At 46.2% G+C, this 57,671-nt stretch carries 47 protein-coding genes, 1 rRNA gene, 1 pseudogene and 1 riboswitch; of the genes and pseudogenes, 30 read left to right on the top strand and 19 right to left on the bottom strand.

Going from position 1 to position 57,671, the window contains the following annotated elements; translation table 11 throughout:
• Positions 1–192: 192 nt before the first annotated feature.
• Both dbpA and L5M71_RS05970 read right to left on the bottom strand, forming a co-directional pair.
• On the bottom strand, positions 193–1,569 hold the full coding sequence (dbpA, locus tag L5M71_RS05975; RefSeq protein WP_011847678.1) for an ATP-dependent RNA helicase DbpA: 1,377 nt from the start codon (positions 1,567–1,569) through the stop codon (positions 193–195).
• A 340-nt stretch (positions 1,570–1,909) separates the two neighbouring features.
• Complete coding sequence (locus L5M71_RS05970; protein WP_263207168.1) at positions 1,910–2,797, bottom strand: pirin family protein; 888 nt, start codon at positions 2,795–2,797, stop codon at positions 1,910–1,912.
• A gap of 344 nt (positions 2,798–3,141) precedes the next feature.
• Here L5M71_RS05970 and L5M71_RS05965 point away from each other — a divergent pair, with 344 nt between their 5' ends.
• Positions 3,142–3,627: a hypothetical protein gene (locus L5M71_RS05965; RefSeq protein ID WP_263207166.1), complete on the top strand. Its 486-nt coding sequence runs from the start codon at positions 3,142–3,144 to the stop codon at positions 3,625–3,627.
• A 304-nt stretch (positions 3,628–3,931) separates the two neighbouring features.
• On the opposite strand, the gene L5M71_RS05960 is transcribed toward L5M71_RS05965, so the two are convergent.
• From L5M71_RS05960 to L5M71_RS05950, 3 genes are all read right to left on the bottom strand, one after another.
• Complete coding sequence (locus L5M71_RS05960; protein ID WP_263207164.1) at positions 3,932–4,642, bottom strand: hypothetical protein; 711 nt, start codon at positions 4,640–4,642, stop codon at positions 3,932–3,934.
• Positions 4,643–4,983: 341 nt separating this feature from the next.
• Positions 4,984–5,253, bottom strand: coding sequence for a hypothetical protein (locus L5M71_RS05955; protein WP_242326070.1), 270 nt, complete (start codon positions 5,251–5,253; stop codon positions 4,984–4,986).
• A 392-nt stretch (positions 5,254–5,645) separates the two neighbouring features.
• Entirely contained in the window at positions 5,646–5,849 is a 204-nt protein-coding gene (locus L5M71_RS05950; RefSeq protein WP_012088350.1) for a YheV family putative zinc ribbon protein, read from the bottom strand.
• Between the two features lie 253 nt (positions 5,850–6,102).
• Here L5M71_RS05950 and L5M71_RS05945 point away from each other — a divergent pair, with 253 nt between their 5' ends.
• Positions 6,103–8,016 carry an ABC transporter ATP-binding protein gene (locus L5M71_RS05945; protein ID WP_198572870.1) on the top strand — a complete coding sequence of 638 codons (1,914 nt, stop codon included), beginning with the start codon at positions 6,103–6,105 and terminating at the stop codon, positions 8,014–8,016.
• A gap of 54 nt (positions 8,017–8,070) precedes the next feature.
• On the top strand, positions 8,071–8,532 hold the full coding sequence (locus tag L5M71_RS05940) for a TIGR02444 family protein (RefSeq protein WP_006082954.1): 462 nt from the start codon (positions 8,071–8,073) through the stop codon (positions 8,530–8,532).
• A gap of 79 nt (positions 8,533–8,611) precedes the next feature.
• Here the strand turns inward: L5M71_RS05940 and L5M71_RS05935 are convergent, their stop codons facing one another.
• The 3 genes from L5M71_RS05935 to L5M71_RS05925 all read right to left on the bottom strand — a co-directional run bounded on the left by L5M71_RS05935 (position 8,612) and on the right by L5M71_RS05925 (position 11,245).
• Complete coding sequence (locus L5M71_RS05935; protein WP_198572871.1) at positions 8,612–9,022, bottom strand: GFA family protein; 411 nt, start codon at positions 9,020–9,022, stop codon at positions 8,612–8,614.
• Between the two features lie 51 nt (positions 9,023–9,073).
• Positions 9,074–10,669 (bottom strand): GMC family oxidoreductase, encoded by a 1,596-nt coding sequence (locus L5M71_RS05930; protein WP_263211069.1) that lies wholly within the window; start codon positions 10,667–10,669, stop codon positions 9,074–9,076.
• Between the two features lie 69 nt (positions 10,670–10,738).
• A complete protein-coding gene (locus L5M71_RS05925) occupies positions 10,739–11,245 on the bottom strand; it encodes a TAT leader-containing periplasmic protein (RefSeq protein ID WP_105251529.1) in 507 nt (168 codons plus the stop codon).
• Between the two features lie 188 nt (positions 11,246–11,433).
• On the opposite strand from L5M71_RS05925, the gene L5M71_RS05920 reads away from it, so the two are divergent.
• The 3 genes from L5M71_RS05920 (at position 11,434) to L5M71_RS05910 (ending at position 13,684) form a co-directional block, all read left to right on the top strand.
• Complete coding sequence (locus L5M71_RS05920; RefSeq protein WP_263207160.1) at positions 11,434–12,477, top strand: hydrolase; 1,044 nt, start codon at positions 11,434–11,436, stop codon at positions 12,475–12,477.
• The gene (locus L5M71_RS05915) at positions 12,461–12,706 is read left to right on the top strand and encodes a YheU family protein (RefSeq protein ID WP_173246707.1); all 246 of its coding nucleotides are present in this window, start codon (positions 12,461–12,463) and stop codon (positions 12,704–12,706) included. The genes L5M71_RS05920 and L5M71_RS05915 overlap by 17 nt, the downstream gene beginning before the upstream one ends.
• Positions 12,707–12,796: 90 nt before the next feature.
• Positions 12,797–13,684 carry a phosphoribulokinase gene (locus tag L5M71_RS05910; protein ID WP_011847692.1) on the top strand — a complete coding sequence of 296 codons (888 nt, stop codon included), beginning with the start codon at positions 12,797–12,799 and terminating at the stop codon, positions 13,682–13,684.
• A gap of 774 nt (positions 13,685–14,458) precedes the next feature.
• Here L5M71_RS05910 and L5M71_RS05905 read toward each other — a convergent pair.
• Positions 14,459–14,968, bottom strand: a complete 510-nt coding sequence (locus L5M71_RS05905) for a GNAT family N-acetyltransferase (RefSeq protein ID WP_263207158.1) — start codon at positions 14,966–14,968, stop codon at positions 14,459–14,461.
• 205 nt (positions 14,969–15,173) lie between these two features.
• Positions 15,174–16,466: an aminopeptidase PepB gene (gene pepB / locus L5M71_RS05900; protein WP_131525361.1), complete on the bottom strand. Its 1,293-nt coding sequence runs from the start codon at positions 16,464–16,466 to the stop codon at positions 15,174–15,176.
• 201 nt (positions 16,467–16,667) lie between these two features.
• Here pepB and sfsA point away from each other — a divergent pair, with 201 nt between their 5' ends.
• The 10 genes from sfsA (at position 16,668) to L5M71_RS05850 (ending at position 26,245) form a co-directional block, all read left to right on the top strand.
• Positions 16,668–17,372 (top strand): DNA/RNA nuclease SfsA, encoded by a 705-nt coding sequence (gene sfsA, locus L5M71_RS05895; RefSeq protein WP_113939738.1) that lies wholly within the window; start codon positions 16,668–16,670, stop codon positions 17,370–17,372.
• 163 nt (positions 17,373–17,535) lie between these two features.
• Positions 17,536–17,979: an RNA polymerase-binding protein DksA gene (dksA, locus tag L5M71_RS05890; RefSeq protein ID WP_006082967.1), complete on the top strand. Its 444-nt coding sequence runs from the start codon at positions 17,536–17,538 to the stop codon at positions 17,977–17,979.
• A 169-nt stretch (positions 17,980–18,148) separates the two neighbouring features.
• Complete coding sequence (gluQRS, locus tag L5M71_RS05885) at positions 18,149–19,063, top strand: tRNA glutamyl-Q(34) synthetase GluQRS (protein ID WP_263207154.1); 915 nt, start codon at positions 18,149–18,151, stop codon at positions 19,061–19,063.
• Between the two features lie 19 nt (positions 19,064–19,082).
• Positions 19,083–20,624 carry a polynucleotide adenylyltransferase PcnB gene (locus L5M71_RS05880; RefSeq protein WP_219234459.1) on the top strand — a complete coding sequence of 514 codons (1,542 nt, stop codon included), beginning with the start codon at positions 19,083–19,085 and terminating at the stop codon, positions 20,622–20,624.
• Entirely contained in the window at positions 20,624–21,112 is a 489-nt protein-coding gene (gene folK, locus L5M71_RS05875; RefSeq protein ID WP_131525364.1) for a 2-amino-4-hydroxy-6-hydroxymethyldihydropteridine diphosphokinase, read from the top strand. The genes L5M71_RS05880 and folK overlap by 1 nt, the downstream gene beginning before the upstream one ends.
• A gap of 56 nt (positions 21,113–21,168) precedes the next feature.
• On the top strand, positions 21,169–21,966 hold the full coding sequence (panB, locus tag L5M71_RS05870; RefSeq protein ID WP_028761774.1) for a 3-methyl-2-oxobutanoate hydroxymethyltransferase: 798 nt from the start codon (positions 21,169–21,171) through the stop codon (positions 21,964–21,966).
• Between the two features lie 24 nt (positions 21,967–21,990).
• Entirely contained in the window at positions 21,991–22,836 is an 846-nt protein-coding gene (gene panC, locus L5M71_RS05865) for a pantoate--beta-alanine ligase (protein WP_173246722.1), read from the top strand.
• A gap of 389 nt (positions 22,837–23,225) precedes the next feature.
• The gene (locus tag L5M71_RS05860) at positions 23,226–23,753 is read left to right on the top strand and encodes a DUF4124 domain-containing protein (RefSeq protein ID WP_263203656.1); all 528 of its coding nucleotides are present in this window, start codon (positions 23,226–23,228) and stop codon (positions 23,751–23,753) included.
• 552 nt (positions 23,754–24,305) lie between these two features.
• On the top strand, positions 24,306–24,725 hold the full coding sequence (locus L5M71_RS05855; RefSeq protein WP_131525368.1) for a curlin: 420 nt from the start codon (positions 24,306–24,308) through the stop codon (positions 24,723–24,725).
• Positions 24,726–24,739: 14 nt separating this feature from the next.
• Entirely contained in the window at positions 24,740–26,245 is a 1,506-nt protein-coding gene (locus tag L5M71_RS05850; RefSeq protein WP_263207151.1) for a curlin, read from the top strand.
• 174 nt (positions 26,246–26,419) lie between these two features.
• On the opposite strand, the gene L5M71_RS05845 is transcribed toward L5M71_RS05850, so the two are convergent.
• Both L5M71_RS05845 and L5M71_RS05840 read right to left on the bottom strand, forming a co-directional pair.
• The gene (locus L5M71_RS05845) at positions 26,420–27,085 is read right to left on the bottom strand and encodes a helix-turn-helix transcriptional regulator (protein WP_014611267.1); all 666 of its coding nucleotides are present in this window, start codon (positions 27,083–27,085) and stop codon (positions 26,420–26,422) included.
• A gap of 394 nt (positions 27,086–27,479) precedes the next feature.
• Complete coding sequence (locus L5M71_RS05840; protein ID WP_105251516.1) at positions 27,480–28,088, bottom strand: DUF2238 domain-containing protein; 609 nt, start codon at positions 28,086–28,088, stop codon at positions 27,480–27,482.
• Between the two features lie 154 nt (positions 28,089–28,242).
• On the opposite strand from L5M71_RS05840, the gene serA reads away from it, so the two are divergent.
• Together serA and ygfZ are read left to right on the top strand one after the other, a co-directional pair.
• Entirely contained in the window at positions 28,243–29,472 is a 1,230-nt protein-coding gene (gene serA, locus L5M71_RS05835) for a phosphoglycerate dehydrogenase (protein ID WP_105251515.1), read from the top strand.
• Between the two features lie 154 nt (positions 29,473–29,626).
• Positions 29,627–30,589, top strand: a complete 963-nt coding sequence (gene ygfZ, locus L5M71_RS05830) for a tRNA-modifying protein YgfZ (protein ID WP_263145364.1) — start codon at positions 29,627–29,629, stop codon at positions 30,587–30,589.
• An 88-nt stretch (positions 30,590–30,677) separates the two neighbouring features.
• On the opposite strand, the pseudogene L5M71_RS05825 reads toward ygfZ, so the two are convergent.
• From L5M71_RS05825 to L5M71_RS05815, 3 genes and pseudogenes are all read right to left on the bottom strand, one after another.
• Positions 30,678–31,693 (bottom strand): annotated as a pseudogene (locus L5M71_RS05825) (two-component system response regulator).
• Positions 31,694–31,741: 48 nt separating this feature from the next.
• Entirely contained in the window at positions 31,742–37,069 is a 5,328-nt protein-coding gene (locus tag L5M71_RS05820) for a PAS domain S-box protein (protein ID WP_263207149.1), read from the bottom strand.
• A gap of 144 nt (positions 37,070–37,213) precedes the next feature.
• Entirely contained in the window at positions 37,214–38,572 is a 1,359-nt protein-coding gene (locus L5M71_RS05815) for an alanine/glycine:cation symporter family protein (RefSeq protein ID WP_173246737.1), read from the bottom strand.
• A 250-nt stretch (positions 38,573–38,822) separates the two neighbouring features.
• Positions 38,823–38,952, bottom strand: a riboswitch (glycine riboswitch).
• 447 nt (positions 38,953–39,399) lie between these two features.
• On the opposite strand from L5M71_RS05815, the gene L5M71_RS05810 reads away from it, so the two are divergent.
• The 11 genes from L5M71_RS05810 (at position 39,400) to napB (ending at position 51,154) form a co-directional block, all read left to right on the top strand.
• A complete protein-coding gene (locus L5M71_RS05810) occupies positions 39,400–40,074 on the top strand; it encodes an ABC transporter ATP-binding protein (RefSeq protein ID WP_168822486.1) in 675 nt (224 codons plus the stop codon).
• Positions 40,064–42,733, top strand: a complete 2,670-nt coding sequence (locus L5M71_RS05805) for an ABC transporter permease (RefSeq protein WP_263207146.1) — start codon at positions 40,064–40,066, stop codon at positions 42,731–42,733. Before L5M71_RS05810 ends, L5M71_RS05805 begins: the two co-directional genes overlap by 11 nt.
• Positions 42,733–43,932, top strand: coding sequence for a lipocalin-like domain-containing protein (locus tag L5M71_RS05800; protein ID WP_263207144.1), 1,200 nt, complete (start codon positions 42,733–42,735; stop codon positions 43,930–43,932). Before L5M71_RS05805 ends, L5M71_RS05800 begins: the two co-directional genes overlap by 1 nt.
• Positions 43,933–44,251: 319 nt before the next feature.
• Entirely contained in the window at positions 44,252–44,632 is a 381-nt protein-coding gene (locus L5M71_RS05795; RefSeq protein WP_317630037.1) for a type IV pilin protein, read from the top strand.
• Positions 44,633–45,070 carry a GspH/FimT family pseudopilin gene (locus L5M71_RS05790; RefSeq protein WP_107946583.1) on the top strand — a complete coding sequence of 146 codons (438 nt, stop codon included), beginning with the start codon at positions 44,633–44,635 and terminating at the stop codon, positions 45,068–45,070. It abuts the gene before it with no gap.
• Positions 45,067–45,477 (top strand): prepilin-type cleavage/methylation domain-containing protein, encoded by a 411-nt coding sequence (locus L5M71_RS05785; RefSeq protein ID WP_131525378.1) that lies wholly within the window; start codon positions 45,067–45,069, stop codon positions 45,475–45,477. Before L5M71_RS05790 ends, L5M71_RS05785 begins: the two co-directional genes overlap by 4 nt.
• A 2-nt stretch (positions 45,478–45,479) precedes the next feature.
• Entirely contained in the window at positions 45,480–46,049 is a 570-nt protein-coding gene (locus L5M71_RS05780; RefSeq protein WP_131525379.1) for a PilW family protein, read from the top strand.
• Positions 46,050–46,067: 18 nt separating this feature from the next.
• On the top strand, positions 46,068–47,711 hold the full coding sequence (locus tag L5M71_RS05775; RefSeq protein WP_263207140.1) for a polymer-forming cytoskeletal protein: 1,644 nt from the start codon (positions 46,068–46,070) through the stop codon (positions 47,709–47,711).
• A gap of 253 nt (positions 47,712–47,964) precedes the next feature.
• On the top strand, positions 47,965–48,234 hold the full coding sequence (locus tag L5M71_RS05770) for a chaperone NapD (RefSeq protein ID WP_263207138.1): 270 nt from the start codon (positions 47,965–47,967) through the stop codon (positions 48,232–48,234).
• On the top strand, positions 48,231–50,726 hold the full coding sequence (gene napA / locus L5M71_RS05765; protein WP_263207136.1) for a nitrate reductase catalytic subunit NapA: 2,496 nt from the start codon (positions 48,231–48,233) through the stop codon (positions 50,724–50,726). Before L5M71_RS05770 ends, napA begins: the two co-directional genes overlap by 4 nt.
• Positions 50,723–51,154 carry a nitrate reductase cytochrome c-type subunit NapB gene (napB, locus tag L5M71_RS05760; RefSeq protein ID WP_259581873.1) on the top strand — a complete coding sequence of 144 codons (432 nt, stop codon included), beginning with the start codon at positions 50,723–50,725 and terminating at the stop codon, positions 51,152–51,154. The genes napA and napB overlap by 4 nt, the downstream gene beginning before the upstream one ends.
• A 267-nt stretch (positions 51,155–51,421) precedes the next feature.
• Here napB and L5M71_RS05755 read toward each other — a convergent pair whose 3' ends face one another.
• Positions 51,422–51,574 carry a hypothetical protein gene (locus tag L5M71_RS05755; protein ID WP_006086010.1) on the bottom strand — a complete coding sequence of 51 codons (153 nt, stop codon included), beginning with the start codon at positions 51,572–51,574 and terminating at the stop codon, positions 51,422–51,424.
• A gap of 93 nt (positions 51,575–51,667) precedes the next feature.
• On the opposite strand from L5M71_RS05755, the gene L5M71_RS05750 reads away from it, so the two are divergent.
• A complete protein-coding gene (locus L5M71_RS05750) occupies positions 51,668–52,555 on the top strand; it encodes a LysR family transcriptional regulator (protein WP_006086011.1) in 888 nt (295 codons plus the stop codon).
• 197 nt (positions 52,556–52,752) lie between these two features.
• Here L5M71_RS05750 and fusA read toward each other — a convergent pair whose 3' ends face one another.
• The 3 genes from fusA to rrf all read right to left on the bottom strand — a co-directional run bounded on the left by fusA (position 52,753) and on the right by rrf (position 57,560).
• Positions 52,753–54,846 (bottom strand): elongation factor G, encoded by a 2,094-nt coding sequence (gene fusA, locus L5M71_RS05745; protein ID WP_107402610.1) that lies wholly within the window; start codon positions 54,844–54,846, stop codon positions 52,753–52,755.
• Between the two features lie 440 nt (positions 54,847–55,286).
• Positions 55,287–56,741, bottom strand: a complete 1,455-nt coding sequence (locus tag L5M71_RS05740; RefSeq protein ID WP_263207129.1) for a diguanylate cyclase — start codon at positions 56,739–56,741, stop codon at positions 55,287–55,289.
• A gap of 703 nt (positions 56,742–57,444) precedes the next feature.
• A 5S ribosomal RNA gene (gene rrf, locus L5M71_RS05735) occupies positions 57,445–57,560 on the bottom strand.
• Positions 57,561–57,671: the final 111 nt, after the last annotated feature.

Genomic DNA, 57,671 nt, shown 5'->3' with positions numbered 1-57,671 from the left:
AGGGACATATCAATTAAGCAGACAAATACAAAGTGTTACTTAATCGCCCAATAAGATTAGCGGTGACGTGGACAAAAGGCACAGTAACGGCGGTGATAAAAACCAACAAAAAAGGGAATAAACCTGAGTTTATTCCCTTTAAAAATAGAGCGAATTAAATCGAGGTACGATTCAACTCAAGCTAGGCCAAACTTACTTCATTGGCCAAGCGCGGTAAGATTTTCCTTTGATGCGGCCGCCAGTAATTTTGTTCAGTGCTTTCTTGGCAACCTTACGATTAACGGCCACATAGGCGCGGTAATCTGTCACTTGGATTTTACCCACCTGTGAGCCTTCGATACCGTTTTCGCCCGTCAGCGCGCCTAAGATATCCCCTGGACGCAGTTTTTCCTTCTTACCACCATCGATCTGCAGAGTGATCATGGTTGGCGCTGCAGGCGTGTTGCCGAGCAGGCTTTCAGATGGCAGTGATTCGCTGGTGATTTCGCGCTCTAAATACTCTTCTAACAAGGCAATTTTATAACCGTCTTGGTCGTTATAGAAGGTATAAGCGGCGCCTTTACTGCCCGCGCGGCCAGTACGACCGATACGGTGAATATGCACTTCGGTGTCATAGGCGACGTGATAGTTGAACACGGCATCCAGCGCATCGATATCTAAACCACGGGCGGCAACGTCGGTCGCCACTAATACACAGGCACTCTTATTAGCAAATTGCAGCAGGGTTTCGTCCCTATCTCTTTGCTCTAAATCGCCGTGCAAAGCCAATACGCTAAAGCCTAAACCTTCAAGCTCATCGGCCACTTTTTGGGTTTCGCGTTTTGTGTTACAAAACACCACAGCGCTTTCAGGCTTATGTTCTAACAACAATAATTGCAGCGCTTGCATACGCGCCTTGTCATCGTCTAAGTGATAAAAATGTTGGGCGATGCTCAAGCTGTCGTGATTACCCTCAACTTTAACCATGCTTGGGTCATACATGATTTGCTTAGCAATCGATTGAATTTGCTCAGGGAACGTCGCGCTGAATAGCAGCGTCTGACGCTCACGCGGGGCTTGTTCGATAATCGCATCGAGAGCGGGTTGGAAGCCCATTTCTAACATGCGATCGGCTTCATCGAGCACTAACATGTTGAGATTGCTTAAGTCTAAGCGATTGCGATCTAAGTGATCGACGATACGACCCGGCGTACCCACAATAATGTGTGCACCGTGCTCCAGCGAGCCAACCTGTGGCCCCATAGGCACACCGCCGCAAAGTGTCAGTACTTTAACGTTATGAATACCACGGGCAAGGGTGCGGATTTCCTGCGCCACTTGGTCGGCCAACTCGCGGGTTGGGCATAACACTAAGGTTTGAATGCGAAAGCGTTTAACGTCTAACTTGTTCAGTAATCCTAAGCCGAAGGCGGCCGTTTTACCCGAGCCAGTTTTACCCTGACCTATCACATCCTGCCCCGCTAAAATGGGTGGCAAACTTTGCGCCTGAATTGGCGTCATCTCGTTGTAGCCCATAGAAGAAAGGTTCTCAAGCAGTTCGGGTTTTAGCTTAAGAGTCGAAAAAGCCATTGATGGATTAGGCTTAGTATCAGAGTTGCTCAAGGTGAATATCCTGTGGTGGGTAACGAAGCGGCTGCTAGGTTACTGAAATTGCGTTACTTATCGATTTAACTGGTCTATCAAGATTCAGGTTAGCTTTGGGCTAGCTTGAGTTTAGATTTAAGCGCTAGGCTCGCTCAACCCAAAAGCACGGCTATTGTAGCAACAAAGCGCGGCTTTTGCCTCAAGTCCTTAAGCAATAGACATAGCTTGCGTGAACAGCAACAAAAAAAGCCCTGTAGGAATACAGGGCTTAAACTTAAATTTAGGCTTGGATTTAGAATTAGCTCAGCGCGGCAGATTTAACAAATTACGCGATCTGGCCGAAACGCCCGTCTTGATAATCGCGAATCGCCTGCTGAATCTCCGCTTGGGTGTTCATCACAAAGGGACCCATTTGGACGATTTTTTCACGGATAGGTTTACCCGCAAACAGTAACATCCCAGCGCCGCGCTCATCGGCTTTAAGCTTAAGCACACTTTGGCTATCGAGCACTAAAAACTCGCCCTGATGATGTTGATTTGAAGCAGATGACCACTGCGAATCTTCGCCTTTACTCGAATCGCTTTTATATAAGTCACCTTGGTACAAGTACAAGGCGACAAACTCATGTTGAGACAAATCGAGCGTGGCCTCAGCATTTGGCGATAGACTTAAATCAGCAATAGCAGCCTCACCCGCTAACCCTTGAATAGCTGCACTAATAAGCGGTTGATCTTTAAAGCCCCAATCACCCGCTAAGGCTTTTAAGCTAGCACCCGTGTCATTGGCCACTTCAACGCTCGCGCTACCCGCAGTATCTTGATACTTCGCTGGACGCAGCTTGTCTTTGGCGGGCATATTGACCCAAATTTGAAATCCATGCAGACCATCAACAGCATCGGCCAGCGGCATTTCAGAGTGCACTACCCCGAACCCGGTACTCATCCACTGCACATCGCCGGCACGAATCGACTTCACATTACCCATTTGGTCACGGTGCTCAAAACCGCCCTTACGAATGTAAGTGAAGGTCTCCATCCCGCGATGGGGATGTGCGGGGAAGCCGCCAATAAAATCTTGTTCATCATCGGATTTTATTTCGTCGATCATCAAGAAAGGATCAAATTTAGTCGTCACAAAATCGGCGACACGGCGAATATTGACCCCATCGCCATCCATCGCGGCTTTGGCGGAAAACTGACTTAATACTTTCATTGCTGCTCTCCTATCGGTTGAGCAAAGCGATACGTGAAACGCCAAGATCATACGGCTAACACAAGACGCAAACGCTTTGCTGATGGAGGCAGAATAACAAGGAAGTTTACAAAAGAATAACGCGAAATCACGACCTAAACATTCGAAAAAATAGAAGGGTAGATGCCTTATAAGGAGGTAAGGATTAGATGCTAAATGGGGCTAAGACCTTAGTGTTTGTGGATATCCATACACATAGATACAGTGAATAAAAATCTAATCCTGACTATTCTTTAATCCTTATTTGTGATTGGTTTTGGATACTTGAACGGGTAATCTACAACTCATAATCATTGAGGTGATCTATGGATAGAAAATCTTTAATACTGCTGGCAATCATCCTACCTTTGTCGTCCTATGCCGAGGTCTATAAATGTGCGGATGGAAAATATCAATCAGATCCCTGTGATGAATCGAGCCAGCCCCTAATGCTAACTAACGGTTCGTCGATTGGGTTTGTTGTTCCAGAAAAGCGAGACAGTCCAGTAAGTGAATCTGCGCCTGTAAGCAATACTATCGAAACGAAAAAACACCCATGCGCAGGGGTTAAAGTTGACAGGGATGAAATTAGATTTCGTAACCTAGCTATGTGTATGACAGAGGCGCAAATGTTGTCTATCGCAGGCCCACAGCAATATAGTTTTTATGAGTACTATCGGGAAGGTAGGCACTATAAACAGTATTATTTTTCCGAGCCTAGGGCTGGATTTGCGTCTGCCCCCTTAGTTGAAGATGGTTTTGTGGTCGATATAGGCTCTAGTGTTAACTCTACCGATCAGTCACAACAGTGAACCGCGCTCTTTATAAAATCACTAAACCAGTCAGTAAATCTGTTCACCCATAAAGTGAATCCAGCCGCCAAAGTTAAAACAATAATGGTCATAATCCCCCGAATAGGCAGCATCGCCACTCACTTCTTCAAAAAATAAGGCACGCCGAACAGCGTGGCAATAGCAATAGGGACTGATTAAAAAGAGGGGTTCAATACTTATCTTAATTCTGCAAGGGCGCAGCATTCCCCCTTGTCTAATGCTTAACTAAAGCTTAGTAGGAGGTTAGCTACCATGCTATTAAGGTTGAGTGTCTATTTAAATTTTACTGAAAAGTGGCGAAACCTTTTAAATAATTACGCTTATTTTTGATATTACGGTTTGATTTTCGAACTATATCTAATTTAACTCCAACACTTCCCTGAAAAAACATTAAACATCTCTTTCCTGAAGGCACAATAAGGCACTCTCCATCACCCAAAACTTCTACGTTAGGATTTTTAGCAAAGTCATCTAATGGGTCTGATTCATGGTATTGTTTATAAAATTCGCAAAATTTCATCAACATCTCTTTGTTGACTAATTCAAAAATAACCATGTATAGAGTTGTATTTAGAGGTCTTCTGAACTCTTTAAAATACTGGCCTTTTCCCAAAAATGTAAAATACTCGTCAAGATCCGATGCAGAACATGGCATAGTCATATTGAACTCAGACCCATTAAATTTAGCTGTATTTAGCATTCTTGAGACTCTCCCTTGTTCATTCGGTTTTTGGAGAATATCACTAATAGCAGCTTCAGCGATGCAAACATTCTTTGTTTGCAACTTAGCAATAAGCCCGAATATGTAATCCATCTTACTTTTTCTCTGATTACATTTCGTACACGCCATGAAATCACCATCCCCCCTGTTTCGCCTGTTCTCTCTAGACAAAGCGGTATTTGGGATCATATGCTCAATTGAAGATTTTGAAGTCGCATTATGTAGTTCAGTTAAGCGCACCCCACAATATGCACATATTTCGTTCCTTATCATTATGCACTCCAAGCAAGAGGTTCCAAATATAGAATAATCGCATAATATGCCTTCAACTTATGTTCAAGTCACTTACTATTAAAAGACAGTTACCAAAACACCTATTTTTATATTTGATTACGAAAACAAAAAACAGGAAAAATGAAAATCTAAGTGTTAACGGAATTAAGTATGGACATGAACGTGACAGTCAGTGGCATGGTCGCTTTCAAAAAAGTAAGGCACGCCAAATAACGCGGCGACTGCAGTGGTAATTGGTTATTCAAATTTTTCCCTAAGAACAAAAAAGCTAGCAAGTGCTAGCTTTTTTATGCGTCAATTTTCTTAGATAACCTTAAAAATCACGCAAGCTCTGCACGACAATGTTTGCAAATCTTCGCTTCTGCTTTGACTAATTCAGCGCAATCTGGACATTTTTTCATATCACCGGATTGAATGGCATTGGCTTCAATCACTCCTTTTACTGGTGAAATAACTAATGCAATGATAAACCCTATAAGTGGAGAGAGAATGACCGCAAGAAGGAAAAATCCCACTCCAGATCGACCTTTGGTGTTCGCATATACACCCACTAAAATTGCCAAAATTAGCCATCCAAGAAACATAAACATAGTCATTTCCTTATTTACTTTAACTAACTCAAAAATAGTCTTATTTATAAGCTATTGATTCATATCCGCTCGCAGTAAATACCGAACATCGATTTTTTGCAATAGCCGATTGCAGTCTAATGACTAAGATGCAGGCAATCTTACACCACCAGTTTATACATTCACGAAGTCGATAAATCACTTTGGCGCAATAGCTTTTTAGCCAAATGGACTGTTCAATGGTCGTTAAGATTGGCATTGTTGTAACTGTGACCGTTGGCGGCATGGATGCCGCCGTCGAGGCTATATGGACATATTCACGGCGTGTCACAGGGTAAACAATGACAATCCTGTACAGCGAATTGGAGGGACTTTTGAAGTTCAGCTTTTAATAGTGAGGAGCAAAACCAAACCTAGTCTGGTTTAAACACGCCGATCACTGCGCCGGTGGCTTTTTCTGTCACCTTTTCATCGGTTTGCTGTTCACGGTAATCACACTCTGTGCATTCAACGGTTTCGATGCCGTTTTCTTTGTAGAGTAAAATGCTGTCTTTGGCGCTGCATTTTGGGCACTTAGCACCGGCTACGAAACGCTTTTTGATTTTAGTGTTTGTCATAATAGATAAAGGACCAGATAGCAGGGCCAAGGGACTCGGCCGAAGAAATTGCCGCTATTTTGCCACACTGATGATTGAATGCCAGTGTTACCTGAAAGTATGAGGCCTTAAGCCGATGTGATGCGATTCGCTAAAGATCATCCTGAAAAGTCGAATAATTGTCCGAGTTATCGGATCAGGCTGTGGTTTGATACGGGGTTGTACGCTATTATCTGTGCCCTGACGAATTTACGTTCTAACCAAGTTGTAGTTAATGATCAGCATCAACCAAGCGCAATTAATCCGTGGCAGCAAAACCCTGCTAGATGAGACCTCTCTCACGATTTATCCCGGCCATAAGGTCGGTTTAGTCGGTGCTAACGGCACAGGCAAATCTTCACTGCTCGCATTAATTTTAGGTCACTTAAGCCTAGATAAAGGTGAATTTAGTCTGCCTTCTGGCTGGCAAATTGCCACTGTGGCCCAAGAAACCCCTGCGCTCGACGTCTCGGCACTGGAATATGTGATCGATGGCGATAGCGAATATCGTCAATTAGAAGCCCTATTACACAAGGCCCAAGAAGATAACGACGGCAATGCCATCGCACTCTTACACGGCAAAATCGACGCTATCGGTGGTTATGCGATTCATTCGCGCGCGGGTTCATTGTTAGCGGGTCTGGGCTTTAGTGAAGCTGAGCAAAGCAATCCAGTGAAAAGCTTTTCGGGTGGTTGGCGTATGCGCCTCAACTTAGCCCAAGCGCTACTGTGCCGCTCTGACTTATTACTCCTCGACGAACCGACCAACCACTTGGATTTAGATACCATGTACTGGCTCGAAGGTTGGATTAAGTCCTATCAAGGCACGCTGATTTTAATCAGCCATGATAGGGACTTTATCGATGAAATCGTTGATGAAATCGTCCACGTTGAAAATCAAAAACTCAATTTCTACAAAGGCAATTACAGTGCCTTTGAGCGCATTCGTGCCGAACGTATGTCGCAACAACAGGTTGCCTTTGAACGCCAACAAAAAGAACGTGCACACATGCAGTCCTTCGTTGACCGTTTCCGTTACAAGGCAAGTAAAGCCAAACAAGCGCAGAGCCGCTTAAAGGCACTAGAGCGCATGACTGAGTTGTTGCCGTCTCAAGCCGATAGCCCCTTTTATATGGAGTTTCGTGCCCCTGAAGCCCTGCCCAATCCGCTGATTAAGATGGAGCAAGTCGCAATAGGCTATGGCGACAAACCCATCCTGAGCAAGGTGCATTTAAACTTAGTACCGGGGGCGCGCATTGGTTTACTCGGCCGTAACGGCGCGGGTAAATCGACATTAATCAAGTTGTTATCGGGTCAATTATCGCCAATGACAGGTTTGTATGAACCTAATCCCGGCGTTAATATTGGCTACTTTGCCCAGCATCAAATCGAATTTTTACGCCTCGACGACACGCCGATGCAGCATTTAGTACGTCTGGCACCCAATGCCAGAGAGCAAGAGTTGCGTAACTTCTTAGGCGGTTTTGGCTTTAATGGCGATATGGCGCTCTCACCTGTACGCCCCTTTTCTGGCGGCGAGAAAGCCCGTTTAGTGTTGGCGCTATTAGTTTGGCAACGCCCTAACCTATTGCTCCTCGATGAACCCACCAACCATTTAGACTTAGAGATGCGCCACGCCCTGACAATGGCACTGCAAACCTTTGAAGGTGCTATGGTTGTCGTCTCGCATGATAGGCATTTACTGCGTTTAACCTGTAGTGATTATTATCTGGTCGATCAAGGTGAAGTACGCGCCTTCGACGGCGACTTAGACGATTATCACCAATGGTTGCTCGATGCGGCGAAAGCCAACTCGAATCAAAACAGCACCAGCGACGAGATCAAACCTGCCGCCGATAAAAAACAGCAAAAACGCCTCGAGGCCGAGATCCGCCAAAAGGTATCGCCGCTCAAGCGCAAACAAACTAAGTTAGAAACCGAGCAACAAAAGCTGAGCGAACGCCTCGCCGAGCTAGAGCACTTGCTGGCAGATAGCGAATTGTATGATCAAGATAACAAAGCCAAGCTAACCTCGGTATTAACCGAGCGAACGAGCTTGACGCAAACCTTAGAAGACAGTGAAATGCAATGGCTCGAGTTGCAAGAAGAGATAGATGCAATGGAGCAAGAGGTCATGGAGCAACAATAACTCCAGCGTTCTTTTACATAAAAGTCAGTAGCAGCGGCAATACAAGGAAATAGTATGGCGGTTTTAACCCAGTTCGACAGTCAACTCTGGCAATGGTGTGATATGAGCTATGCGCAAAACAAAGCGCTCTGTCTCGAATTGCAAAATAGCTGTCAGGTGAACGTCAATCTACTGCTACTGGCACAATATTTAGATATCACTATGGATGTGTCTGGGCCGCAGCAATACAGCACGGACCAATGGCAAGCACTGATGAATGCTGTAGGTGAATGGGATGAAAGGTTTCTCACGCCCTATCGCAAATTACGTAAACTCGCTAAATCCAGCCTGAATGAGCAAGAGTATCAGCAGATGCTCGCTGTTGAGCTGATGATGGAACGTAAAGCGCAGCGAACCATCTTGAATAAACTCAATGAACTCAGCCCAAACGGCCAAGCGACAAATCTAGTGAGCTACTTAAGCCTGTTTGGACTCAGTGACATTGACGCCAACGAAATCGGCCTCATTGCGCCCTGATCTAAGTTAATCAAGTTAAAACAAGCTCAACCATGTTAGCTCAAACTCAATCAAATTAACGCTATGATCATCTGAGCCGCTAACAGCTGCGGCCTTGCGGATAGCGTTCACAGTCATCCTCGATCACCAACCAGTTCAGCTGACTCTCAGTATAAATATGGTACTTAGGCTGAACTTGATTAGCATCGTCCAGACTCGCTATGCTCAAGGTCGAATAATCAGGATATTGAGTATGTCGGTAAGTTAACGATGTACCGCATTGGTCACAAAATCCACGGCGAATAAACTCGGACGATGCAAACTCAGTCACCTGACCTTTAAGCCAAATCACTTGGCTGAGTTTAAAATCCATCCAAGCCCCAAATGCAGATCCCGTGCTTTTTTGGCATGAACGGCAGTGGCAATAATCCGCATCAAAGGGTTCACCTTCAATCAGATAACGAATCGCGCCGCATAAGCAACCACCTTCCCGTAATATGTTTTCAGACATTCACACCCCATCAAGCTTTATCAAGCTAAGCTGCATTTTGATAAGATAACATCAGGCTTTACCGTCAGTGAGCTTTTGCGCAAGTGCGGTGGCATTACGTGCCGTGATGCCATAAATCGACAGCTGCGGGTTAGCGCCAAGGCTGGTCGGGAAGATAGACCCATCCATTACAGATAAATTCTCTAAATAGTGCGACTGACCATAACTGTTGACCATAGAAAGCTTTTCATCTTCGCCGAAGGGACAACCGCCCATCACGTGCGCCGATGCGACGATAGTGCGCAGTGGCGCGAGTGACATCTGCGCAATGCTCTCTTTGGCGTCTTTCCACGAGGATAAGTAAGGCATGCCATCGCTGATCGGCAACACTTTTAAGGCGCCCGCCGAGAATTGTAACTCCGCCATGCTGGCAAAAGCGCGTCTCGCGGCCCGCCAAAAGGCATCGGTCAGCGGATAATCTAAAGCAAAACCCTTATCCCTTAAGTGTACTTCACCGCCTTGACTGTCGGGATGATAGCCATCGCGGATCAAAGCGATAGTCACTTGCAACTGATTGAATTGTGACATTAACTCAGCATGACTTGTACCATATCCTAAGGTTTTAGAGGCAATTAAAATCGGATGCACCGGCGGCACTTCGAGTTTATAACCCAGCTCACCATCGGCGCCATTGTTCCACACAAATTCATCGGAATAGATAGATTGCGGCGCACCGCTATGGCCATTGATCGAATCGGCAAATACGCCGCCGGATAACAAAGTAGGATGTAAAAAGGTGCGTTTACCCAAAAGTTGGTGAGGATCGGGCACTTGCGAACGCATCAAAATCGTCGGTGTATGGATAGCACCCGCACTCAAAATATAATGTTTAGCCTTAAATAACAGCTCAACGTCAGTGGGTCGTAAATTCACATCCAGCGCCTGCGCCTTTAACGCAAACACTTGACCATTATGGTGCTCAATCTTAGTCACTTTAGCGCGACTGATCAGCTGCGCGCCTTTCTCAAGTGCCGCGGGAATCGTAGTGACTAACATAGATTGCTTCGCATTGACCGGACAACCCATTCCGCAATAGCCGGTATTCCAGCAACCCGCCACATTGCGTTTAATTACTGTGTATTCCCAGCCAAGATTGATACAACCTTGCTTCAGGGCGGCATTATTGCGATTAGGCTCATAATTCCATTCATGAATGTTGAGCCGTTGTTCCATTTGCTCAAACCAAGGATCTAAACTCTCGCGATTAAGCCCAGCAACCGACTTATGTTGCGCCCAAAAAGCTAACGCCTCGGTCGGCGTGCGAATAGAAGTGGTCCAGTTAACTGTGGTTGAGCCACCGACTGCGCGGCCTTGAAAAATGCCAATCGCCTTATCGGCGGTTTTCATCGCCGCGGCTTGTTGATACAAGTTGGGATAAGCGACCCGCTCTTCCATATTAAAATCGCTGGAGGATTTTAGCGGCCCCGCCTCAATCATGATCACGCTTAGCCCTGCTTGGGTGAGGATTTCAGCCGCCACACCGCCGCCAGCACCTGTACCGACAATAATCACATCAGCTTCAAACTGCTGGTTTTCTTGCAATTGGCTCGCATCAGTGTGCAACCAACCAGAGCTTAAACCATTCACTATAGGATCTATGATTGCCAACTTGAGTGCTCCACTGTCGCGGGTAAGATGCTTATTATTCGGCGTTTGATTAGGTTAAAAATGGACTCGCTATTTGAACAGTTCAGGCTTGGCATAATGCAGGCGGCTCCAGTGCTCAGGACAAGCGTAGTAACTTGCCATCACTAATTCCCGCAATCCGAGATAAGCCGTTTGTAACAAAGCAAAATAACTGTGCCGCCAGGTTTCTAACATATCAGTTAACTCGGCGGGAGAGCGCATCAATAGCGGCGTCATGCTCGAGGTGAGTACCAGTAAACCAAGACGATTTTCGAGCATATCGAGCAGCTCAAACAATTCGGTCTGCTGCTCATCGGGTAACACAGCAATCGACTGTTTGATGGCATCTAAAGTGCGGTTTTGCGCCGCTAACTTATGAATGGCCACATCAGGCAAGGCGCCGTCGAGCATCACAGGCAAAAGCACGCTAAACAACAAACGATAATCTTTGCCTTCGCTATCCTCGGGCAAACTAAACTCAGGAGAATAGAGATTAACCCCTAAGGCTAACGCCGCCGTACCGGCAAACGCGCCCATTATAAAGGTTCGTCGCTTCATCTCTATCTCCTAATTATCAACCTAAATGTCGGCCTAAATATCAGCATAAAAAACAATTGTGCTACAATGGCCGCGAGTTTATACCCAAGCGACCTCAAAATACGAATTTCAGCATTTTGAGTTGGTTTGGGTATAAATTAAACACACGTTTTAATTTTCAGCAATAGCCGATACCAAGATAAACATCTATGCCAAATTCCTTTATGCCACCTTGGTGGGCCAAGAGTCCCCATATACAAACGATTTTACCCGTATTCACTAAAGTGGCCAAACCAGCATTACAGCGGCAGCGCTTAGAGTTACCCGATGGCGATTTTATCGATTTAGATTGGCAGGATTTTCCACTGTCTGGCAAACCGATCGTGGTGATCATCCACGGCTTAGAAGGAAGTGCGCAGTCCCATTATGCGCGGCGGATACTGCAAGCCTGTAAAGAACAGCAACTCGCTGCCGTCGTGCATCATCACAGAAGTTGTTCGGGTGAGGCCAATCGCCTCGCCCGCAGTTATCACAGTGGCGATACGGACGATTTACAGTTTAGTCTATCGACTCTGAAAAGCGCGTATCCGCAATCGCCCTTATTAGCCGTAGGTTACAGTTTAGGCGGCAATGTGCTGACTAAGTATCAAGGCGAATATCAGGATGATAGTTTATTAGCCCGCGCAGTGGTTGTCTCTGCGCCGCTGCAATTGTCAGCCTGTGCTAAACGCTTGGAAAATGGCTTTTCAAAGGTGTATCAAAGTTATTTAATCAAACAGTTGCAACAGAAGATAAGCCATAAACTGAATGATCCCGACTTAGCCATCTCTATGCCGCTAAGCCAGTTGCAGGTCGACCGTTTAAATACCTTCTATGATTTTGACGATAAAGTCACAGCGCCATTGCACGGCTTTGACGGCGTCGACGATTACTATACGCGTGCTAGTGGCTTACCCTTTGTCAGCCGCATTACTAAACCGACGCTTATCATCCATGCCAAGGACGATCCCTTTATGACCGATGAAGTGATCCCCCAATCAAGTCAATTGTCGGGCTATGTGGAATACGAACTGCATCCCTATGGCGGCCATGTCGGCTTTATTGAAGGCGGTACACCTTGGAAACCGCGCTTCTACCTTGAGAGACGGATTTTACATTTTTTATTAGGCGATCAAAGTGTTGACTCACTTAGCGCAGACCCAATCAACGGCGACAATATCACCCAAGGAAACACCGATGCTCATTCCCTATGAAACCCTGTTACAACTCCCCAAGGAAACGCTCGCCAATGTGATCCGCGAATATCTCTTCGGTCAAGTGGAGGATGGCAGCTTTGCCAGTCTCGATGAACAGGAGCTTGCTCAGGCGATAGTCCAATGTCAACAAGCACTTAAGCAAGGTAAGCTGAAATTAGAGTACAGTGAAGACGATGAATCCTTCGCCATACGTTCAGCGGAACAAATAGCACAGCAGCAAGATTGACCAGTCCTACCTCTGTACCGTATAAATAGTACTCGCGTTTTTATCGCTTCCCCATAAGCGGCTCTTTTGGTTCCTAGCTAGGTAGAAAAAATGTCAGCAAAACATCCCATTATTGCAGTTACAGGCTCATCAGGCGCGGGAACCACCACCACCACGACCGCCTTTAGCCATATTTTTCGCCAACTCGGGATCAACGCCGCCTTTGTCGAAGGCGACAGTTTTCATCATTTTACCCGCGCCGAAATGGAAGTCATGATCCGCAAATCCCAAGCTGAAAATCGCAATCTTAGCTATTTTGGCCCAGAGGCTAATAACTTTGCTCGTTTAGAGCAATGCTTTCGCGATTACAGCACCACAGGCCAAGGTGAAACCCGCAGCTATTTACACACCTTCGATGAGGCAGTGCCTTTTAACCAGATGCCCGGCACTTTTACCCAATGGCGACCACTACCTGAAAATACCGATATGCTCTACTACGAAGGCTTACATGGCGGCGTAGTTACTGGTGATGCCAATGTCGCCCAGCATGTGGACTTGCTGATCGGCATGGTCCCCATAGTCAACTTAGAGTGGATCCAAAAAATTATCCGCGATACTTCGGAGCGTGGACACAGCCGTGAAAAAGTCATGGGGTCAATTGTGCGCAGTATGGACGACTATATTAAGCACATGACGCCGCAGTTCTCCCGCACTCACATTAACTTTCAACGAGTACCGACGGTCGATACCTCTAACCCATTTAGTGCCAAAGATATTCCGAGCTTAGATGAGAGCTTTGTGGTGATCCGCTTCCGCGGTATCAATAATGTCGACTTTCCCTATTACCTCAATATGATCCAAGGTTCATTTATGTCACGGGTCAACACACTCGTCGTCCCAGGCGGCAAAATGTCGCTGGCGATGGAGCTGATCCTCACGCCTTTGATTAAAGATTTGATGGAAAAACGTCAGCAACTTAATACCCCAGAAGCGAACTGAAACCTTGAGGATTTGTGGGCAATTTTGACTAAAGGCTAAGGAAATAAAGTCTTTTTTTGCAATGGATTAAGTTTTATTTAAGCCACTAGCGCTAATCTTGTCGGCATCGGGATTTCAGGCGAAAGAACGATAGTTGGCATACTCTTGGGAGTTAATTCCCCCATCTTGATCTGTTGATTTCCTTGAGTATGTCAGCAACCTTTTTAACGAAACTATATAAGTTAATTCCGCATCCATGCTTGATCTCTTGATTCCCTTGAGTATGTCAGCAACCCTATCTTAAACTCTAAGTCTTCAGAGTTAATCCCGCATCCATGCTTGATCTCTTGATTCCCTTGAGTATGTCAGCAACCTTTTATGAAGAATGAATTCCACATCTATGCTTGATCTGTTGATTCCCTCGAATATGTCAGCAATCTTATCTTAAACTCTAAATCTTCAGAGTTAATTCCACATCCATACTTGATCTGTCGATTTCCTTGAGTGTGTCAGCAACCTTTTTAATGTGACTTTATATAAGTTAATTCCGCATTCATACTTGATCTCTTGATTCCCTTGAGTATGTCAGCAACCTCTCAGAAAATAGGTTCTAGGCTCTAGATTCTAGGAAAACAGAACGTTCGTAAACTCACTCATAGAACGCTGCACTTACCGAAAGGGTAAAGCCTGTTCCGTAAATCGTGAGTCACAAAGTGACGTTCTGTAGCAGTTTGCTGCATGCCGCTATCCGTAGCCGCAACGCGGCGTTCTAGCAGCAGCGTTTTTTACTGCGCCCTAGCAGACCAAAGACCGTCCTAGATTTTTATACATCACCATGCACTCTAAGGCTATGCCTCTGGGCGAACAGTAGATAGATTCCTCCTCTAAACCTTCACCACCAAAACCACAGTGACGATAGAAATCCACCGCATTTAAAGTTGACTCCAATCTGAGTTGGGCTATCCCCTGATTAAAAGCCATAGTTTCAATAAATTGTAGCAATACCTTGCCGACACCTAACCCCATAGCATTGGGGGAAACAAACAAGGCTTCTAACTGGGCATAGGGTTCATCCAACATGGCAGTGCCGACCACAGTCTTAAGCTGCGACTCGTCAGAGGACAACTCTGCCACATAAAAATGTACATCGACGATACGGCTAAATTGCTCGGTCAGTTCGCCCTCGGTCCAAATCACCAGATCGCCCGCATCATAAAATCCAGCGCAGCCCTTATTGATCGCCGCATTGCGGATATCCCAGCAGGCCTGAGCATCCGCTTTCGTTGCTTTTCGTATAGTTATCATCATGTTTCCCGATTAAAAATGCTCAGCCATAACATGCCATGAAGCCACTGAAACGCCAAGTAAACGAGTGTTCTCATCTTTCAACCAATAAAAAACCGCCCGTAGGCGGTTTAATCAAAGCTACGGAACCTTAATGGATCTTAGCTAACATATCTGATTTAGTCTTAGCGCTAGACTTAGCCTTTAACCAATTCACTAGCTAGGCTTAGCCTTTAATCAATTCACTAATAGTCAATACGCCATGGGTCGTTGCACCCGCGCCCCACATGGCAGAAGCTGAATCTTCAAAAGCGCCCGCTAAATCAACGTGTAACCATTTAGCTTCAGGTGACACGAAACGCCATAAGAAACCAGCGGCATTAGAAGCACCACCTGCACCACCGCCTTTCATTGCGCGGCTGTTGGCTGTGTCAGCATAGGCAGATGGACACATTTCTTTGTGCCAAGGATCCAGCGGCAGCGGCCATACGCGCTCGGCAACGCTAGTGGCTTTTTGCTGGGCCAGTTGCAACACATCCGCCTGTGGCGAGAAAATCGCGTTGTAGTTAGAACCCACCGCCATCACAGCGGCGCCTGTAAGGGTCGCTGCATCGATAATAAAAGGTGCGCCTGTAGCAGAAGCGGCTTGTAGGCCATCGGCCAACACTAAGCGCCCTTCCGCATCTGTGTTCACCACTTCAACTGTTACACCATTTTTGTAGGTCAGAATATCACCTAACTTATAGGCGCGGCCGCTGATCAAGTTTTCAGCACAACATAAGAAGAGTTTAACGCGTTTGTTGAGGCCAGATTTGATCGCTAAACCGAGCGCTGCAGTCACAGTCGCCGCCCCGCCCATGTCGCATTTCATGCCTAACATGCCTTCAGAGGCTTTAATGCTGTAACCGCCAGAATCAAAAGTAATCCCTTTACCCACAAGCGCCACAGACACGGGTGCATCGGCGGCTAATGGGTTGAAGTCTAACTCTAACATTGCTGGTGGACGCTCACTGCCGCGACCGACGGCATGGATACCAATCCACTGTTCTTCGAGCAGCGCTTCACCTTCGATAATCCGATAACTTACCTTGTCGCCACCAACGTCAGCCAACCATTTTGCTGCTTGTTGGGCAAGCTTCACTGGCGACAGGTTTTCAGGCGTATCGTTGATCAGTTGACGGGCAAAGGTTGCCACATCTAGTCGACGTTGCAATTCTGCTTGCACAGACTCATCACCACACCAATGGATTTGATAGCCTGGTTTTGCCGTCGCGAAACCTTGGGCAAACACCCATTGGCTATTGAGATCCCAAAACTGCCCAGCTAATTCCACGCAGCTAATACCTTGATTGCGCAGTTTACGGGCCGCCATTTGAATTTGACGTAGCTCATCGCCACCCGCTAAATGAATTTGTGCACCGTCGGCAGTATAAGTCACATCAGCCTTGCCCCAGTGCGCGGCGGGTGCTTCTTTGGTTAATTGCACTTTCATCAATTCAGTTACTTTTAGTTCACTCATTAGGGATCCTTATTTTTCGATTCGTTTTAGAATAATCAATCAGAACAATCAATCAGCAATCAGAACAAACTTTATGGCGGCAGTTTACTGCTAGCAGACGATGACGCAAAGCGATTGGCTGAAGTTACTCAGGTAAAATCTGTAAACATTTGCGAAATTTGCTAGGCTTTGCGACCTAGAACAGCCGAGATAGGTCTACCGATGGAATTTACTCCGCCACTACAACAGGGCATTTTACTGCGCCGCTATAAACGTTTTCTGGCCGATGTGCAGTTAAGCGACGGCAGTGAGATCACCCTACATTGCCCCAATACCGGCTCTATGCGTAATTGCCTGTATCCCGGTGAAACCGTATGGTTTTCTACCTCTGATAACCCTAAACGTAAATATGCCCATACGTGGGAACTGATGACCACGCCAGATGCAGGCTTAATCGGTATCCACTCGGGTCAGGCGAACACCTTAGCCGAAGAAGCCATCAATAAAGGTATCATCAAGGAACTCACGGGTTATGATAGCCTCAGCCGTGAAGTCAAATACGGTGATGAAAATAGTCGCATCGATATCCTACTACAGGGTGCTCAAAAACCCGCCTGTTATATAGAAGTCAAAAGTTGTACTTTGCTCGAAGATGGCCAAGGTTATTTTCCTGATGCTGTGAGCTTACGCGGTCAAAAACATTTACGTGAATTGATGCACATGGTGAGTCAAGGCCACAGAGCCGTATTGCTATTTGTGGTGCAGCACAGTGAAATATTCAGTGTTGCCCCCGCAGCACATATCGACCCTGAATATGCTAAGTTACTGAAAATGGCTGTGTTAGCCGGCATTGAAGTGCTAGCCTATCGCTGTAAAATCTCCCCTACTGAGATTCACCTAGCCCAAGCCTGCGATGTACGAGTATGATGTTAAGGCTGAGTTAAATTTGATTTCATTTGAATTAGCGAACATAGTCAAAAAATTCAATCAAAGCAGAATGAAAAGTTTGCCTCGATGTGAAGATTCTGCTATAGATAGCGGCCGTTCTTAAGGACGCCCTACAAACGCAAATGATTACAGGAGATGCGTTATGCCTGAAGGCACCAAAAAACTTGGCGTACTCGCTATCGCAGGTGTAAATCCTTACCAGGAAAAGCCGGGTGAGGAGTATATGAACGCTAAGCAACTGGGTCACTTCAAGACAATTCTTGAAGCTTGGCGCAATCAGTTGCGTGAAGAGGTCGACCGTACTCTTAGCCACATGCAGGACGAAGCCGCAAACTTTCCCGATCCTGTTGACCGTGCAGCACAAGAAGAAGAGTTCAGCCTCGAACTTCGTGCTCGCGATAGAGAACGTAAGCTGATTAAAAAAATCGAAAAAACACTGCAAAAAATTGAAGAGGACGATTTCGGCTTCTGTGATTCTTGCGGTATCGAAATCGGCATCCGCCGTCTCGAAGCGCGTCCAACAGCCGATCAATGCATCGACTGTAAAACGCTTGCAGAGATCAAAGAGAAACAAATGGCTGGTTAATCAAGCATACTGGGCGGGGATTTCCCCGCCTATTTGTTTCTAGCAACGCGTAAACTCGACGAGCTTAAGCCAAGCTCACTCCAATTTACCCCGATTCGCTTTTCTCTTGGCATCCCTCTAAAATACATCCACTTTTACCGTCGCGACTTTAAAACGCCATCTAGTTGTTATGTCAAAGCCATTACATTCCGATTTATCCAGCCAGCCCTATGTCGGCCGCTTTGCGCCTTCGCCTTCGGGTGCCTTGCACTTTGGCTCGCTTATCGCCGCCCTTGGCAGTTATCTGCGCGCCCGCTCACAACAGGGTAAATGGCTAATTCGCATCGAAGATATAGACCCACCACGGGAAGTCAAAGGCGCCGCCGATGATATCTTACGCACCTTAGAAGCCTATGGGTTTGAGTGGGATGATGTGCCTCTGTATCAAAGCCAGCGCACAGCGGCTTATCAAGCACAAATTGACTCGCTGCTCGCCCAAGATAAAGCCTATTTCTGCCAATGTAGTCGCAAGCAAATTCAAGCCATGGGCGGCGTCTACGATGGCCGCTGCCACCGATTGCCACAAACCCAGTCTGCAAATCTTGTTAGGTTGGGTGCGGTGCGAATCGTCAACACGGCGCAAGTGCAAGAATTTGATGACAATCTAATGGGCCATATTTGCGTTGATAGCCATTTTGCCGCAGAGGATTTCATCATCAAACGCAGTGATGGTCTGTACGCCTATCAACTAGCCGTGGTACTCGACGATGCTTATCAAGGGGTCACCGAAGTGGTTCGAGGCTGCGACTTAATCGAGGCCAGTTGTCGCCAACTGAGTTTGTATCAAAGCTTTGGTTTAGCCGCACCGCAATGGCTGCACTTGCCGCTCGCCTGCATAAGTAAAGGCTTTAAGCTCTCAAAACAGAATCATGCACAGGCAATTGATACGCTTAATCCACAGTCGAGCCTTAATGCGGCACTGGCATTTTTAGGCCAAACACCCGTCGAAACCCGCGGCTCTGTGGCACAAATGCTCGCTCAAGCCGTGGATCAGTTTCAATTATCCACTATACCGCAACAATCTGAGATACTGATCGAGCCCTGATATACTCATTAGGCCGCATTTGGTATATGATAGCCGCCAGATTTTTAATCAAATAACAGATCATATTTCGAGGTGTCCCATTTTTCGCCGTATCAGCCAATTCTGCAAACAGCTATTTGAAGACGCGCCTAAAACGACCGCTCCGACTCCAGCTCAGATTGAACCAACAACACCTGAACAAAGTTCCGGTGCTTTGAGTTTAGAGTTAGTACCAAGAGATGCCCATACCATCTCGCGCAAACAAATCAGCGAGAATGCCCTTAAGGTATTATACAGACTGAATAAATCAGGCTTTAAAGCCTATTTAGTCGGCGGCGGTGTACGCGATTTACTCTTAGGGATTGAGCCTAAAGATTTCGACATAGTGACCAATGCAACACCGGAAGAAATCAAAAAATTATTCCGTAATTGCCGTGTTGTCGGTCGCCGTTTCCGCTTAGCACACATTGTTTTCGGCCGCGATGTGATTGAAGTTGCCACCTTCCGTGGTCACCACGGCGAAAGTAATGAGAAAGTCTCTAAAGCCAATGCCGAAGGGCGTTTGCTGCGCGATAACGTCTATGGCGAAATCGATGAAGATGCCGAGCGCCGCGACTTTACCGTCAATGCCCTCTATTACGATATCAGCGATTACTCGATTCGCAGCTATGGCGGCGGTATGGCCGATCTCAAAGCGGGCACCCTAAGATTAATTGGCGATCCAGAAACCCGTTACCGTGAAGATCCGGTGCGTATGTTAAGGGCAGTGCGTTTCGCCACTAAACTCAACATGGGTATCGAAACCGTCACAGCCGCGCCGATTAAACAATTAGCGCCGCTGCTAAAAGATATTCCGGCAGCACGTATGTACGAAGAAGTGTTAAAACTCTTCTTTGCAGGCAAAGCCTTAGCCAACTTCGAACTGATGCAAGAATACAAGCTATTCGCGCCGCTGTTTCCGCAAGTGGCCGCTCTGCTAAAAGATGATCCTAAAGGTACGACCATGAAAATGGTGCAAGCCATCATGAAGAGCACAGATCAAAGAGTTAACGAAGATAAGCCGGTCACACCTTCATTCTTCTATGCTGCGCTTCTCTGGTATCCACTGCGTCAACGCGCCGAAGATATTGCCGTTGAAAGTGGCCTGACGTTATACGATGCCTTCTTTGCCGCCATGGGCGATGTGATGGAGCAGCAATGCCAAACCATTAGTATTCCACGCCGTTTTAGTACGCCAGCAAAAGACATTTGGCAGTTACAGTTACGCTTTGATCGTAGCCAAGGCACTCGCGCCTTTAAACTAATGGAACACCCTAAGTTTAGAGCCGCATACGATTTACTCTTACTCAGGGGCGAAGTCGAAGCGGGTAATGTCGCTAAAAGTGCCGCTTGGTGGCAACAATTTGTCGAAGCCGATGAAACAGAACGTTTAGCTATAGCGCGTAGCGGCAGTAAATCGCCAAACCGCAACCGTAATGCCACCCAACGTCGTCGCCGTCCTCGTACACCGAATGCCGATGGTTCAGCGCCGACGAGCGCACCTAAAGCGAGTGGTACACCTAAAGTTAAAACGGCTGAATAATGCCCCGCGTCTACGTCGCATTAGGCGCAAATCTTAAAGATCCCAAGGCGCAATTGGACAATGCCGTGATGGCATTGTCCGCCTTAGCCTTAGGCAATAGTCTCGTCGTTTCTCCCTATTACCATTCGACGCCCATGGGCGATGTCGTGCAACCCAATTATATTAACGCGGTGGCGAGTTTCGATACTGATCTTGCGCCATTAGCCTTACTCGATGCACTGCAGCATATTGAAAACACCCAAGGACGAGTCCGCCTAGAGCGTTGGGGGCCGAGAACCTTAGATCTCGATTTACTCTTGTATGGTAATGAGAACATTGACATTCCTAGACTCAAAGTGCCCCACTACGGCATGAAAACGCGCAGCTTTGTGCTCGTGCCTTTAGCCGCAATTGCACCGGATCTGATTCTGCCTTGCAACACTGCCATCGACAGTCTTATCGATACAAAAATGTTGGCCGAGTTACAACAACTGGGCATTGATCATTGAAGTCCGTCCTCAGTTAGCTTATAACACCACTTCTATTTGGTTTGAAGATCATCCATATGTCTAAAATTACTAGCTCAACCCTGTTGAAATACAAACAGGAAGGTAGAAAATTCACGGCACTGACAGCCTATGATGCCAGTTTTGCCAGCGCGTTCGATAGCGAAGGTGTCGATGTGCTGCTGGTCGGCGATTCTTTGGGAATGGTTCTCCAAGGCCATGACGATACCCTGCCCGTCACTACTGCAGAAATCGCTTACCATACTCGCTGTGTTCGTCGCGGTATCGAACGTGCCCTGCTGATCGCCGATATGCCCTTTATGAGTTACGCCACACCAGAACAAGCCATGGTCAACGCCACTGAGTTAATGCAAGCTGGCGCGAACATGGTCAAAGTCGAAGGCGGCCACTGGTTACTCGAAACCGTCACTAAGCTCACCGAACGTGGTATTCCTGTGTGTGCCCACTTAGGCTTAACGCCTCAGTCGGTTCATGTATTTGGTGGTTTTAAAGTGCAAGGCCGCGATGCCGAAAATGCCCAGCGCATCCTCGACGAAGCTAAGGCTTTAGAAGCTGCAGGGGCTCAACTACTCGTAGTGGAATGTATCCCTGCGCCTCTCGCTGCGGCGATCACTCAAGCCTTAACGATTCCAGTCATTGGAATTGGCGCAGGCGCATCGACCGATGGCCAAATCTTGGTGATGCATGATGTGTTAGGTATTTCAAGTGGTTACATTCCACGTTTCTCGAAAAACTACCTAAAACAAACCGGTGAAATTCGTTCTGCGGTACGTGCTTATATCGACGAAGTTGCCCAAGGAACCTTTCCTGGCGAAGAACACACTTTTAACAAATAACAGATTTATGCAAGGTAAGGCTCAATGATCACTAGCGCCCATATTGATGATATTCGCACTCAAGTGCGTGCATGGCGTGCCAAGGGCGAAACTGTCGCCTTCGTGCCGACCATGGGCAATCTCCATCGGGGACACATCACCTTAGTGAAAGAAGCGGCTAAACGTTGTGATCATGTGGTGGTATCGATTTTCGTCAATCCAATGCAGTTTGGCCAGAACGAAGATCTCGATGCCTACCCACGCACACTCGCCGCCGACAGTGAAGCCCTCACGGCTGCTGGCGCTGAGTTGCTGTTTACCCCAACGCCAGCCGTGATGTATCCCAAGGGCTTAGCGCAACAAACCTATGTTGAAGTGCCAGGTATTTCAGATCTGCTCTGCGGCGCTAGCCGTCCGGGGCATTTTCGAGGCGTTGCGACAATCGTCTGTAAACTATTCAACATAGTACAGCCCGATGTGGCACTCTTTGGCAATAAAGACTATCAACAGCTATTAGTCATTGAAACTATGGTTGAAGACTTGTCATTACCGATTGAGATTATCGGTGTTGATACCATACGTGAGGACTCAGGTTTAGCCATGAGTTCGCGCAATGGTTATCTCACCGCCGCAGAAAAAGCCGCTGCACCAGCATTAAAACAGGCGATAGATGCTATGGCTGCAGGGATCAAACAAGGTCAGAGTGTTGATGCTGTCACCGAGCAAGCGAAAATCAGTTTAGTGGCGGCGGGCTTTACGCCGGATTATCTGGAAATTCGTCATGCCCACACGCTTGAGAAAGCGCAGAGCCAAGACCAAACCTTAGTCATTTTGGCCGCCGCCTATATAGGTAAAGCGCGACTTATCGACAACTTAAGGTTCGATCGCTAATCTCTTAAGCGTTATCAATAAATAAAAAGGAGCAGTCGCTCCTTTTTATTTACCTAATGACCGACCAGAAGCTATTTTCTTCTTTAGAATCAATCCAAGCGCCAAAAATTTGAAGCGTCAAAAAACTGGTTTTATCCCTAAATTTACGCCATAGTATGATGCAGATGTTAATTTAAGGTAAATGATTAGCGGCAGACATTGACGAGTGAATTTGACCTTCTAATGATGCATGGCTAATCCTTTAATTTATTGGGCTTAACAGCCCGTCGACCTAACAATAAACGGTTAAAAAGGCATAATAATATAAACGTCATAATCACTATTTATCATGCTTAATCAAACAATTAAATCATAATAGCTATGCAAGTGTACAAAGGATTTGTGGCCTCATGGCAAGACTGATACTCACCCTAATTTGTGTTATTTTGCCCACTGCAATACAGGCAAATACCATTTATAAATGCCGTAAAGATGACAAAATTGTCTTTAGCCAAACCGCTTGCCCGCAGGAATTTAGCCAACATAAAATCGAATACCAGTTAGGGATAACGACTGAAGTAGACTCTGATAAAAGGGATATTCCTGTCGATCCCTTACACACTCTACTGAATAGCCGAACCATTTCTAAAGAAAAATTATTGCAGTTACTCGACGGCGAGATATATCGTCTTAAGCAGGAAAATAGCTATTTTGAAATTCTGCGCGCCAGTGAATTACAGAAATTAGAACGTAAGCGTTATTGGCAAAATAAAGAGAAAACCGATCCTGAATACATTAACGAAATGGACGATATCAATACTCGCTTCAATGCATTAACTGTGAGTAATAACAGTGCGATGCAGCAACTAGAAGACCGTAAAAGCCAAATCAGTTCCGAAGCATTCCATGAAGAGTTAAAAGAACCAGCAAAGCACTGATCTCGCATAAAACAGTAGTGTTAATCTTCTCTCTACCCCATTAAGGAATTTAATCATAATAATGGTTAATCTTCCGCTCACAGTAATGTCCCTTTGTTTAACCTAGAATTCATTACTGCAAGGACAAGAAGCCTGTTGTTGCACACAGGGTAAATGACATAGGTTGCTACAGTTAATTAAACTCCTCAGCAGTTTCTCGCTGGCACAAACGCGTGCTTTTTTATCAAGAAAATGCAAACGCGATAGTCGATGTATTTCCCTTCACTTGTTATTGCATTGTTTAAAAACAAATACTCGCTTCACAACAAATACGACTTAACTACTAGGACAACTAGACTAGCCCCCTTAAATAAAAACACGTCAATAAACATATAAAATCTATTTAATCAATACGATATAAATACAGCTATCATTTACCTTCCGTTAATCCTTTCTAGAATAAATACCCGTTTGGCCAATTGCGACATATTAACGGGACTCGTATCTTCAGGTCTGAATTTGGGATGCAAGTTACTTTAAGCAGCCCAAGCTATTTGATGCAAGGAGTCACCCGTGCCAAATACCTCTATACGCTTTTTGGTGCCGCTGATCTTGCTCTGTAGTTGTATGACTTCAGCACAAGAGCTGAATGTCAACGAGTTACCCGTAACCCTTCAGGCATTACTGGAACGTTCCGGTCGCGATAACCTTATCGAGCTGGTTCAACAAGGCACTGCCAACCAAGGATTACTGTTCCAGTCAGGCAGCGATAACAAGGCCGATGTAACACAAGTGGGCAATGATAACGATGCGCTAATCACACAGATTGGTTCAAACAATGAAGTCCAGCTACTGCAAGTCGGCGGTCAAAATACGGCTTCAGTGACACAAATTGGCAATGACAATCTCGTGCAACTGAACCAACTAGGAAGCGGCAACTTTTCGATTCAACAGATTGCGGATGGTGCTGCAATCTCAATAACTCAATATTAAACAGGGAGCGTCACATGAAATCACAAGCTAAAAAATCACTTATTGCTTTGGCCATTGCAACAGGTTTAAGCGGTCAAGCTTTTGCTGCCAGTACAGTGAGTGAAATTAGCGTAGTACAGTCAGGCCAAGCCCAAGACACTTTAGTCTCACAAACGGGTGGCCTTAACGCTGCAGCGGTTGTGCAAACAGGTACAGCTCAAACCGCAACCGTCATCCAAGATGGCGTGTGGCATGAAGCGGCTATTAATTCAACGGGTGTTGATAACAAGGTCCAAATAACGCAACAAGTTGACTGGCATGTGGCAAGTGCAAGTGTTGTAGGTGACAACAACAATGTAAATGTGTCGCAAGATGGTTTCTTTAACCAAAGCAGTAGCGATGTTACTGGCAACGATAACACGGTATTCGTTAACCAATTAGGCGAAGTCAACGAAAGCCAAGTTGAAATCACTGGCGCTGAAAACAGCGTGTTTGTTGAGCAAGAAGGCGACGCAAACTTTGCAGTTTTTCGCGTTGAAGGCAGCAACAACGACGGTAAAATCACACAAATCGGTGACAACAACCAAGCGGGTTTAATTGCCCTTGATTTAACCGCTAACGTGGGTAACAACAACGACGTTTCTGTTAATCAAGCGGGTAACAACAACTTTGGCGCGGCTAAGGGTATTGCAGGCGACAACAACAAAGTAGACATGGTCCAAAAGGGTGATAACCATGTAGGCTTCGTTTACGCACTGGCGGGCAGCAAAAACGATATTTCAATGGATCAAAAAGGTAACGGCAACACGGCTTATCTTGCGATGACTACGGGTGATGACAACAGTGTCGATATTACCCAAAATGGCAGCGGCAACACTATCGGTGATACGTTAGTGGCCGATATCCAAGGTGATGATAACGATATTACTATCACTCAAAAAGGCGATGTCAACGGTGCAGAGTTCCAAGTATGGGGCGATAGCAACGACGTTGACTTGAAACAAAAAGGCGATGCGAACTTCGCAACCTTTGGTGCATACGGCACAGATAACGACTTCGATTTATCTTCTAAAGGCGATAACAACGAAATCATTGCCTTCGCTGATGGTGAAGATAACAGTATTGAAGTTAGTCAAGAAGGTGATGAGAACTTTGCTTATGTAGATGCCGTGGGTAGCGATAACGAAGTTGATGTTGAGCAAGATGGCGCTGAGAACGAAACATTGATTTCTGTTGCTGGCAACAACAATGCCGATGTCAGCGCACTTCAAAGTGGCGATCTTAACGTTATTGACCTGATTATTGAAGGTGATGAAAACACCGCGCAAATTACTCAATCAGGTAACGGTAACTGGGTAGGCGGCGATAACGACACTTCATTTGCATCAAATTCATTTGGCGTTAGCGGTGACAATAACAGCCTGTCAATCACTCAAACGGGTAATGACAACTTAGTGTTAGGTTCTCAAGCAGGCACTAACAACAGCATCAACGTGAACCAATCAGGCAATATGAACGTTGCCACTGTAGTGCAATACTAGTCAATACTGTTAAACCACCACAGCTAAACTCTTTGGTGGTGGTTTATAAAAAGGGTGTTAAACAAAAAGCGGGAATGTTTAAATAAACATTCCCGCTTTTCTATGTTGATATGCTAGTAATCATTAACATTAACCACTCACAGCGAAAAGCTAACGACCAATATCTTTAACTGACTAACTGCACAGCTCAAAGTGAGTTTGATAGGTTTGCGCCCAACGTAAAAGCTCAACCCGATTACGAGACTGGGTCTTGCGGAAAATAGAAGAAATATGCGCCTTCACTGTATGTTCGCTGATACATAACCTATGAGCGATTTCTTTATTTCTCGCACCACTCGATACGAATTGAATGATAGTGCGTTCACGGGATGTCAGCATCTGCAGCATAGCCACAGTATCAGAGGGCATTTCATTATTACCTTCTAACTTTTGTACGACACGGCGGAACATTTTGCTTAGCAAAGTTCTATCGTACCAAAGTTCCTCTGCCACCATTTTACGTAAACCCGTTAACATCAGATCCATACGTTGATCGGCAAATAAAATACCTCGAATGCCGAGTAACATTGCAGATTCTTGGTCTAAGGAGTCTCGCTCAACTTGATACAGCGCCACAGGAAAATGTGACACTAATCGCGAAGCTAACAGAGGTATCCCTTTGTTATCTAATGCTGAACCTTTTTGGGTGATCAGATAAAAACTACGGCGACTCTTGTCTAAATCCAGTTCAGCCGCATGCTTTACTATACGCGTTTTCAAACCTATGGATTCAGCGAGTAACGCTAAATGACATGGCGCGGCCATTTGGTGTAAAAAAACCAATTCATTAATTGTGCTCAATGACTCTCCTCCCTGAAAAGTATTCTCTATTGCAAAATGGTATGTTTGACTCGTCTTTTTAGTTAGATTTTTCAACATTCCATTAACCTAGTTAATTCTGACTAGTTAACGATTGAAAAACATCACCCAAATGTACTATTCCCTGTTTAATGCTAGTAGGTTCGACTAACTCACCACAATAAAATGGAATAACAGTCAAAAATACCGTTTTACTTGGCCAACACCCAGCACCTAATACTTTCCAACTATGACGTTATCAACCCAAAGTTGCAACACAAAGAAAACACAATAACAACACTAAAGTATGACAACTCAATGTCATCACACTCACACCATATATTTCAGGGAAGAAAGTCTTACAACTCAAACAGAGAGCATCATCCACTTTTAGCCGCTAAATCCTCTGCTTGAGTCTCGCGATTTGTTTATCTTGAAAACGAGACAGTAAAGCTAACGCGACAATTGCGCCAATGAGGGCAAGAAACATGTCGGATTGGGTATCCCATACATAGCCTTGAGTCCCTAAAAAGGCTTCAGCCCCTTCGCCGGTTGCCACGGCAACCCACCATTCGATCAGTTCATAAAACGCCGAAAATGCGAGCACAAAACAAGTAGCAAGAAACGCGCACCAAGCCCCAGGTTTGACAGCTTGATTACGCAACATAATTTCACGGGCGAGCATGGCTGGGATAAAACCTTGCGCAAAATGACCCACTTTATCGTAATTATTACGTTCTGAACCCATCCAATCGGCAATCGTGTCGAATAACGGCACTTCAGCGTAAGTATAATGAGCACCTACAAACAACACACAGCAGTGTATTAAGACGAGAAAATACACTAGAGGTGTTAGTGGAAAACGTTTGCGAGTAAAGAATAAAATCGGTACAGCAATCAATGCAGGTAAGGCTTCGAGCCACCATGTGAAAGGATCTGCGGGTTTTATCGCCGACCACACCAAAACTGAGAGGTAAATACCGCACCATGCGATTTTGTTATTCAATGTTTCTTCCTCTTATGCGATATTGTTCTAAATTTAGAATATTAACTTTAGCCATCTAGCCCTCCACACTGAGCAAAAAAAGTGCTACTTTGGTGGGTGAAGGTTGTGAGCATATCATAAGAAACATTTCTATTAATTAGAGGGTACCCATATCATGGCGAAACATTCGCTGGACAAGGATAAGATCAAGATCCTGCTGTTGGAAGGCGTCCACCAATCTGCGGTCGATGTATTTGAACGTGCGGGATACACCAATATCGAATACCACAAAGCTTCCTTAAGCGATGAAGCCTTACTTGAGTCCATTAAAGATGCGCATTTTGTGGGACTTCGTTCGCGTACCCAATTAACTGCAGAGGTGCTGAAACGTGCCGAGAAGTTAATCGCGATAGGATGTTTCTGTATTGGAACCAACCAAGTTGACCTTGCCACCGCCGAATCCCTTGGTATCCCAGTATTTAACGCGCCATTCTCAAACACTCGCAGTGTTGCAGAACTCGTAATTGGCGAAATCATTATGTTGATGCGGGGTATCCCTGAACGCAACGCTATCGCTCACCGTGGTGGCTGGATGAAAACCGCAGCGGGCAGCTATGAAGTGCGTGGTAAAACCTTAGGTGTGATTGGTTACGGCCATATTGGTACTCAGCTTGGCATTCTGGCGGAAACCTTAGGTATGCGCGTCGTGTTCTTCGATATCGAAGACAAACTGCCGCTAGGTAACGCACAACAAGTCCATTCGTTGGAACTCCTATTAGCACAAGCTGATGTGGTTAGCTTACATGTCCCTGAAACTCCACAAACAAAAGACATGATAGGCGCTGCCGAGTTTGCAGCAATGAAAAAGGGCAGCATCTTTATCAACGCATCACGCGGTACTGTAGTCGATATTGAAGCTTTAACCGTTGCGTTAAAAGAACGTCACCTCGCAGGTGCCGCAATCGATGTGTTCCCCGTTGAACCACAATCGAATGACGATGAATTTATCAGTCCTCTACGCGGTTTAGACAATGTTCTACTCACGCCGCATGTCGGCGGTAGCACGGCCGAAGCCCAAGAAAACATTGGTATCGAAGTCGCGGGTAAGCTCGCTAAATACTCAGACAACGGCTCAACCGTTTCTGCGGTTAACTTCCCTGAAGTGTCATTACCAACGCATAAAGGCACCTCGCGCTTGCTGCATATTCACCAAAACCGTCCGGGCGTGTTGATCAAGATCAACCAAGCCTTCTCGGAAAAAGGCATCAACATCGCCGCCCAATATTTGCAGACCACCGCAGAAATTGGTTATGTCGTGATGGAAGTAGATACAACTCAAGCGGAAGAAGCCTTAGTTGAACTCAAAGCCATTGAAGGTACATTACGTACCCGCGTGCTGTTTTAAACTTTAAACTCCACTCGCTTTAAGCCTATCGACTAAAGCACACATATTAAGGCGCACAGATCATTCACAGATATGTGCGCCTTATGCTTTTGAGCCAACTGGAATTCCGTTACAATCTAGCCTCTCACATCGTCTTCATTTTCAGGATCTCGCTATGACTATTTCAGTTTCTACGCCCCATTGGGATCTGGACGCTACCTTGCCTCCACTTATGCTTGCCAACTTATCTCATTTGGGCCTCATCAAAGTCGTTGGAGAACAAGGCCGCAGTTTTATCCATGGCCAAGTGACCACAGATATCAGCTCATTGGCCACGGATCAATGGCGCTGGGGCGCGCATTGCGATCCTAAAGGTAAAATGCTGGCCAGTTTCAGAACCTTTGCCATTCAAGATGCACTCTTTATGTTGATGCCAAAGGATGCCATCGAAGTCGATTTACCCCAGTTACAAAAATATGCCGTGTTTAGTAAAGCCACCCTAAGCAATGCATCCGCTGAGTGGACTCTGCTCGGGGTTGCCGGTGAACAGGCAAGCCAATTCGTGAACAAACATTTTGGTGACATTCAGCAAGAGCTCACACTCATTGAAAATGGTGCGATTTTAAAAGACGCTGAACGTTTTATTTTAGTATTAACACCAGATGCTGCGGCAGCTTTAGTTGCGCAATCGGAACTGAGTGTATTTGACGCCAGTGCATGGCAAGCGTTAGAGATTGCAGCAGGTTACCCCAACCTTGCCGCCAGCCATGCCAGCCAGTACGTACCGCAGATGTGTAATCTACAAGCGGTTAACGGTATCAGCTTCAACAAGGGCTGCTACATGGGACAAGAAACCATAGCGCGAATGAAATATCGCGGTGGTAATAAACGCGCCCTGTATATTTTGCACGGCCACACTAGTCTTCAAATCACCCTAGCATCAGGCCTTGAAATCGCGATGGAAGACAGTTTTCGCCGTGGCGGTCAAATCATTGAGTTTGTACAGCGCGGCAACCAAGTCTTGTTAACCGCCGTACTTCCTAATGACACGGCTAATGATACTCAGCTACGTTTTGCCGACGATGAACAATCACATTTAACGATCCAAGCCCTGCCCTACTCATTAGATGAAGCGTAATGCTTTGATTTAATATGATTAGTATAAAATATTGAAGCAGAATAAAGGCGCCAATGGCGCCTTTACCTTAGTCAATGCACTTCGAGCATCAATTTTCTAAATAAGTATCTCGAATGGCAATTGCTTCTGGCAGGATTTGCTTGAACTCCTCCACCAGCTTAGGATCGAAATGTTTTCCCGCTTGATTTTCAAATAACTCCATAGTTGCTTCAATCGTCCAAGCCTGCTTGTAAGGCCGTTGCGAAGTCAGCGCATCGAACACATCCGCAATCGCGGTGATACGCCCTTCAAGGGGGATTACTTCGCCTACCAAGCCATTAGGGTAACCTGAACCATCCCACTTCTCATGGTGAGTTAAGGCGATACGACGGGCCATTTGCAATAACGGATCGCTATGTTCACCAATAATTTCTGCACCTATGGCGGCGTGCTGCTGCATAATTTCCCATTCCTGCGCATCAAGTTTCCCAGGCTTTTTCAGCACAGCATCGGGCGTACCGATTTTACCAATATCGTGCATAGGCGCCGCGTTAAAAATCAAGTCACAAAAGGTTGTCGGTAAGCCGAGCTTTATCGCTAATATGCGGGCGTAATGGCTCATACGCACAACATGTAGACCCGTCTCGTTGTCCTTGTATTCAGCGGCACGGCCAAGACGACGGATAATCTCGAAACGGGTTTCTTCTAATTCGTGAGTACGAACTTTAACTTGTTGTTCGAGTAACGTTTTTGATCATAAAGCGCAAGATGTGTTTTAACCCGCGCTTTAACGACAGGCGCGCTGACAGGCTTAGTAATGTAATCCACCGCACCCAATGCAAAACCTTGGGCTTCATCAGCAATTTCAGATAAGGCGGTCACGAAGATCACCGGAATATGGTTGGTCAGCGGCTCTTGCTTTAGCAGCTTGCAGACTTCATAGCCATTCATACCTGGCATCATGACATCGAGTAGAATCAAGTCAGGCCGCGATTTTGTCACTAACGCTAATGCCCTTGGCCCATCGATCGCCACTTTGACTTTATAATCATCACCTAGAATACCAATCAAAATATCGATATTCTCAGGTGTGTCATCGACGACTAATATTGTTGCTTTTTCCATTAACAACTCCACTCAATGTCACACATTATAAATTCGCGCTACCGCTTTCTATCCTAACTGTGTAATCACATCGTCAATTAAGTCGATTGCCTCATCAAACTGATACTGGTTAATCATAGATAAAGCGGGGCTTAATGTTTGCCACATTGCACTGCTCACCTTCGGCTTTAACGCATCAATTTTTGCCACAGCACTGGCATCGGCTTCATCTAGATTCTGACGTAAGACCCGTAATGCGGCTCTCAAGTCCTCATCTGATAGCAAGTCCACCGCTTGAGGCTCGGCTTGATTCACTATCACAGGCTTAGCCTGTTCAATCGCATCGCAGATAGAGGCCACTAGCGGTTGAATTTGAACTAACTCATCTTCATAGGGCGCTTTCTCTGTTAAATGCAACTCAAGCAAACGCGCTAATTCCACCAATTTTGCCGAACTTAAATTACCCGCTAAGCCTTTAAGGGTGTGGGCGATACGCACGGCATCTTCGACTTGATTCGCCGCAATCGCTTTGCGAACCTGCTCCACGACATTACGTTGACTGCTCACGAAACGATCAAAGATTCTTTGATAAAGACGCGTCGAATGCTGTACCAGTTGCAAACCTCTATCGATATCCAACTCAGGGTGTTCTGGCCACTTGAGCAATACCGTTTTATCAGCACCATTGCTGACTTCACCCTGTGCGCTGGACGAAGTTAACTGAGTTGAGGCTTCTGCCCTTATCGCTGCAGAAATTCCAGAAGAAGATCCGAGGTATTTCAATAGGGTTTGATAAAGCACATTCACTTCTATGGGCTTGGCAATATGGTCATTCATCCCAGCCCGAAGACACATATCTCTATCACCGGCCATCGCATTCGCAGTCATAGCAACGACAGGTAAATTTGCCAACTCAGGCCTTTTCCTTATCGCTTTAGTGGCTTGATAACCATCCATCACCGGCATTTGGCAGTCCATTAACACTAGATCGAAATGCTGTTGGGATAGCTTATCTAAGGCGATTTGGCCATTGGTCGCTATGGATAAAATAATCCCCACTTGCTCTAAAAACTCGCTGGCGACTTCAAGGTTCATCTCGTTATCTTCCACTAATAAGATACGTTTCCCTTGAAGTGGCAATAATAACTGCGGCGCCAGCTCTTCAGTGCGGCGTCTCACTGGTAATATGCCTTCACGGCCAATCGCATTCATTATGCCATCGAGCATGCGTGAGGCGCTGATGGGTTTACTGATGTACCCCGCCAGTGCTAATTGCTCAATTTGAGTGATAAATTCATGATTAGCATGGGCGGATACCATCAAGATCTTAGGCTGAGACTTAGCCTGTAGTTGGATCTGACGGGCGGTTTCTAACCCGTCCATATTGGGCATTTTCCAATCGATTAATGCCACTTCATAGGTCTGCAGTAAGCAGCGGCTTATTGCTTCTTCACCTGAACGAACCGTATCGACTCTAAAGCCCATACTTTCGAGCGTTGTACGCATTATGTCCCTAGCGGTCGCGTTATCATCTACCACCAGCACAGACATGCCCTCAAGCTCTTGCTCAAGCACTAATTTTTGGCCCTCGGAAATTTGTAACTTCACAGTGAAATAGAAGGTGCTGCCATGACCAAATTGACTTTCGACACCAATATTGCCCCCCATGAGTTCAACGAGTTGCTTGCAAATAGCCAAGCCTAAGCCTGTACCACCGTATTTACGGGTGGTTGAAGTATCCGCTTGGGTAAAGGATTTAAATAATTTTGCTTGCTGCTGCTCAGTTAAGCCTATGCCGCTGTCACGCACACTAAAACGCAGCACGACATCATCATCTTGCTGTTCAACAAGATTTAACGACAGTAATACTTCACCCCGCTCGGTGAACTTAATGGCGTTATTCATCAAGTTAATCAACACTTGACCTAAGCGTAGCGAATCACCATATAAATAACGCGGCACGTTAGGGGCGACTGCAAATAACAATTCAATCTGCTTGTGGGCGGCTTTTTCAGAAAACATATCGCTGAGATCTTCCAGCATAGTATCGAGCTGAAATGGCACAGATTCTATGTCGAGCTTACCCGCTTCAATCTTAGAGAAATCCAGAATGTCATTGATAATAGACAGTAAAGACTGCGATGCCCGCTCAATCTTCTCCACATAGTTTTTCTGTTTTTTATCTAATTCGGTCTGTAAACACAGCTGGGACATGCCGATAATGGCATTCATTGGGGTGCGTATTTCGTGGGACATATTCGCCAAGAAGTCACCCTTTGCTTTACTGGCGGCATCGGCTTGCTCTTTGGCAAGTAACAGTTCATCGGAGAGCAATTTAAGCTCTGTCATATCGACCATGCTGATCACAGCCGATTCAAATTGTCCTTGGGCATCTAACAGTGCCGACACATTGACCGTCATCCATAAAGGCGCACCAGAAGGACGAATAAAGCTTCTCTCGCCACGATAATGGTCAATTTTGCCACCGACCAATTCCTTAAATTGCGCCTTGGCAATAAGCTTATCTTGCGCGCTAAGGACCTCAAAAATTGCGGTATTGCGTAAACTCTCCCGTGACCGCGCCATATCGGCACAGAATTGGTCATTACAATCTAAGATAACGCCTTTAACATCCACATTGACGATACCAATGGTCGCACCATCGAACAGCGCCTTAAAGTGCGCTTCACTGAGGGCTAACTCTTGTTCTATGCTCTTGCGTTGGGTAATGTCCATTACATACCCATTCCAAGTAATGGCACCATCTTCTTCTACATGGCCGCTCGCACCCGCCTCCATCCAACGTATGCTGCCATTGGGATGGCGATAACGAAACTCGCGGATCCATTGAAACCTATCTTCACTCTTACCCGAAAGTGCCCGCACGACGTCCGGCCTTTCTTCATCAAAAATCCGCTCAGCGATGGTGTCAAAATTACTAATAAGATCATCACGATGTAGCCCCAGCATTTTCATTGCCGCACCAGAGAGAAAGGTAAATTTGCGATCAGTAGGCGAGTGCCATAACAATTGGTACACGGTACAAGGAATAGACTCTGTAATATTGGTCAATTGCAGGCGCGAAGCCTCCAACTGCCCTATAGCAAGCTTACTCTCTGTGATGTCATCAATACTGCCGTCGAACCAAAGTGGAACGCCCTCTTCGGTATAACTTGCCTTACCTTTCTCATGCACCCAGCGAATACTGCCATCGCGATGGCGGATACGATATTCCACTTCAAAGGTTTCTTGCTGCGCGAGTGCCCTATCAATATGCAAATGACATGTAGGCCTGTCCTCCTCTAAAATCAGCGAAGCAAAGGTACGTTGGCGATTTTCAATAAACTGACTCGCTGCATAACCCGTAATCTCAGCAATATTGTCACTGATATATTCCATGAACCATACATCCCCGATGCGAGTCCGATAAACGGCGCCGGGAATATTAGTCACTAAGCCACGAAAACGCTGTTCGCTATCACGGATCTTCTGCTCAACGGCCAGTTTTTGTGTCATATCGCGTATTGAAGCCGCCACTTGCCTTTGTCCATCAAAGGCAGGGGGAAGAATACTCAGCGCTATTTCCGCAATAAATTCATTACCATCGGCTTTTAACGCCCGTACATGACGGGCATTTGCCATGCCTCTATCGCGGCCTTCGCGCAGGAATGTTTGCCGCTCAAGTACATGCCCGTTTCCTAACTCTTGCGGCAATAACGCCTCAACCTGCAAACCCAGCATAGCGCCCGTTTCGTATCCAAAGAGCTGCTGACAGCGACTGTTAGTAAAGACGATTTTCCCAAGTTCGTCGACAATGAGCATGGCCTCTGGAGCGGCTTCTAGTACGGCATTTGACCAGACTGCCGCTGAAAACTGCTCAGTAACATCGGTAAATAACATCTCCACCGACATTAACTCACCCGTATCTGATAATAATGGCTGCATAAACACATCGAGCCTTCTTAAATGCCCTTTTTCATCCAGCATTTCCACTTGGTGCGAAGGCACATTTTGGCCCTTTAAGGCTAAATCGGTATATTCCCAGTTCTTCTCATTGAGGGGATTAGCCGAGAAGAGCCTTTGATATTTGCGCTTGAGCAAATCAGGGGTAATCCCCAACACCTTAGTTACCCCCTCACTAACCTGGGCGAGTTGACCATTGGGTTCGAGGGAACAGTAGAAAGACTTTTCACTCATGCCATCAATTAGGCGCGCAAAGCGATTACCGCGGGAATCAAGAATGGCTTGTTCACGTTCTGCGAGTAATTCCGCCATTTGATTGAAGGTAGTACTCAGCGTCACAATTTCACTCACGGCACCTTTAGGTACAATGAGCTGCTGAGTTTTACCCTGTCCAAAGGACAAGATACCCGACTCGAGTAGCTCTAGCGGCCGAGTTAACCGTTTCGCCGCGAGATAACAGGTCAGCAATAATAAAAGGGTTAATAAACTTAAATTGAGGATGATAGATGCTAGATCATCAAGCAGGGAGTTGAATAAATCTTGTTCTGGCGCTAATACAATCACACGCCACTTTAATTGCGGTACAGTCGCAATACTAGCAAGATAAACAACATCTTGGTTATCAACAAACCTTGTTTGACCATCAAGCCTTTTATCCTGTAGCGTCCAAAAATCGGCATTTTTATTCTTATCGAGCCACTGGGCTGAAGTCGTTGCCAGCACTTTTTCTTTATCTACATGATAAATAAGCCGCCCTTGATCGTCTAAAACCACCAGACGATTTGGTGCAATCCCCAATTGTTTTGGCAATCCATCTAAGGCTAAATCAACCGTGGCGACTCCAAAATAATTGCCTACCTCACCAAAAGGAGCCGAATAGGTCAACATCAGAATATTCCCCGCCCCCTCATCAAAGTATGCCTTTGACCAATAACCGTTCGCTTGATTGATAGCCTTACTCCACCAATCCCAAGTGCCATCGGTATAGTCGTAGCCTTCAGCACCAATATCGAGGTAGTGTAAATCGTTACCACCACTTGTATCGCGGTAAACATAGGGGGAAAAGAGCTTTCGATTGGGGAAGGTATTAGGTTTAAACGCGACTGCGGAGCCAAAAAAATCAGGGTTACGTTTGACTCGATTCATCAAGACACTTTTAACACTCTCAGTGTCATTCATGTCTTCTTTACTTGACAAAAAACCAATAAAATCAGCAAGACCTTGGGTGTTGGCCTGCGCATGCTCGAGCAGAAACTGCAGACGAGAAGCTGAATGACTCGCCTCTTGTGTCAGGCTATGGTAAAGCCGATTCTCTGAGGAGATATAACTAAACCAAGCGTTTACACTATAAACACTCGCCATAATTAAAATGAGAGGCAAGGCTATGTGGGATAAAATCCTACTGCGAAAAGTACGAAGTTTACTTTTTTCCATGGCGTCGCCCTAAAGCCCCCGATTTTATAAGCACTGCATTTAAAAATAGCACTTATAAAGTAAACGAAGAATTTAGTGGCGACAATGTCAAAGTTAAAATAATGTGAAGTAATTTATTGTTTTAAAAACACTAATAAGCCGTCTCTAAGAAGCCGTCTCTAAGGTTTGATTAGGTAAGATACGAGCAAAATAGCTTTGGGTTTCGGCGATAATGATATGCCTCAAGCCCACAATGGCAATCAAGTTAGGGATAGCCATCAAACCATTAACCGTATCGGCCAACAACCAAATCACATCCAGTTTGATAAAAGCACCACCCGCAATCAGCACCAAAAACACCACTTGATACATGCGTAACCCGCGCTCACCGACTAAGTAATACCAACAGCGTTCACCATAATAATGCCAGCCCAAAATCGTTGTAAACGCAAAACACACGAGCGCAATCGTCACCAAATACTGACCCACAAGCGCTGAGCCTCCCAGAGCAAAAGCAGCACTCGTCATCGCAGCACCTGCCGTCTCACCACTCCATACTCCAGTGATGATCAGCACTAAGCCCGTCATAGTGCAAATGATGATGGTATCGAAGAAAGTACCCGTCATGCTGACGAGACCTTGCTCAACGGGTTCATTGGTTTTAGCAGCAGCGGCGGCAATGGGTGCACTACCTAATCCAGATTCGTTCGAGAACACACCTCGGGCAATACCGATTTGAATCGCCTGCGCGACTGTCGCCCCTAAAAAGCCCCCCGCAGCTGAGAGTGGCGTAAAGGCAGATTCAATCACTAAAGCTAAGGCTGGTAAAATCTGCTCGGAGAAACCGACTAAGATCCACACGCAGGCCAGCACATAACCAATCGACATCGCAGGCACAAGTTTTTGCGCCACATTTGAAATGCGCTTTACGCCACCCAAAGTGACTGCGGCAACTAACACAGTCAACACAGTTGCAGTCAACCAAGTCGGCACCTCAAAGGCAATCGTCAGTGCATCGCTGATGGCGTTAACCTGTGCAAAAGTACCGATACCGAAAAAGGCCACACCAACCCCAAAAAGAGCGAACAATTTCGCCATCCAAGGCAGACCAAGGCCGCGCTCGATATAATACATAGGGCCACCCGCAATCTGCCCACGAGCATCGGTGGTACGGTACTTTACCGCCAACATACATTCAGCATATTTAGTCGCCATGCCGAAAAATGCCGCCAGCCACATCCAAAATAACGCCCCAGGGCCACCCATTTTTATTGCCGTCGCCACGCCAACAATATTACCGGTACCGATAGTGGCGGACAGCGCCGTACAAAGCGCGGCAAAGGAAGATAAATCCCCATGACCTTTGGCAGGTTTAAACAACAATCCCATCGCCATCGGCAGACGAAATACTTGGATAAGCTTGAGACGCACAGTGAGGTAAACCCCGGTACCCACCAGCAAACAAAGGGTAATTGGGCCCCAGACGATGCCATTAATACTGGCAAGTAAAGCTTGAAAACTCATGATATTCCTCGAATATTAAACAACAAAATTAATAAACGGAGGAGGAAAAGAAATGGCTGTGACGCGCCGCAGTCGGACGCTATAGCGAACTATTTTGACCTAATCTCGGCCGAGAATCGCCTAAGCTGAACGCTAAAAGCGTAGCAAGCGAGAGCTCTACACGAGTGCTTTCAATAAGAGCAAAAGTACTCCATCTCAAGCAAAAGAGTAAAAATAGCCCACGACGACAAACGACAGGGACTGTGCAGTCATCCTCTCCTCTGTCCTTTTGCCTGAGCGTTTCGCGTCGCAGGTTATACAATAACACCACGACACTTTCGCCTTCGGCGCCACCTGATTGCACAATGAGTGCAACTGGTAGTCTCTCCAGAGGCTCGTCCAGTAACAGTCCACGCCTATCGGCACCTGAAAGAGTGCTTTGTTTTTATAAGAAGACTCGCTTCTGTAAAACCAAAGTTGCCTCGTCGGTGTGGGGTCAATTCCCCACTCTCCTGCTACCTTCATCCGAACGGATTGCTAGATTGAGATTTACTCCCAAGCTAACAGGACGCACAGAATGCAACAAATGCGACGTCAGCTCAAGCCGTTTACTCACAGTTCGCGGAGGATTTAATCCAGTTGACTATTTTTACACCAAATGACGATTTATGTTTTGTTACTCAGTAGATGATCCTATTACAAGAAAAATCAGTATCTATCTGAATAGAAAATGCTTTATCTTGAACATAGAATGGCAATGCTAAATTGCGGCCACTAAGTAAGTTGCCGCCGCAATTTGAAACACTGCTTACCACACCCGCCGCCAATGGATATAAAGGAGTTGCTCAATGGCCGACGTCGCTAAGCTTAACCAAGTCACCAAAGGCTTTCGCGATGGTGAGCAATATCATCAAGTACTGCAAGCGGTTAATCTACAGATCCACAGAGGTGAAACCGTGGCGCTTACAGGTCCCAGCGGCAGCGGCAAAAGCACCTTACTCAACCTGATCGCCGGCTTTGAAACGCCAGACTCGGGTGAAATCTTGCTAGAACAAGCGTCCACCTCAACTTGGCAAGACAAAGATTGGAGCCGTTTCAGACGTAATTCCTTAGGTGTCGTGTTTCAGCAATTTAACTTACTCACGCCACTCAACGTGAAAGACAATATCGCCTTCTCCTTAAGTTTAACCGCGCAGCCATGGTCGCCTTGGTGTGACTATCTGGTTGAAAAACTAGGGCTCTTGCCATTACTTCACCGCCAAGTTGAAGCCCTGTCCGGCGGTCAACAACAGCGCGTCGCCATCGCCCGCGCCTTAGCCCATAAGCCAACCTTATTGTTAGCCGACGAACCCACGGGTAACTTAGATGATGTATCGGGTAAGCAAGTCATGGCATTACTGTGTGAACTGGCACGGGAAAGCCAAACCAGTATCTTAATGGTCACCCACAGCGAAGAGTGCGCCGCCTTTATGCAAAAACGTTGGCACTTATCCCAAGGTGCAGTCGCTATCTATGAACAATAAACCGCTCACTAAGGCGACTCCCACAGAACTTAAGCAAACAGAACTTAAACAGGCTGGGCTTAAGCAAACAAGGCTAAAGTTAACTTGGCTGAGGCTGACGTGGCTCAGCCTAAAGGTTTTTATCGCCCATTATCGCCATTCGCCTATACAAGCAGGTGCCATTCTGCTCGGTATCGCCTTGGCCGTCACTCTGCTCATTGGAGTCAAGGCAACCAATGACAATGCCGTGCGCAGCTATAGCGAGGCGACTGAGTTACTGAGTCAACGCGCCGATGTGCTACTCACGCCGCCCCTTGGACAAAACACTTTAGATGAATCTGTCTATTTCGCCTTGAGACGAGCCGGATTAAGTCAGAGTCTCGCCGTCGTAAGTGACAAAATCTCCAGTAAAAACGGTCAGTTCTGGCAACTGGAAGGCAGCGATTTGATCGCTGCATTAACACTACAAAAATCGAGAAGTAACGCCTCGACCGACACACAATCAGCCACCTCGCCACAGATGAATGACTTACCGCTTGCCGATCTCCTCAGCGGCGCAGCCACAGTAATAATGAGCCGCAGCCTAGCTGCCAAAGTGGCACCCGACGGTAAACTTGTTTTAGAAAATAGCACCTTAGATGTCATTGCAATTGATGACAGTTTTGGTCTAGGAAGCGCCATCTTGGCCGATATGTCCCTCGCCCAGCGATTACTAAACATGCAAGGCAGATTGAGCTATATCGCCATGTTCAGTGAGCGAGAAAACCTACCTAAACTAAAATCCCAACTCGACGCCTTAGGGATTACGCCGCAAAAGGCCAGCTTTAGCCAACAGGATCAAGGCCAAGCGCTGATAGCGCTGACCCGCAGTTTTCACCTTAATCTTAATGCTATGAGCATGTTAGCCTTCGTTGTCGGCCTCTTTATCGCCTATAACGGTGTGCGCTACAGCCTAATGAAACGGCAAAAACTGTTAGTGCAATTATTGCAACAGGGAATCGAGCGCCGCGCCTTGATGACGGCACTGATGTTCGAATTAATTTTGTTAGTAGTCATAGGTTCAAGTCTGGGCTTTATCAGTGGTTTGCAACTCAGCCACTGGCTGCAACCTATGGTCGCCATGACCTTAGAGCAAATGTATGGCGCCCACTTGCTCCCCGGTATTTGGCAATGGACTTGGCTTTTTGAGGCAATTGCCCTCACCTTAATTGCCGCGCTCGCCGCTTGCTTGCCCTTGTATTTAGATCTTACGCGCCAAGCACTTGCACAAGGGGCGAATCGCTATCAGCAAATGCAGGCACACCGTAAAACCCATAGCATTCAATTTGCCTTAGCCTGTGGCTTATTGACCTTAGCGGCGTTGCTGTTTCCCTTCAGCCAAAGCTATAACATCAGCTTAGTGTTGCTCGGTATCGTCGCTATCGCTATTCCCTTATTGTTACCACAATTATTGCATTGGGGCGTCAGTGCGTTAATGCCCTTGGCGCGTCCTGGATTATGGCAATATCTTCTCGCCGAAACCCGTGAGCTTATTGCACCTCTTTCCCTTGCTATGATGGCGATCTTACTGGCGCTCAGTGCCAATGTGTCGATGAACACCCTCGTTGGAAGCTTCGAGCAAACCCTGCGAACTTGGCTAGAAACTCGCTTGCATGCCGATCTCTATATCCGCCCACCGAGCCAGCGTATCGACACTATTCAAACCCAATTGATACACGATCCTAGAGTCAGCGGTCTTTATCAGCAGTGGCAAATTGAAGCCCAGCTTTCACTGCCAGTTTCGACGGATAATCCGAGCAAGCAGACAATTCCGGTGAGCCTACTCAGCCGCGATGAATTTTCGACTCGGCACACCAGTGCGCTTAAGGAAAGCCAGCCTACATTGTGGCAATCCTACTTTAATGCACCCGTTGTATTGGTGAGCGAACCTCTTGCCATCAAATACCAATTACAGCTTGGTGATACTGTGTCATTGGATGTGCTCAAGAAAACAGGTAACAGCAAAGCCATTATTGGCGGCATTTATTATGACCACGGCAATACCCGAAACGAGGTCATTATCAGCCAGCCACTTTGGCAACGGGCCCAGTTACCTGTACTGCCAGTCAGTTTAGCGGCAAGTTTTCACGGTAAAGAGCAAGGCAGTAGGATAAGTGAAGCGCAGCTTGATCAACTACAAGTCCAACTGGCGACTGAGTTAGGTTTATCCCAAGCACAAATCTACAGCCAAACTAAGATTAAAACCCAAGCTATCGCTATGTTTAAACGCACTTTTTCCATTACCTTAGTGCTGAATAGTTTAACCTTGATTGTCGCCGCGATTGGCCTCTTTAGTGCCTGCTTAATGTTGACTCAGGCAAGGCAAGCGCCACTGGCACGGCTGTATTCCCTCGGCGTCAGTCGTAATGCTCTGCGCGGTATGGTGTTTATGCAGATGTTGATTGTGGTACTGATCACTTGCCTGCTCGCTATGCCAACGGGCGCGCTGTTAGGTTACCTGCTTATTAATAAGATCACCTTGCAAGCCTTTGGCTGGACGATAAAAATGATTTGGGATTGGCAAGCTTACGGCCATGCAATACTGATTGCCTTAACCACCTGCACCTTAGCCGTACTCTTACCGCTGTATTGGCAAACCCGCAAGCCACTGGTCGCTAGCCTGCAGCAGGAGACCCTGTGATGAAAACACTCAGTATTGTATGGGCAGTGGTTGGGTTAATGCTGATCGGCGGCTGCGATAAAACGCCATCGACGCAAAGCACTCAATCTAAATCCATGGCCAATGTGGTAGGGAAAAACTCGAATAATCAAGATGATTTGGCTTTTACGCCTGTTGTTCCTAGCTATAGATTTGAATTTCCCCGAGATCACTTGACGCACAATGGCTTTCGCCAGGAATGGTGGTATCTGACCGCCAATTTAACCACAGAAACAGGTGAGCAACTCGGTGCCCAGTGGACGCAGTTTAGAGTCGCCCTGAAACCCACAACTCTGCAAACAATCGCTCCACAAACAACAGTTCCGCAAGGAACAGATGTGATAGCTAAAAATGAATCCACATGGGAGACTCAGCAGCTTTACTTGGCCCACAGTGCATTAACCTCGAATAATGCTCACTTGGCCCACGAAAAGTGGTCACGCCGTCATAGCGAGTTTGCCGAGGTGAAATTAGATCCTTATCAAATCCGCCTCGATAACTGGCACTGGCAGAGCGAAACCAATGCACTCTTTCCCGCGACCTTAACGGTGGAGAATTCTGATTTTAGCTATCGACTTCAGCTTAATAGCCAAGCGCCACTGCAATACCAAGGCGTTAACGGCTATAGCCTTAAAAGCCGCGACGGCCAAGTAGCCTCTTACTATTACAGCCAACCCTTTATTGAAATTTCAGGTGAAATCAACCGCAATGGCAAAGTGGAGCAAGTCACAGGCCAAGGTTGGCTCGACAGGGAATGGAGCTCGCAATTCCTCACTAAAACGCAACAGGGCTGGGATTGGTTCGCGCTCAGGTTAAACGATGACTCGACGCTGATGTTGTTTCAGCTACGGGATCAGTCTTCAGCAGAGTCCGCAAAGAATACACCTATCTCAGCATTTTATAGCGCCAGAAGAATGTTTGCCGATGGCACTGGGCGCAACATCAATTCCACTGACAATCCCAATGACATTCAGATGACGCCTCTTAAATGGCAACACACAGTCAATGGCGACTATCCCGTTAGCTGGCAGGTAAAAATCCCCAGCGAAAATATCGATCTCACTATCACCCCGCTCAATACCAATAGCGCTATGTCATTATCAACGCCCTACTGGGAAGGCCCAGTGCAACTCTCTGGCAGCCATACAGGTACGGGTTATATGGAGCTAACGGGCTATTGAGCCTAAACATCGCTCTTAATAACCAGAAATGCTAAGTCAGCGCGAAGTAACACAACAAGATAGCCATGTTGAAAAATCATCTTAAGCCACTGTTACATAAAGATATATCAACATCAGATACGTGACCAAGCCCACAATAACGCCCTATTTGCGATCGAGTTAAAGACTAATAATCAACCAATTGTTGCATTTTAAAGTCAACCCAAATACATTATCATAAAATCAAATGACAACGTTGTCATAACATAAAAGAAACAGTTTAACTCTCGTATTTATGAGTAACTGCAATACGCATCAGCCAGCACAAATGGAGTTGTTAATGAGTTCTATCATCCGCATAGAGAAAGGGTTTACCTTAATTGAACTCATGATCGTCGTAGCCATCATCGGCATTCTCGCCGCTATCGCTATCCCTTCTTTTTCCGAATACCTAAAGCAAGGTCGTCGTTTCGATGCCCAGCAATATTTGATGACGAGCGTGCAAGCACTAGAGCGCAATTATTCCCGTCAAGGTAAGTATCCTGCTGCGCAAACCTTAACCAACAGTCCTTACTACACTTTTAGCTACACACCGGCGGACGACAAGTTAAGTTTCTCCCTCTCGGCAGTCCCAACCAGCCACCAATCGGATAGCTGTGGCACCTTAAGCATTAATCAGAAAGGCGTGCGAACTCCTGCTGCCAATTGTTGGACAAATTAAATGTCGAACACGTGGAATCAAGGATTTACCTTAGTTGAGCTTATGGTTACCGTCGCGATTATCGGTATTTTAGGCAGCTTAGCACTCCCTTCGTACCGCGATGTTATGGCACGTGAACAGCTAACCGCTGCCGCGAATGAATTGGTCTCTAGCTATAAATTTGCCCGCAGCGAAGCGATAAAACGCAGCACTTCAATTACCCTCACGGCAACAGAAGCGGGACTTTGGGTCATTAAAGATAGCGACGATAACGAATTGAAGGTTTTTACGCCCCCGACACGTGGGGTTGCTGTAACAGGACTGGCTAGTATCAGCATCAGTGCCACGGGCAATACAGCCAAAACCAGTATTTCATTGGCGAACAGTCAAGGTGAAAACATGAATTTATGCATTTTACCGAGCGGCCAAAGTCAGCTTCAGAGCGGGGATTGTGCATGAAAGCCTTTAATCACGTAGGTAAAAAACACCTTGGCTTTACCATGACAGAAGTTTTAGTCTCACTCGTGGTATCAGTCACTTCATTGCTTGCACTGGCAAAAGCGCAGCTATCATCGCTACAACATGCCACCAATAGCTTTCAATACACAGTTGCCACAGTGCAAGCGCAAAATGTCATTGAACAGATTTGGCCAAGGTTATGCGAAGTGCAAAAGCAACCCGCCCGCTTCGAAGATATCAATTTTAGAGCCAGTTTAAGCCAAGATTTCCCCGTAGGCTTTGACTTAGTGTTACCCGCCACTTATCAAGACAACATGGCAATTACTGTGACTTGGCAAGATGGTCGAGTCGATACCGATAATAGCGTCAGTCTTAACGCCAGTTTTCCCCATCTGTGTAAGGCCTAACTGTGATTTCAGCTCATCACACTCAATGGAGACACATTAAACCCGCCTTAAGACAATCGGGGTTTAGCTTATCCGAACTGATGATTGCCATGGTATTAGGGCTGATCATCATGATCGCTGTGATCAATTTCTTTGCGCCACTTAAGGCCACCGTTGAGGAAAGTAAACGTCTAGAAAATGCCGCTGACGCCTTAAGATACGCCACGCTAACGCTCAGTAAAAGCATCAAACAGGCTGATAACGTCGCCCTTGTATCGGCTAACGAACTCGTCTTAAGCACGCGCGCCTCCGCAAGCCAACCAAGTATTAGCTGTTTAGGCCAAAGTAAAACCGCTGATTATATTGAAACATTTAGCTTTATGGCACCTAACTTATCCTGCAACGATGGTGATGGCGCGCAAACACTCCTCACCGGGCTAGAAGCGGCTCACTTCTCTCAAGCTGGTGAACTCGTCAGCATCAATCTGAAGCCCTTAGCTTTGCCGACGCAATATGGTCAGGGTATTAGCTTGCAGGTCGCACTGCGTAAACCCCTTTGGCAACAAGCCATTAATTCACAACAAGTGCCATAGGCACAAGGAAGCACAGACATGCACACGGGACGTTCATTTGCTCACGCTTCGCCACCTCGCGGCAGTATCAATAAGCAAAAGGGTGCAGTGTTACTTATCGTCTTAGTCTTCAGCCTATTAGCCAGTTTATTAGTCGTGACATCATTGCGAGATAACTTAGTACAAGAGCGACTGAGCGGGAACTTCCAGAAGCAAGTCAATGCGCAACTCACCGCCGAACAAGGCATGTATGAAAGCTATAACACCCTCAATGCGACTTTAATTAAAGTACCCCAAAGCACTACGACCTCCTTAAATGACAGCCTGCCAAAAAGTGCCTCAGGCAGTATCGACAGCAGCGCCTATACGTTGACAAAAACCGTGACCCCGAGCGCCGAACTCAGCGTCAACAGCACAGGGCAACACTTAGAAGGTCAAGCGAAACTCAATGCACTCTTTGCCCTAAAGGGCGCAAAGGGTAATAACATTTTTAACGATGCCATCGTTTCCTGCGAGAGCCTCAATCTCACCGGCAGTAGCACAATCGATGGTTACGACTCACGTAAAGGCGCCTACGGCGATAGCTTCAACAATGCTCAAGGCAACAACCAACTCAATAAGCATGGCAAAGGCAATGTAACGACGGTTGAACCGAATGCCGATGTAACCTTGTCGGGCAATTCGCCGATTTACGGCGATGTCAGTGCAACGGGAAATGTCACCCTAACAGGCTCATCTTCCCTAATGGGCAATATTCAAGGCAATAAAGATGTCATCTTAGGCACAGGTACAGTCGGGGGGAATATCACTGCGGGTCAGAATTTCGAGCTAAAGAACAGTGGGACTGTTGAAGGCTCAGTGCAAGCCAATCAGAATGCATCAACAGCTCCCGGTGCCAAAGTGAATGGGACACTTCAATATGGCGGCGATGGCACCTTTCATCAAAATAGCAGCATTGGCCAAACGGTGAATCTAGCACCCAATGTATCTCCCGTTCCCACTAAGTCCTGTGATCCATTAGATATTGGTGCCGTAATGGGAGGGTTTAAAATGCCCAACAATGGCGCAAGAACAATTGCATCAACCCAGAATGTAACCATTTCCCCAACGGGCTCGACTGCGAGTTCAGGTAACAGTAATGCGTTTCCTGCCCTGTCCTCAAGTTCAGAGAATATCTTCGGTTCTGAAACCCCAGTATTTAATCTCGACAGTTTAGTCATGAGTAGCGATGGTGTATTAAACATCAGCGGTGGGGATGTCACACTGATAATCAATGGTGACTTTAAAATGAGTGGCGCAAACCAACTAAATATCGCCCCAGGCTCAAGCCTAACGCTATTTGTGAATGGTGAGATTTCCTTTACGGCAGGCACCAATAACGGTAATAGCATTAAAAGCCAAACCCTAACCAGCAGCAATAAACCGCCGTTAGCGATTTATTCGGGTTCAAATAAAGATGTGACTGTCAGTGGAAGCGTACCGATTTACGCCGCGCTTTATGCGCCTAAATCCAAAGTCAATCTGCCCGGTGGTCCCGAAATCTTCGGCTCAGTAAGAGGTAAATCCATCACCGCCACGGGCAATGGCAAGATCCATTATGACAATGCCCTAGGCGAAGCCGATTTGGGCAGTGAAAATGCTATTCCGCCTGCGATAGTGCTTAAAGGTTGGCAATACTTATAATCCTGCTCCATTGGCCGTATCCCATATACGGCCAAGTACAAAGCCTCTCATCTACAATAATCTCAAAGCTTAAATATCAAACTGGGAGTTAGATCACTCGCAAAACTTTGATCCGGATCGACTATCGCTTTCAATACCTCTTGTGAGGTATACCCACATTTTTTATCAGGTCTAGACTCGCCAGTATCAGCACTCGGTTACCCTCCTTTTTAATCTTAAGTAACCGAGTTTACGCTACTACAGGTCATCCAATATGAGTCAGGAATACCACGTCACCAGCCTTGTGGTGCATGCCACGCCTAAAACCTTACAGCAGGTTGAAGCCAATATCCTCGCATTAGTGGGTACCGATATTCATGCAATTACACCCGAAGGAAAATTGGTTGTCACCTTAGAAGGGAGTAGCCAAAGAGCGATTCTTGACAATATTGAAGCCATCAATGCCCTGTCCGGCGTGTTATCTGCCAGCTTGATTTACCACCAAGTAGAACCCTTAGTACAAGAGAGTGAGGAAATATTATGAGCATAAGCCGCCGCGAGTTTCTCAAGGCCAACGCAGCGGTTGCCGCTGCAACGGCCGTTGGCGTCACACTTCCCATTAAGATGGTCGAAGCCGCCGAACAAGCTGACAGTATCAAGTGGGATAAAGCTCCCTGCCGTTTCTGCGGTGTGGGGTGTAGCGTATTAGTGGGCACCCAAGCGGGCAAAGTGGTCGCCACTAAGGGCGATCCTGAAAGTCCAGTCAACCGTGGCCTTAACTGTATTAAAGGTTATTTCCTATCAAAAATCATGTACGGCAAGGACAGATTAACCACGCCATTGCTGCGGATGAAAGACGGCAAATACCATAAAGAAGGTGAGTTCACCCCAGTCAGCTGGGATGTGGCCTTCGATACTATGGCCGCGAGATGGAAACACAGTCTCGCCACCAAAGGCCCGACGTCGGTAGGTATGTTTGGCTCTGGTCAATGGACTATTTGGGAAGGTTATGCCGCCTCTAAACTTCATAAAGCAGGTTTCCTTACCAACAACATAGATCCTAATGCGCGCCACTGCATGGCCTCAGCCGTAGGCGGCTTTATGCGCACCTTCGGTATCGATGAGCCCATGGGGTGTTATGACGATTTAGAAGCCGCCGATCAGTTTGTACTCTGGGGCGCAAACATGGCGGAGATGCACCCAATTCTGTGGGCACGAATTTCTGATAGACGTTTAAGCAGTCCAACGTGCCGAGTGCATGTGCTGTCGACCTTTGAGAATCGCAGCTTCGATTTGGCCGATAACCCTATGGTGTTCCGCCCACAGTCGGACTTAGTGATCCTCAACTATATCGCCAATTACATTATTGAAAATAAAGCCGTTAATACCGACTTTGTTACCAAACACACTAAGTTTGCCTTAGGCGTTGACGATATAGGCTATGGCCTGCGTCCAGAGCATCCATTAGAGAAAAAAGCTAAAAATCCAGGCAATGGTAAATCCACGCCTATTAGCTTTGACGAGTATGCCAAGTTTGTCAGCACTTATACGCTGGAATATGCCGCCAAGATGAGTGGCGTCGAGCCAGAGAAGCTGGAGATTTTAGCCAAAGCCTATGCCGACCCTAACGTTAAAGTCATGAGTCTGTGGACCATGGGCATTAACCAACACGTTCGCGGCGTGTGGGCAAACAACATGCTCTACAACATCCACTTACTCACGGGCAAAATTGCCACTCCGGGTAACAGTCCATTCTCGTTAACAGGTCAACCTTCGGCTTGCGGGACTGCACGTGAAGTCGGTACTTTCGCCCACCGTTTACCCGCCGATATGGAAGTCACTAACGACAAACACCGCGCCATTACCGAAAAGCTATGGCAAGTGCCTGAAGGGACCATTCCCGCCAAACCTGGCTACCATGCCGTACTCCAGAGCCGTATGCTCAAAGATGGCAAGCTCAACTGCTACTGGACCATGTGTACCAATAATATGCAGGCAGGCCCTAACATCAACGATGAGATTTACCCTGGCTTTCGTAACCCAGAAAACTTTATCGTGGTTTCAGATCCTTATCCAACCATCACAGCCATGGCGGCAGATTTAATTTTGCCAACAGCAATGTGGGTTGAAAAAGAAGGAGCTTACGGCAACGCCGAGCGCCGTACTCATATGTGGCATCAGCAAGTAAAAGCCCCAGAAGGCGCAACCTCAGATCTGTGGCAACTAGTCGAATTTTCGAAACGATTCAAAGTCTCCGAAGTCTGGCCAGCCGAACTGATAGCCAAACAACCGGAATACGCGGATAAAACCTTATATGAAGTGCTATTTGCCAATGGCGTGATCGACAAGTTCCCAACTTCCGATTGCAAAGCCGAATTAAACGATGAGAGCGAACACTTCGGTTTCTACCTGCAAAAAGGCATTTTCGAAGAATATGCAGCTTTCGGTCGTGGCCATGGCCATGATTTAGCCGACTTTGACCGTTACCACGAAACCCGCGGCCTACGCTGGCCAGTCGTTAATGGCAAAGAAACCCTGCGCCGTTTCGTTGAGGGGAGCGACCCTTATGTCAAAGCGGGTGAAGGCTTTAAATTCTATGGCAAGCCAGATGGTAAAGCGGTGATCTTCGCCCTGCCCTACGAACCCGCCGCCGAAGAGCCGAATGAAGAGTACGATTTGTGGATGTCGACCGGCCGCGTGTTAGAGCACTGGCACACAGGCTCGATGACAGCGCGCGTACCCGAGCTTTACCGCGCTTTTCCCGACGCGCAGATTTTTATGCACCCAGAAGATGCCAAAGCCCGCGGTGTACAACGTGGTGACGAAGTCATAGTGGCCTCACCGCGCGGTGAAGTGAAAACCCGAGTTGAAACCAAAGGCCGTAACAAACCGCCACGCGGCGTGGTATTTATGCCTTTCTTCGATGCACGCCAGTTAGTCAACAAACTGATATTGGATGCGACCGATCCCCTATCAAAAGAAACTGACTTTAAAAAGTGCCCAGTCAAAGTCACCAAGGCGGAGAATAACCAATGAGAAAAATACTCACCTTAACTGCGTTACTCGTCGCCATTACTGGCTGCTCAGGTCAGCAAGCCGACACCAACGCAGCGCCAGTTAATATTCAATCCCTCGCAGGAAACATGGCGATCACCGACATTCGCCCAGCCGATGCCATGGCGATTTATCCCAGTCGCGGCGCCGCCATTGAGCGCAGCTTTAGCGAGCAACCACCGCTTATCCCACATAAGGACGATTACAAGATCACCTTAGATAAAAATGGTTGTTTAAGCTGCCATAGTTGGGACAAGGCAAAACGCATGAAAGCCACGCCTGTCGCTAAGTCCCATGTGATTGACGATAAAGGCACAGTTAACGGGCATAACTATTTCTGTACTCAATGCCACATCGCTCAAGCCGAAAACAAACAAGCACTCGTGGAGAATCAGTTCTCCGACAAGTAAATCACACTCCCCTGCAGAGCAAAGCCACCCGAATTGATTAGGGTGGCTTTTTTGCTATTTAAGCATCCAATCCTAATGAGTTAGCTTAGAGCCAGTAATGAGTATTCAAGTAAATATAAGACTAAACGTCTATCGCTGGTTCAGCGTCCGTTGCTGAACAGTGCTTTCACCAAGGAAGGGATTGAGCAGAAGTTAAAAAGGCAAAGTGAGAATCGAGGGACATGAAGATAAGAGCAGAATCTAAAACGCAGAAAAGAAAAACCCAGCCTAGGCTGGGTTTACTTGTTGTTTTGCTTTATGCAAATCACCCGCTGGAGCCGTTTTAGTTACTTGCGCCGCTTTTGCTTTTTGCACATCTTTTGCCACAGGCATAGCCGCCTGCCACAAAGCACCTACCCACAGACTTGAACTTGATTTCATCGGTATTCCCCTGTTTTGTTAACAAGGTCAAAGTAATACTTAGGCCATCATTAGTAAAATGAATAAATTCCATAATATGGATTCCATTTGAGCATGAACATCCCAATCAAGACCTTACAGTGTTTTCTGACCTTAGTGGAAACCGAAAACTTTACCCGCGCCGCGCAGAAATGTTTTATCACTCAGCCGACACTGAGCAAAATCATCCAAAGACTCGAGGAGAGCCTAGGGGAAACCCTGCTGATCCGAAATAACCAAAAGGTTGAGCTCACTCAGGCGGGGCAGCTATTTGAGCACAGTGCACGGGAAATCCTCGGCCAATGGCATAGATTGCAGGAGGACATGAGTAACCTCAGCGGTCTCAAATCGGGGCGGTTACGACTGGGTGTATGTCCTATGATGAGCAGCCTTATCATAGGCTTGCTGACTAGTTACCGTAAACGTTATCCGGGAGTTGAACTACACATGTATGAATACGGCGGATTCGGCTGCGAGCAAGCCCTGCTCAATAACAGTCTCGATATCGCCTTTACCGCGCTACCCACAACCCATGAGACTGAACTCGTCAACCAACCCCTGACTAAGTACCCTTTACTTGCCTGCCTGCCTGAGGGGCATCCCTTAGCCGAGAAAGACCACTTAAACTGGCAGGACTTCCAACCCTATCCTTTTATCCTCTATAACGAAGACTTCTCCCTCGCGAAGTTGATCAATCGGCTCAGCCGCAAAGCAGGTGTTCAGCTCAATATTGCCTTTCGCAGCGGTCAGTGGGATTTTCTCGCCGCTATGGTCGAAGCCGATATGGGCGTCGCCATTTTACCTGAGCCGATTTGCAATAGATTAAGCACCAGCAAACTGGTCTTTAAACCTATGCAACCCGCAATGACATGGGATCTGGCGCTCATTTGGCGACAAAGTTTACCTTTAACGCCCGCGGCCAAAGCCTTGCTCGAATTGAGTAAACAAAAGACTGAACGCTGAGAAGATAAAGCGAGAACTGACATTCTATTAAACAAAAGGGTACGGACTTTAAACAAAGAGATCTGGAGCTTCGTCAACCGAAGCTGGTGATGACTGTTAGATCTCACCCATAAAAAAACCGCTGCTAGCCTAGAGGCCGACAGCGGTTTTTATTAGCTAACTAAGCTAATAAAATATTAGCTTAGTTAAGTTAAGAATTACTTCTTAGCTTCAGCAGCTTTACGTTCTTTAACTTGAGCAACAACTTTCTCAGCTACGCTAGCTGGACATTGGCTGTAGTGTGAGAACTCCATAGAGAACTGACCACGACCAGAAGTCATTGTACGTAAAGTACCGATATAACCGAACATTTCTGATAACGGTACGTCAGCTTTAACGCGAACACCTGTCACACCAGCAACTTGGTCTTTGATCATGCCGCGACGACGGTTTAAGTCACCGATCACATCACCCACGTTGTCATCTGGGCTGAACACGTCAACTTTCATGATTGGCTCAAGAAGTTGTGGTTTAGCTTTAGCGATAGACTGACGGAAAGCGCCTTTAGCAGCGATTTCGAACGCGATTGCTGATGAGTCAACTGCGTGGAATGCACCGTCAGTTAATTCGAACTCAACGTCTAACACTGGGAAGCCAGCGATAGTACCTGTGTTCATCATGCTCGCGAAACCTTTCTCAACTGCTGGCCAGAATTCCTTCGGAACGCTACCACCAACAACTGAAGATTTGAACACGAAACCAGTGTTTGGCTCACCTGGGCGGATGATATATTCGATCTTACCGAATTGACCAGAACCACCTGATTGTTTCTTGTGAGTGTATTGATCTTCAACCATTTGAGTAATGGTTTCACGGTAAGCAACTTGTGGCTCACCTACGATCAATTCAACACCATAAGTACGCTTCAGAATGTCTACTTTGATGTCTAAGTGAAGTTCGCCCATACCTTTAAGGATGGTTTCACCTGAATCTTCGTCAGTTTCTACGCGGAATGATGGATCTTCAGCGATCATCTTACCGATAGCGATACCCATTTTCTCAGAACCGCCTTTATCTTTTGGCGCTACTGCAATAGAAATAACTGGCTCTGGGAACACCATAGCTTCTAAAGTAACTGGGTGTTTCACGTCACATAAAGTGTGACCAGTTTGAACGTTCTTCATACCCACGATAGCGATAATGTCGCCAGCTTGAGCAGATTCAATTTCAATACGGTCATCAGCTAGCATTTCACACATACGGCCGATACGTTCAGTCTTGCCAGTCGCGCTGTTCAGGATGGTATCACCCTTCTTCAGACGGCCTGAGTAGATACGTACGAAAGTCAGGGCACCGAAACGGTCATCCATGATTTTGAACGCTAACGCTTTTAATGGCTCATCAGCAGAAACGATAGCGAATTCGCCAGTTTCGTTGCCTTCTTCGTCAGTTAATGGCTGTGGTTCAACTTCGTCTGGTGCTGGTAAATAATCAACAACAGCATCAAGAACCAGTTGCATACCTTTGTTCTTGAACGCAGAACCACAGTATGTTGGGAAGAAAGCCATAGTACGAGTACCTTTGCGGATACAACGCTTGATATCTTCGATAGATGGCTCTTCGCCTTCCATGTACGCTTCCATCACAGCATCGTCTTGCTCAACGGCAGTTTCGATCAGCATTTCACGGTATTCTTCAACCATGTCAACCATGTCAGCAGGTACATCTTGGATATTAAAGTTTTCTGGTAAACCAGACTCATCCCACACGTATGCTTTACGAGATAACAGATCAACAACACCAGTGAATTCGTCTTCAACACCGATTGGCAGAACCATAACCAGTGGAGTAGCAGCTAATACGTCTTTAGTTTGCTTAACTACGCGTAAGAAGTCAGCACCCATACGGTCTAACTTGTTTACGAAGATAATACGCGCAACTTCAGATTCGTTCGCATAGCGCCAGTTAGTTTCTGATTGAGGCTCAACACCGCCTGAACCACAGAATACACCGATACCGCCATCAAGCACTTTCAGAGAACGATAAACTTCAACGGTGAAGTCAACGTGTCCTGGAGTGTCGATAACGTTGAAACGGTGATCTCTCCAGAAGCAACTTACAGCAGCAGACTGAATAGTAATACCGCGCTCAGCTTCCTGTACCATGAAGTCAGTGGTAGATTCGCCATCGTGAGTCTCACCGGCTTTATGGATTCTTCCTGTTAACTTAAGGATACGCTCGGTGGTCGTGGTTTTACCCGCGTCAACGTGAGCGAAGATACCAATGTTTCTGTATTTGGATAATTCGGTCATGATTCAACTTTAATGAGTAGTTTAAGAAGTAGACGGAGTATGCGACAAATACCGACACACCGCACATCAGATTATTTTAGGCGCATATTGTAAATTGGAACCCAGCTACACGCAAATGGATAGCGCACTTTTTCACGATAAAGTCGCGTAATAATTTAAGGAAATCGCCATAAATACGAACTAAAACAGATAAGTAAAACACTTTAGCTTATTTTTCACTCAATCAATAAAAAACCTTAAATAAACCTCATTTTAATGGGATAAAGCGATTTTCAAGGGATTTCTATCATATCGTCAGTACAAACATCATACATTAACCTGCAAGCATGGATGCTAGAACAATCATGTTATACCTATCTTCAAAATAGAGATCACATCCGCGACTCACTTCAATCGCAGTCTTTTACCCAAATAACCACAAATCAGTCTTGAGTAAACCCTTACGTGTCGATGCACATTTGATTACGCCCTTGTGCTTTAGCACGATAAAGGGCTCGAACTGCCCGCTCAAAACACAATTGTATAGGTTCGTTTTCTGCGAGCTTAGCGACACCAAAACTACAAGTTAAGTGAACATTGTCAGTAAATTGATAATTGTTAATCCTCTGCGCAATCCGCACACACAAGCTTTCAACTAATGGCAATGATGACTGTTGGCAGAGGATAACAAATTCTTCGCCACCCCAACGTGCGACCACATCAGAATCACGCACACAGTGCTGTAATACCTGAGACACTTGCTCAAGAATGCGATCGCCGACGTTATGCCCTAGCATGTCATTAATCTCTTTAAAGTAGTCGATATCAATCATTACAAGGCACATGCCTGCCCCAGCAGATTTATCATGCTGCTCGTTATTAATAAAAAAGCGATTAAAGTAATGTCGGTTATACAATTTAGTTAATGGGTCGTGGGTTGATAAAAATTCGAGTTCGGCATTTGACGCTTCAAGCTGTTCGCGTAAAGTTTCCAACTGCTTATTCTTATCGGTTAATCTTCGATTATATTGACTCATAAAGTAAGTTCTCGCCCCCAACATTAGGAGCAACAGACATGTCGCGCAGATAATTTGATACACAAGCGAATAGTTAGTCTCATCTATCACAGTCACATTATTCCACTTCTGATAAATCGTGATCCGCTCTTGCTCACTCACAGTGTTTAAGGCTTTATTTATCACAGGTAACAAGGACTCTTGACCATAAGCGACCCCCATCCGTAACTCATCTTCCGGCCCGCCCCAACCCGCAATTTTTAAATGTTCAAATCCCATTTGTTGAATGTAAGCGTTAACCGAAAACATTGACCCAACAAACAGATCTGCACGTTTATCCAGAACCGACTGCAATCCCGCAGGTTCACTGGCAACAGTAAGCATCTCTATCTGAGGATAATAATGCTGAATATACTCAGCTAAACGATAACCTTTGGGCACGGCTAAAATACGCGTATTGATATTCTCCAATCCTTGCAGAAAAGGCTGTTCTTTAAGTGAAACAAGCACATTTGGTGAGCGGAAATAGACATCACTGAAGTGCAGATAAGTCTCGCGTATTAGCGTTTTATTCAACATAGGGGTTAAATCGCACTGACCACTTTGCAAAAAAGATAAAGTTTCGGTCCAAGAAGATGTCGGCACTAGCTGAAACTTAAGGGAAGAATGTGACTCAACATGACGAATATAATCCGATGAAATCCCCAGATGTTTACCTTCTCGTATTCCTTCATAGGGCAGCCAATCAGGATCAACGCAATAACGGACTATCACAGCAGACTTGGCGCTAACATCTTGATCCGCAAGTTTAGTACTAGACACCATGAAACGATCAGCATTCACCAGTAATGGCATACACAGCAATAGCGACAATAACCTCAATAAGCCACGCAATTCCATTGAAATTTCAACCTAAAAGCTGATGCTAGATGGGGAATGTAAAAAAGTGTATACGTGAAAACCACACAATACCAATTCCTATCATTGCTTATACGAAACGCTCGTTTGCCCATTGTGTCTTAACGCCTTCGTACATCAGCAAAACTTATCTCCATAAGGTAATCAGTTGATGGGAAAGAACGTTGCTAAGTTCACTCAGTCCTAAGTTCACTCAGTCTGAATTTGGTATCACATTTAAAAAAGCCAATATTTATTGCTTCATCATCAGGGCTATCCTAAATAACCAACCTTACTCGCCATCCAAAGCCATCATAGTGCCTTTTGCAAACTGCGATTATATGGAGCGGCACCTCACATTAACTTCTACAGCTACGTTCTTTGGCCGCTATACCGTGATCATGATGGACTGTGCGGGGGCATCAAACAAAGATGGCAGAAGATTTTATAATCTGAGATAAAACTGCAGCCTTATTCTCCGGAACTGAATCTGATAGAACAGTTGTCGCGGATATTAATAGAATTGATATAAAGCCAAATGGTGCAAATTATTCGTATCGTGGAAGGTAAAAAAGGGATTATCGAGAGGAAAATAGGAGGAAAACTGACTAATTGAATAGACACTAGGCTGGATTTAACAAATTGCAGACGCAAAAAAGCCAGCTTATTCAGCTGGCTTGGTTGCATCTCAATGAGATAATTAGGCGCTTGGCGATGACCTACTCTCACATGGGGAGACCCCACACTACCATCGGCGCGTTTGCGTTTCACTTCTGAGTTCGGGATGGGATCAGGTGGTTCCACAAGGCTATTGTCACCAAGCAAATTCTGTTTATTACCGTGTCCATCTCTGGCTCACGCTAATAATAATTCGGAAAGCTGATTTGCTTTGTTTGAGTTCAAACTTTATCAAGTATCTGTATTCTGTCTAAG

Source organism: Shewanella sp. SW1 (genome assembly GCF_025653545.1).
Classification (GTDB): domain Bacteria; phylum Pseudomonadota; class Gammaproteobacteria; order Enterobacterales; family Shewanellaceae; genus Shewanella; species Shewanella oncorhynchi.
This window is presented reverse-complemented; position numbering and strand designations above follow the sequence as displayed.

Excerpts from the sequence above, each read along its gene's own strand:
- L5M71_RS05965 (WP_263207166.1), top strand. The coding sequence starts at position 3,142 with ATGGATAGAAAATCTTTAATACTGCTGGCAATCATCCTACCTTTGTCG.
- sfsA (WP_113939738.1), top strand. The coding sequence starts at position 16,668 with ATGGAATTTACTCCGCCACTACAACAGGGCATTTTACTGCGCCGCTAT.
- panB (WP_028761774.1), top strand. The coding sequence starts at position 21,169 with ATGTCTAAAATTACTAGCTCAACCCTGTTGAAATACAAACAGGAAGGT.
- napA (WP_263207136.1), top strand. The coding sequence starts at position 48,231 with ATGAGCATAAGCCGCCGCGAGTTTCTCAAGGCCAACGCAGCGGTTGCC.
- L5M71_RS05905 (WP_263207158.1), bottom strand. The coding sequence starts at position 14,968 with ATGATAACTATACGAAAAGCAACGAAAGCGGATGCTCAGGCCTGCTGG.
- panC (WP_173246722.1), top strand. The coding sequence starts at position 21,991 with ATGATCACTAGCGCCCATATTGATGATATTCGCACTCAAGTGCGTGCA.
- L5M71_RS05750 (WP_006086011.1), top strand. The coding sequence starts at position 51,668 with ATGAACATCCCAATCAAGACCTTACAGTGTTTTCTGACCTTAGTGGAA.
- L5M71_RS05790 (WP_107946583.1), top strand. The coding sequence starts at position 44,633 with ATGTCGAACACGTGGAATCAAGGATTTACCTTAGTTGAGCTTATGGTT.
- folK (WP_131525364.1), top strand. The coding sequence starts at position 20,624 with ATGCCCCGCGTCTACGTCGCATTAGGCGCAAATCTTAAAGATCCCAAG.
- L5M71_RS05970 (WP_263207168.1), bottom strand. The coding sequence starts at position 2,797 with ATGAAAGTATTAAGTCAGTTTTCCGCCAAAGCCGCGATGGATGGCGAT.
- L5M71_RS05805 (WP_263207146.1), top strand. The coding sequence starts at position 40,064 with ATGAACAATAAACCGCTCACTAAGGCGACTCCCACAGAACTTAAGCAA.
- dbpA (WP_011847678.1), bottom strand. The coding sequence starts at position 1,569 with ATGGCTTTTTCGACTCTTAAGCTAAAACCCGAACTGCTTGAGAACCTT.
- L5M71_RS05755 (WP_006086010.1), bottom strand. The coding sequence starts at position 51,574 with ATGAAATCAAGTTCAAGTCTGTGGGTAGGTGCTTTGTGGCAGGCGGCT.
- L5M71_RS05920 (WP_263207160.1), top strand. The coding sequence starts at position 11,434 with ATGCCAAATTCCTTTATGCCACCTTGGTGGGCCAAGAGTCCCCATATA.
- pepB (WP_131525361.1), bottom strand. The coding sequence starts at position 16,466 with ATGAGTGAACTAAAAGTAACTGAATTGATGAAAGTGCAATTAACCAAA.
- L5M71_RS05960 (WP_263207164.1), bottom strand. The coding sequence starts at position 4,642 with ATGATAAGGAACGAAATATGTGCATATTGTGGGGTGCGCTTAACTGAA.
- L5M71_RS05910 (WP_011847692.1), top strand. The coding sequence starts at position 12,797 with ATGTCAGCAAAACATCCCATTATTGCAGTTACAGGCTCATCAGGCGCG.
- dksA (WP_006082967.1), top strand. The coding sequence starts at position 17,536 with ATGCCTGAAGGCACCAAAAAACTTGGCGTACTCGCTATCGCAGGTGTA.
- L5M71_RS05925 (WP_105251529.1), bottom strand. The coding sequence starts at position 11,245 with ATGAAGCGACGAACCTTTATAATGGGCGCGTTTGCCGGTACGGCGGCG.
- L5M71_RS05955 (WP_242326070.1), bottom strand. The coding sequence starts at position 5,253 with ATGTTTATGTTTCTTGGATGGCTAATTTTGGCAATTTTAGTGGGTGTA.
- ygfZ (WP_263145364.1), top strand. The coding sequence starts at position 29,627 with ATGACTATTTCAGTTTCTACGCCCCATTGGGATCTGGACGCTACCTTG.
- L5M71_RS05860 (WP_263203656.1), top strand. The coding sequence starts at position 23,226 with ATGGCAAGACTGATACTCACCCTAATTTGTGTTATTTTGCCCACTGCA.
- L5M71_RS05815 (WP_173246737.1), bottom strand. The coding sequence starts at position 38,572 with ATGAGTTTTCAAGCTTTACTTGCCAGTATTAATGGCATCGTCTGGGGC.
- fusA (WP_107402610.1), bottom strand. The coding sequence starts at position 54,846 with ATGACCGAATTATCCAAATACAGAAACATTGGTATCTTCGCTCACGTT.
- L5M71_RS05810 (WP_168822486.1), top strand. The coding sequence starts at position 39,400 with ATGGCCGACGTCGCTAAGCTTAACCAAGTCACCAAAGGCTTTCGCGAT.
- L5M71_RS05915 (WP_173246707.1), top strand. The coding sequence starts at position 12,461 with ATGCTCATTCCCTATGAAACCCTGTTACAACTCCCCAAGGAAACGCTC.
- L5M71_RS05770 (WP_263207138.1), top strand. The coding sequence starts at position 47,965 with ATGAGTCAGGAATACCACGTCACCAGCCTTGTGGTGCATGCCACGCCT.
- L5M71_RS05945 (WP_198572870.1), top strand. The coding sequence starts at position 6,103 with ATGATCAGCATCAACCAAGCGCAATTAATCCGTGGCAGCAAAACCCTG.
- gluQRS (WP_263207154.1), top strand. The coding sequence starts at position 18,149 with ATGTCAAAGCCATTACATTCCGATTTATCCAGCCAGCCCTATGTCGGC.
- L5M71_RS05775 (WP_263207140.1), top strand. The coding sequence starts at position 46,068 with ATGCACACGGGACGTTCATTTGCTCACGCTTCGCCACCTCGCGGCAGT.
- L5M71_RS05950 (WP_012088350.1), bottom strand. The coding sequence starts at position 5,849 with ATGACAAACACTAAAATCAAAAAGCGTTTCGTAGCCGGTGCTAAGTGC.
- L5M71_RS05740 (WP_263207129.1), bottom strand. The coding sequence starts at position 56,741 with ATGGAATTGCGTGGCTTATTGAGGTTATTGTCGCTATTGCTGTGTATG.
- L5M71_RS05820 (WP_263207149.1), bottom strand. The coding sequence starts at position 37,069 with ATGGAAAAAAGTAAACTTCGTACTTTTCGCAGTAGGATTTTATCCCAC.
- napB (WP_259581873.1), top strand. The coding sequence starts at position 50,723 with ATGAGAAAAATACTCACCTTAACTGCGTTACTCGTCGCCATTACTGGC.
- L5M71_RS05850 (WP_263207151.1), top strand. The coding sequence starts at position 24,740 with ATGAAATCACAAGCTAAAAAATCACTTATTGCTTTGGCCATTGCAACA.
- L5M71_RS05785 (WP_131525378.1), top strand. The coding sequence starts at position 45,067 with ATGAAAGCCTTTAATCACGTAGGTAAAAAACACCTTGGCTTTACCATG.
- serA (WP_105251515.1), top strand. The coding sequence starts at position 28,243 with ATGGCGAAACATTCGCTGGACAAGGATAAGATCAAGATCCTGCTGTTG.
- L5M71_RS05795 (WP_317630037.1), top strand. The coding sequence starts at position 44,252 with ATGAGTTCTATCATCCGCATAGAGAAAGGGTTTACCTTAATTGAACTC.
- L5M71_RS05800 (WP_263207144.1), top strand. The coding sequence starts at position 42,733 with ATGAAAACACTCAGTATTGTATGGGCAGTGGTTGGGTTAATGCTGATC.
- L5M71_RS05935 (WP_198572871.1), bottom strand. The coding sequence starts at position 9,022 with ATGTCTGAAAACATATTACGGGAAGGTGGTTGCTTATGCGGCGCGATT.
- L5M71_RS05940 (WP_006082954.1), top strand. The coding sequence starts at position 8,071 with ATGGCGGTTTTAACCCAGTTCGACAGTCAACTCTGGCAATGGTGTGAT.